The following is a 53,981-nucleotide window of genomic DNA, read 5'->3' as shown; positions in this document are numbered from 1 at the left end:
CCGAAGCCATGGACGACGACGAGTTGATAGCAGAGCAAGTCCGCTAACCCGCCCCGCCCCGCCCCGCCCCGCCCGCCCCCGCCCCGCCCCCGCCCCGCCGATCATGGAGTTGTGGTGGGCGTGAGCTCCGCATAAGCCCCTTTTGCGAGGCACCACAACTGCATGATCGACGCGACCGGGGCGGGGGCGGCGTGCGGGGGCTGAGCCCGTCCGTCCCGCTGATCTTGCAGTTTCGGTTGTCGGGATGCGCGGAATGTTCCTTACGCGCCGGCGGGAAGCGCAAGATCGAGGGGCGGGTGGGCGCTCCCGCACAGCCTGGTGTCGGTGCAGGACCCGGACCTGTTCACCCTGCCGCGAGGGCTGGCCGACCTGGTCAGCGGCTCACTCGGCAGCGGCAACCGGTACCCGCTCAAGCTCGGCGCCGCGCTGCTGGCCACCATCCCGGTGGCGATCATCTTCGTGGTGTTCCAGCGGTACTTCGTGCGCGACGCCAACGACGGCTCGGACAAGGGCTGACCGGTCCGCTGTGGCGGCCCCGACCCGGGGCCGCCACACAGTCACTCGACCTTCTCGGCCGGAACGCCCACGTGCAGGCGGACCTGCGGCACCAGCATGTCGTCGACGTCCAGCGCCCGGGCCGCGCCGTCGGGCTCCCAGCCGGTGCTGGTGAGGAATTTCCGGGTCGCCTCGTCACCGTCGAACGCCCAGGCCACCGCCCGGGTCATGCCGTCCTCCCGCCACAGGTCGACGGCGGCGGCGAGCAGCCGACTGCCGTGCCCACGCCGACCCCAGCGCGGCTCCACGAGCAGGTCGGTCACCGCCGCCACGTCCGGGCCGAGCGCGTCGGCCGGCTCACCCGGGGCCAACGCCTCGCCGTCGGCCGGGCCGGAGGCGGCGAACCCCACCAGATACGATTGCTCGGCCTGTTCGACGGCGACCAGCACGCGGTGCGCGCCGGAGGGCGGCTCCAGCACCGCGGCGCTCCACCGCCGGGCGAGGAACGCCTCGTCCAGGTTGTCGAGCACATGCCGAGGCAGGATCCGGCGGTACGCGACCCGCCAGGTCGCGAGCTGGATGCGTGCGATCTCGCCGGCGTCCTCGGGACGCGCCGGGCGGACGTACCCGAGAGCCATGGGACGGAAGCCTACGCAGGGCGAGGGAGACGACGGTGGCGCAGGGTGCCAACAGGACGGCCGCGCAGGTCGTCGGGGTGGTGGTGCTCGCCGCGGCGGTCACCGGGTTCCTCGCCGTCGCGGCCGTCCGACACGGGTTCTTCGACCTGAAGGTCTACTACGGCGCGTTGACCTGGTGGGTGCACGACGGCGGGGAAATCTACGACTACCTCAAGCCGGGCACCCAGTACGGCTTCACCTATCCGCCGTTCGCCGCGCTGGTGATGCTGCCGATGGCGTACCTGCCGTGGTCGGTCGCGATCGTGGTGAGCGTGCTCGCCAGCGTGGTCACCACGACGGTGCTGATCTGGTGGCTGGTCGACCCGATCGCCATCCGCGCCGGCTGGACCCGGTGGTTCGCCCTGGCCGTGGCGCTCTGCCTGGCCGCCGCGTTCGAGCCGATGCGCGAGACGGTCAACTTCGGCCAGGTGAACACGCTGCTGCTCTTCCTGGTGGCGGTGGACCTGCTGCGGCTGTTGCCGGCCGGCAACCGGTGGACCGGCGTCGGCATCGGCCTCGCCACGGCGATCAAACTGACCCCTGGCGTGTTCATCGTCTATTTGCTGGTGACCGGACGGTGGCGGGCGGCGCTCACCGCCAGCGGCACGGCCGCCGGGGTTTCACTGCTGGCCGCCGCGCTCTTCCCGGACGCGTCCCGGGAATTCTGGACCGAGGCGCTGTGGAACACCGGGCGGGTGGGCGAGCTGGCCTTCGTCTCGAACCAGTCGCTGCGCGGGGTGGTCGCCCGGCTCGACCCGGAGCACCCGAACACTCTGCTGTGGCTACTGCTGGTGCTCGGCACCCTGGCGCTCTGGGCCTGGCGCGCCCGGGCCGCCGTCGCGGCCGGCGACGAGGCGACCGGCCTGGCGCTGACCGGCGCCGTGATGTGCCTGGTCAGCCCGGTCACCTGGGTGCACCACCTGGTCTGGCTGCTGCCCGCGCTGATCCTCCTGGTCGACAACGCGATGGCCGCGCCGGCCGGGCGCCGACGGCGGGTCCTGCTGGTCGCCGCGAGCATCGGGTACGCGCTGCTGATCAGCCGGACGGTCTGGTTCTGGGAGAAGGACTTCACCGGCGTCGACGGCTTCCTGGGCAGCAACGCCTACGTGTGGGTCAGCCTGGCGCTGCTGACCTTCCTGCCGATCCGCCGGTGGCTGACCCCGCCCGGGTCAGCGGTCGAGGCGCCCGGTGTACCGCAGCTCGACCAGCCCGACCGGCGGACCCCCGCCGGCCAGCGGAACCTGGTAAGTCGACCGCTCACCGTCCGGTGACAGGCCGGCGCGCTCGCAGAACCGCCGGGCCCGCCGATTGGCCGCCAGCACCCACGCCCGGTACCCGGCCCAGCCCCGCTCGGTGAGCCCGCTCCGGGCGGCGTCCAGCAGCGCGGCGGCGGTGCCGTCACCCCAGCGGGCCGGCTCCACGTAGAGCGCCACCACCTCGCCGACCGTCGGGTCCAGGTCGTCCCGGTCCTGGTTGCGGCGGTACGGCCCGAAGGTGGTGAAGCCCACCACCGACCCGTCCACCTCGCCGAGCAGGGTGGTGAACGGGTGCTCCGGATCGGCGGTGCCCACGTCACGACGGCGCTGCGCCCACGCCACCACGTTGAGCCGGCCGAGCACCTCGTCCGGCATGAAGCCGGCATAGCCCGCCTGCCAGCCGTGCACGTGCACCCGGGCGACCGCCTCGGCGTCGTCCGGCTCCTCCCGGCGGATGGTCAGCATTGCACCGTTCTATGCCCCGTTGGTCGTCACGTCCAGCTTCCCGCACCGGCGTCGTACCGATGAATTAAGGTCGCCGACGATGACCGCACCGGAATCACTCTCGCTCGCCCAGGCCCGCCGCGTGGCGCTCACCGCCCAGGGCTTCGCCGACCCGGCGCCCACCGGCGTGCCCACCCGCCGGCACCTGCGTCGGGTGCTGGACCGGGTCAGGTTGATCCAGATGGACTCGGTCAACGTGCTGCAACGCGCGCACTACCTGCCGCTCTACAGCCGGCTCGGGCCGTACCCGACCAGGTTGCTCGACCAGGCCGCCTACCGGCGTCCGCGCGAGCTGTTCGAATACTGGGGCCACGAGGCGTCGCTGGTCCCGGTGGAGCTGCACCCGATGCTGCGCTGGCGGATGGCCCGCGCGCACAGCGAATCCTGGGGTGGCATGCGGCGGATCGCCCAGGAGCAGCCGGAGCTGGTCGCCTGGGTCCGCGACGAGGTGGCCGCCCGAGGGCCGCTGACCGCCGCCGAGATCGAGCACGACGCGCCCCGGGAGACCGGCAACTGGGGGTGGAACTGGTCGGCGGTCAAGCGGGCGTTGGAGTTCCTGTTCTGGGCCGGGGAGGTGGCCGCCGCCGAGCGCAGCACCTCCTTCGCCCGCCGCTACGACCTACCCGAGCGGGTGCTGCCCGCGGCGGTGCTGGCCGCGCCCACCCCGACCGACGCCGAGGCGTACCGCACGCTGGTGGCCCTCGCCGCGCGGTCGCTCGGGGTGGCCGCCGAGCCGGAGCTACGCGACTACTTCCGGTTGCCGCTGGCCGGCGCCCGGCAGGCCGTCGCGGAGCTGGCCGAGGCCGGTGAGCTGGTGCCGGTCACCGTGGCGGGCTGGCGGCAGCCGGCGTGGCTGCACGCGTCCGCCCGGTTGCCCCGCTGGGTGCGGGGCAACACGCTGGTCAGCCCCTTCGATCCGCTGATCTGGGAACGTGCCCGTACCGAACGGCTGTTCGACTTCAGCTACCGGATCGAGATCTACGTCCCGGCGCCGCAGCGGGTCTACGGCTATTACGTGTTGCCCTTCCTACAGGGCGACCGGTTCACCGCCCGGGTCGATCTGAAGGCCGATCGCAAGGCCGGGGTGCTGCTGGTGCCGGCCGCCTGGCTCGAACCCGGCGCCGACCCGGGGGAGACGGCGGTGGCGCTCGCCGCCGAGCTGTACCGGCTCGCCGGCTGGCTCGGCCTGGACGCGGTGGCGCCGCCCGCGGCCGGCGACCTGGCCGGTCCGCTCACCGCCGCGTTGGCCGGCGTGTCCGGTGTACCGTGAGCGCGTGACGAGCGCTCCCGGACCGGTCGACCAGCCGCAGCCCGCCCCCGGGGTGGTCCACACCGCGCCCGCAGATGGCGTTCTCGGCGGCGCGGCTCCCGATGGGCCCGGTTTCGGCGGCGCGGGCATCGGCGGGTTCGGTCCCGCTGGCGCGGTTCCCGGCGGCTCGGGGCCGGAGGGTTGGCCGACGACCCCGCCGGGTGGCTACGCCGCACCCGAGCCGGACCGGCTCACCCGGTTCGTGCTGCGACTCTACGAGCGCTCCCCGCGCTGGGCGGTGCCGCTGGCCGCGGTCGGCTGCGTCGCCGTCGGCATGAGCTACGCGCTGCTCAGCAACCCGACCCACGCCGACCCGGACGCCGCGCCCAGCTGTCTGCTCAAGTTGACCACCGGGCTGGACTGCCCAGGCTGTGGTGGCACCCGCGCCCTCTGGTACGTGCTGCACGGCGATCTGCCGGCCGCCGCCCGGCACCACTTCCTGTTCGTCTTCGCGCTGCCGTTCCTCGCGTACCTCTTCGTGGCCTGGGCGGGCAGCCAGGCGTTCGGTTGGCGACTGCCCGAGCTGCGGATCAGCTCCAAGGTCATCGGCGGCTTCCTGGCCGCGTGGCTGGCCTTCTCGGTGCTGCGCAACCTGCCCTGGGCGCCGTTCACCTCGCTCTACGTCTGACCCGCCGCTGCCCGACGCGCCGGTACGCAGATGCGGTGCTCGGCGGGCATGTGCTGCACGAGCTCCCTTTGGAGCTGAATCGTTTGCGACATCACGTGCCGCTTCTTCCGGCCGCTGCCGTGAGCCGCCCCTCCGGCGCCTGCCGCCCTCCGAGGCCCGCCGTCCGTCGCCCCCTCCGGCGTCCGCCGTCCGTCGCCCCCTCCGGCGTCCGCCGTCCGTCGCCCCCTCCGGCAGCCGTTGCCGCCTCCTCCGACGCCCCCGCCTAATGATCGACTCGGCGTTCAAGAAACCGGGCTGTCCACCTGGCCCGGAAACCCGGCTTGCAGGAACCCGAGTCGATCAGCCGGCGGGCGGCCGCGCGGCCACTCCCTCGGCGCATGGCGGCCGACGCACCTAGCCCAAGATCGTGCTCGATCCAGGATGTAGTGGTATCGAGCGCGGCGAATGCCACTACTTCCAGAACAACACCGTTGCGTTAGCGCTGTGGCCGGCGGGTCAACCGGTGCTGGCGAAGGGGCTCCTGGTAGATCACCGTAGGTGGAGCGGGAAGCTCGCGCCGATCTTGCGGTTTCGGTTGTCGACTTGAGTGGGACGCGGCTTGTGTCGGGACAGGAATTGCAAGACCGCGGAGCAGGGGCAGTGCAGGCGCGGCGATCATGGAGTTGTGGTGCCCGGCTTGGCGGCTTACGGGCGTTTTGTTGCCCACCACAACTGCGTGATCGGCGAGGCGGCGCCGGTTGACGAACAGCCGTTAGGCCTAACGCAACGGTTCTGACTTCCGGAGTGTTGCGCGCGATCTTGCGGGCGGAAGCGGCTGACGGGGTCGTTCGCGTGCTAGGTGCTAGGTGCTGGGTGCTGGGTGCTGGGTGCTGGGTGCTGGGTGCTGGGGTGCTCGGGCCTCGGTCGGCGGCCAATCCGCCGGGGCTGATGTCGCAAACGATTCAGCTCCAAAGGACGCCTACGCAACTGTCCGCCCCAGCCTGGACGAGGATGCTCGGACCCGGTCCACGCCCCGGGGCGTCGTCCGCGTCGCCGCGCACCGAGTGATCGACATTGCACCGGGGCGCGCCTGAGTTGGGCCGGCCGGCACCGCACCACTAAAGTCCCAGGGATGCCGGACATGGTGCAGCCCCAGGTCAAGTTGATCGCGTGGACTCAGTTCGCGGCCCCGGACGACGTGCCGTGGTCGACCGACGCGGAGGGTGGCCAGGCGCTCGCCGAGTTCGCGGGCCGGGCCTGCTACCAGTCGTGGAAGAAGCCGAACCCGGCCACCGCCACCAATGCCGGCTACCTGGCGCACATCCTCGAGGTGGGCCACCTGAGCGTGCTGGAGCACGGGTCGGTCACCTTCTACTTCACCGGTGTGTCCCGCTCCTTCACGCACGAGCTGATCCGGCACCGCCACTTCTCGTACTCGCAGCTCTCCCAGCGGTACGTCCCGGAGCGGGACGCGGCCATGGTCGAGCCGGCGGTCATCGCCGACGACCCGGAGCTGCACAAGAAGTTCGTGGCGGCCGCCGAGGCGAGCGTGCAGGCGTACAACGAGTTGCTGGAGGGCCTGGAGCAGCGCTTCTCCGACGAGCCCAACCCGACGCTGCGCCGCAAGCAGGCCCGGCAGGCGGCCCGCGCGGTGCTGCCCAACGCCACCGAGACCCGCATCGTGGTCACCGGCAACTACCGGGCCTGGCGGCACTTCATCGCGATGCGGGCCACCGAGCACGCCGACGTGGAGATCCGTGAGCTGGCCGTGGAGTGCCTGCGTCAGCTCCAGGAGGTCGCCCCGAACGTGTTCGCCGACTTCGTGATCTCGACGTTGCCGGACGGCACCGAGGTGGCGGCCAGCCCGCACGAGGCGTCCTGAGCCCTTCCCCGGCGGGCCCCGGCTGGTCGTCCGCTAGGTTGGAGGGTATGACGCACGACCACCTCGACGCCGCGGCCCGACCGGCGTCCCGCCCCTTCGGCCGGCTGATCACAGCCATGGTGACCCCGTTCACCCCCGACGGTTCCCTCGACCTCGACGGCGTCGCCCGGCTGGCGAGCCACCTGGTCGACGAGCAGGGCAACGACGCGCTGGTGGTCAACGGCACCACCGGCGAGTCGCCGACCACCACCGACGCGGAGAAGGAACGCCTGATCCGGGCCGTGGTGGAGGCCGTCGGTGACCGCGCCAAGGTGGTCGCCGGGGTCGGCACCAACGACACCCGGCACACCATCGAGCTGGCCGCCGCCGCCGAGAAGGCGGGTGCGCACGGTCTGCTGGTGGTCACCCCGTACTACAACAAGCCGCCGCAGAGCGGGTTGCTGCGACACTTCACCGCGGTGGCCGACGCCACCGGCCTGCCGGTGATGCTGTACGACATTCCGCACCGCTCCGGCGTGCCGATCGACACCGAGACGTTGGTCCGGCTCGCCGAGCACGGCCGGATCGTCGCGGTCAAGGACGCCAAGGGCGACCTGACCGCCACCAGCTGGGTCACCAGCCGCACCGCCCTCGCCTTCTACAGCGGCGAGGACGCCCTCACCCTGCCGGCGCTGGCCGTCGGCTCGGTGGGCGTTGTCGGCACCTCGACGCACTTCACCGGGGCGCTGACCGTACAGATGATCGAGGCGTACGACGCGGGGGACATGCCGACCGCGCTGGCCCTGCACCGGCGGCTGCTGCCGCTGTTCACCGGCATCTTCCGTACCCAGGGCACCATCCTGGTGAAGGCGGGTCTGGCGTCGCTGGGCCTGCCGGCCGGCCCGGTGCGACCCCCGCTCGTGGACGCCACCGACGACGAGATCGCCCAGCTGCGCGCGGACTTCGCGGCAGCGGGCCTGGAGCTGCCCGAATGAACGAACGACACGATGGACGTCGAGTGACGGCGTCGCAGAATGAGGTGGACGCGTGACCGAGGCGCACATCGAGGCGGAACTACCCCCGCCGCTGCCGGAGGGCGGCCTGCGGATCATCCCGCTCGGCGGGCTTGGCGCCATCGGTCGGAACATGACCGTCTTCGAGTACGACGGCAAGTTGCTGATCGTCGACTGCGGGGTCCTCTTCCCCGACGTCGAGCAGCCGGGGGTGGACCTGATCCTGCCCGACTTCGGTCCGATCCTGGACCGGCTGGCCGACGTCCAGGCGATCGTGCTGACCCACGGTCACGAGGACCACATCGGCGCGGTGCCGTACCTGCTCGCCCACAAGCCCGACATCCCGCTGGTCGGCTCACAGTTCACCCTCGCCCTGGTCGAGGCGAAGTTGGCCGAGCGGCGGATCCAGCCGTACACGTTGACCGTGCGGGAGGGCGGCCGCGAGCGGCTCGGCCCGTTCGAGTGTGAGTTCTTCGCGGTCAACCACTCGATCCCGGACGCCCTCGCGGTGGCCATCCGCACCCCCGCCGGCCTGGTGCTGCACACCGGCGACTTCAAGATGGACCAGCTGCCGCTGGACGGCCGGATCACCGACCTGGCCGGTTTCGCCCGGCTCGGCGCCGAAGGCGTCGACCTGCTGCTGTCCGACTCCACCAACGCGGAGATCCCCGGTTTCGTCACCCCGGAGCGGGAGATCGGGCCGGTGCTCGACTCGATCTTCGCGAAGGCCAAGGGTCGGATCATCGTGGCGTCGTTCGCCTCGCACGTGCACCGCGTGCAGCAGGTCTTCGACTCCGCCGCCGAGCACGGCCGCAAGGTCGCGCTGATCGGCCGGTCCATGGTCCGCAACATGGGCATCGCCCGCGACCTCGGCCTGCTCAACATCCCGGTCGGCCTGGTCATCGGGATCGAAGAGGCCACCACGCTGCCGCCGGAGCAGATCGTGCTGATGTCCACCGGCTCGCAGGGTGAGCCGATGAGCGCGCTGGGCCGGATGGCCAGCGGCGACCACCGGCACATCACCATCGCCCCCGGTGACACCGTCGTGCTGGCCTCCTCGCTGGTGCCCGGCAACGAGACCTCGGTCTACCGGGTGATCAACCGGCTCGCCCGGGCCGGTGCGGTGGTCGTGCACAAGGACGTGGCAAAGGTGCACGTCTCCGGGCACGCCCCCGCCGGGGAACTGCTCTACCTGCTCAACGTGGTCCGGCCCAGCAACCTGATGCCCGTGCACGGCGAGTGGCGTCACCTGCGCGCCCACGCCCGGCTCGGCATCGAATCCGGGGTCGCCGCCGACCGGGTGGTGATCTGCGAGGACGGCGACGTGGTCGACCTGGTCGAGGGTCGCGCCAGCCTGGTCGGGCACGTGAAGAGCCGGTACGTCTACGTGGACGGGCTGGCCGTCGGTGACGTCAGCGAGTCGCTGCTCACCGAACGGCGGATCCTCGGTGACGGCGGTTTCATCGCCACCACCGTGGTCGTCGACTCGGTCACCGGCAAGGTGGTCGCCGGCCCGACGCTCTCCGCGAAGGGCTTCTCCGAGGACCCGGAGGCGTTCAACCCGGTGGTGCCGCTGGTCACCGAGGCGCTCAACCGGGCCGCGGCGGACGGCATCACCGACCCGCACCAGCTCCAGCAGATCGTCCGGCGGACCGTCGGGCGGTGGGTCAACGACAAGTACCGTCGTCGGCCGATGATCGTGCCCACCGTGGTCGAGGTCTGAGCAACGTCCGCTGACGCCGGCCCACCCGAAAGGTGGGCCGGCGTTCGTCGTACCCGGGGCGGTCAGGGCAGCGCGGCGACCGCCTCGGCGTACGCGACGCCGGTGGCTATGGCGGCTTCCACGAGGACCCGCAACTGCGCCGGAGCGACCCCGTGCGCCAGGTCGGTGGCCAGGTCGCCGGCGAGCACCAGCTCGTCGCCGAGGTCGTGGGCGTACGCCTTGGGCAGCAGCCGGTCGTGGTTCCACGCGTTGCAGAAGGCGTACGCCTCGGAGCGGCGGGCTGCCGGCAGCCGGCGGTTGGCCATGGCGCGGGCGTGCAGCACCTCACCGCGTTCACCGGCCCGCCGGAACTGGATCACCGCACCCTCCCAGTGGCCGACCACGGTCTCGCCCTCGTCCACCAGGTACCGGTCGCCGCGCCCGTCCAGGATCGCGGTGATCATGGCGAGGGAGAGCGCGGACAACTCGCGGTCGCCCAGCTCGGCCTCCTCGTCGGAGCGGTCGGCACCCGAGCGGTCGGCGTGGGAGCGGTCGGTGTGGGAGCGGTCGGTGTCGGGCTCGTCGAGCCCGTCCGGGTCGTCGTCGGCGGGCAGCGGAACCGGCGTTGCCAGCGGGCGCTCGGCCAACCAGGCGGCCATCCGGCCGGAATGGTGCCCGGTGCCGTTGCGCGCGTCGAAGCTGCCGGCCAACTCGCTGGCCACCCCGAGCAGCAGCGCCCCGAGCGCGGCGACGTCCAACTCGGTGGCCGTCCGCTCGCCGTACGCCGGGCGGGGTATCGTCCGCCCGCCCAGCCCGGCGTCGGCGGCCAGCCCGCAGACCAGTGCCCCGGCGGCGGCGAACTCCATGGCGGCGAAATCATCGGTCGGCCGGTCCAACCGGGGCAGCTGCTCGGTCAGGATGGCCAGGCCACGTTCCAGGTGCCCGCCCAGCGCGCAGAACCGCAGGTGCGCGGCGAGGTGCGGGAACGCCGCCCGCTCGCGCCGGTGCCGGCGGTACGCCCGCACGTGTGCCCTGGCCGCCCGCGCCGGCTCGCCGGTGCGCAGTGCGGGCAGCAGACCGGCGACCAGATCCCGCTCGGGCTGGTCGGTGCAGGACCGCGGGTCGCCGTCGGACTCGGCAAGCTCGGTGAGTGCGGCCGTCCACTCGCCCCAGCCGGCCAGCAGCTCGGCGCGCCGGGCCGAGGCGCAGCCCGGACAACCGCCGGCCGGGCCGGGCCGTTTTCCGGACCATCGCTCGTACCAGTGCCGGGCGGTGGGCTCGTCGCCCAGGTGATCGGCGATCCGGCAGTGCAGCTCCGCGACGGTCGGTGTGTCCGGGCCATCCGCGCCGACCCGGTGGGCCAGGTCGTGCAGCAGGGACCGGGTCTGGTCCAGCCCGACCCGGGGGGTGCCGAGCAGCGCCTCCACCGCGTACCGCTGGTAGCGCAGCAGCAGCCCGGTCTCCGGGCCGGTGAGCAGGTCGGGCCGGTGGTCGGCGGCGGCTCGGCAACGCCGCACCGGCTCGACCAGCCGCCACCGCTCCCCGTGCAGCAGGTACGCCTCGACCAGCGCGAACCGCGCGTCCATCCCGGACCGGACGTCGCCGGCGGCGTCGGCGCGCTCGGCGAGCCGTTCCAGGGCCACCTGCCGGGCCGGGCCGTCGGGGAGGTCCCGGGCGTCGGCGAGCGCGGCCACCAGCGCGGGTACGCGGCCTCGCGCGAGGCGGTCACCGGGGCCGGTGGGTGGCGTGCCGGTGCGGCTGCCGGTGAACTCGTCGCGGCCGGTCACGACGGCACCGCGCCGGGCAGTCGACGGACCGCCACGGCCAGCTGACAGCCGGTGGAGATGCCACAGTCGAGCAGTTGGTCGAGCTGGTGTGGGGTCACGCCGCGTTCCAGGTCGGTGATCACCTCTCCGTACACCCGGGCCCGACCGCCGTCGTCGACGTGCACGAACGCCTTCGGCCAGAGCCGGTCGTGGTTCCAGGAGTTGCAGAACGCGTACAGGTCGGGAACCCGTTCGATGCCGAAGGTCGGATCGACCATGGTACGGATCTGGAGCAGCTCCCCGTCCCCGCCGACGCGGAGGAACCAGATCATGTTGTCGTCGAAGTGGCCGACGAGGTCGCCGTCGGGGGTCAGGCCGACGGACCGGCCGCGGGCGGCGAGCACCGCGGCGACCAGTTCACCGGTCAGCGGGCGCAGCGCGCCAGGGTGCCCGGCCAGCGGATCGTCCGGATCGCCCTCGATTTCCGGCGACGCCATGGGGCATCCCTTCTGAGGCGGATATCACGACCGGCGGTGGGGTTCGTGTTACGACGCGCGGACACGACCCGGAAAAGCGGGGATCTGCCCGGCCCCACCGTTACCGTGACTCTATGGCGGGCCGTACCTCTCAGGCGAGCCGGCGGCGCGGCGCGTCGCCGCGCGGTGGCACCAACAGTCGTGCCCGTCAGCCGGCGAAGAAGACCACCCGGGCACCGGCCCGACGTCGTACCACGCCGCCCCGGCCCGGCCCGGCCGTCTACGTCGGCCGTGCGGTCGGTGCACTGTGGATGGGGTTGGCGCACGGGATGGGCTGGGCGGTGCGCGCCGCCGGCCGGCAGGCCGCCTCGGCCCGCGACCTCGACCCGGAGCACCGTCGGGATGGCGCGGGCCTGCTCATGTTCGGGCTCGCCCTGCTCAGCGCGGTGGCGCTCTGGCTTTCCGGGGCGGGTCCGGTGGGCGCGCGACTGGCCGACACGATCCGGCTGTTCCTGGGCGCGATCTCGGTGGTCGTACCGGTGCTGCTGATGATCGGGGCGTGGCGGCTGATGCGTCAGCCGGCGGACCCGGAGCACCGGGGCCGCGGGCTGATCGGCTGGGGCTCGCTGCTGGTGTCGACCGCCGCGCTGCTCCAGATCGGTCAGGACCCGGCCGACCCACTGCAACGTGACTTCGCTGGCGGCCTGGTCGGCGCGGGCGTCGGCGGGCTGCTGGAGCGGGCGGTGACCGCCTGGGTGGCGGTGCCGCTGCTCATCCTGCTGCTGCTCTTCGGCCTGCTCGTGGTGACCGCGACGCCGATCAACAAGATTCCCGAGAGGCTGGGCCTGCTCGCCGGTGGGCTGGTCGGCGCACCGGAGACCGACGAGGAGGCGGACGAGCCGGCTGCCAAGCCGGCGCGGAAGCGACCGGCCAAGCGGATGCCCCCGCCGCTGGACCCGGACGACTTCGAGGACCTGGACGGCGCGGACCTCCAGGAGACCATGGTGCTGCCGCGGAAGTCTCCGGCGAAGGTGCCGGCGAGCCGCAAGCCTCCGGTCGACCCGCCGGAGCACTCGCCCGCCCCGACCCGGGCCGAGCAGCTCGCGTTGACCGGGCTGGCCGGGGACTACACCCTGCCGCCGGCCAACATGCTCAGCGCCGGGGCCGCCGCGAAGACCCGCAGCAAGGCCAACGACGAGGTGATCGCCGCGCTGACCGGCGTGTTCGACCAGTTCGATGTGGACGCCGCGGTCACCGGCTTCACCCGTGGCCCGACCGTCACCCGCTACGAGGTGGAGCTGGGGCACGGCGTCAAGGTCGAGCGGATCACCCAGCTGTCCCGCAACATCGCGTACGCGGTGAAGTCGCCGGACGTCCGGATCCTCAGTCCGATCCCGGGCAAGAGCGCCGTCGGCGTGGAGATCCCGAACACCGACCCGGAGAACGTCGCCCTCGGCGACGTGCTGCGCTCGCGGGCGGCGACCAGTGACCACCACCCGATGGTGGTGGCGCTCGGCAAGGACATCGAGGGCGGCTACGTGGTGGCCAATCTCGCGAAGATGCCTCACATTCTCATCGCAGGGGCCACCGGCGCGGGCAAGTCGAGCTGCCTCAACACCCTGCTGGTGTCCATCCTCACCCGGGCCACCCCGGACGAGGTGCGGCTGCTGCTGATCGACCCGAAGCGGGTCGAGATGACCGGCTACGAGGGGATTCCACACCTGGTCACCCCGATCGTGACCAACGCCAAGAAGGCGGCCGAGTCGCTGGACTGGGTGGTCCGCGAGATGGACATGCGCTACGACGACCTCGCCGCCAACGGGGTCCGGCACATCGACGACTTCAACCGCAAGGTCCGCAATGGCGAGATCAAGGCTCCGCCGGGCAGCGAACGCGAGATGCGTCCGTACCCGTACCTGTTGGTGATCGTGGACGAGCTGGCCGACCTGATGATGGTCGCGCCGCGCGACGTGGAGGACTCGGTCGTCCGGATCACCCAGCTGGCTCGGGCCGCCGGCATCCACCTGGTGCTGGCCACCCAGCGCCCCTCGGTCGACGTGGTGACCGGTCTGATCAAGGCGAACGTGCCGTCCCGGCTGGCGTTCGCCACCTCCTCCCTCGCGGACTCAAGGGTCATCCTCGACCAGCCGGGCGCGGAGAAGCTGCTCGGCCGTGGTGACGGGCTCTTCCTGCCGATGGGCGCCTCCAAGCCGGTCCGCATCCAGGGCGCCTGGGTCACCGAGCGCGAGATCGCCGATGTGGTGAAGTTCTGCAAGGACCAGCGTGAGCCGGAGTTCCGCAAGGACGTGCTGGCCCCGGCGCAGGAGAGCAAGAAGAAGATCGACGAGGACATCGGCGACGACCTGGACCTGTTGGTGCAGGCGGTCGAGTTGGTGGTCACCTCGCAGTTCGGCTCGACCTCGATGCTCCAGCGCAAGCTGCGGGTCGGTTTCGCCAAGGCGGGCCGCCTGATGGACCTGATGGAGACCCGGGGAGTGGTCGGGCCGTCCGAGGGGTCGAAGGCGCGCGACGTGCTGGTCAAGCCGGACGAGCTGGACGAGGTCCTGGTCGGCCTGCGCGGCGACGGGGACTGACCGACAGCCGACCGGGGACGCACGACGGGCCCGCCGGAATCCGGCGGGCCCGCGACGTGGGGGCGGTCAGTTGTTGATCAAAGCGCCAATGATTACCAGGCTGATGATCGCGGCGACGACGCTGGCCACGGCGGCGTACCAGCCCAGCGGCTTGTCGCCGAGCACCGCGCCGACGACGCCCGCGATGACGCCGAGCACGCCGAAGATGATCGGGTTGAGCAGCAGGGCCAGGACCGCGAAGACGAAGCCCACGATGGTGAGGATGCGGGCGGCGCTGCTGCGGGGACGGGCGGTGCTCGGCATGTCAGCCATGTCTTCCTCCGGTTGAGAGCCTGTCGTGACAGATCGATCACTACCCACTGTGGGCGTGGGTCACGCCTGCCGACGGGGGCGCCTCAGTGGAAGACCTTCAACCCGATCACGCCCGCGACCACCAGCAGCAGGCAGAGGATTCGGGGCAGGCTCGCCGACTCGCCGAGCGCCAGCATCCCGACCAGCGCGGTGCCGACCGCGCCGATACCGACCCAGACCGCGTAGCCGGTGCCGACCGGGATGTCCCGGAGCGCGTACGACAGCCCGGCCATGCTCAGCAGCAGGGTCACCACGAACACCACGGACGGGATCGGCCGGCTGAAACCGGCGCTGCGGTCCAGGGCGATCGCCCAGGCCGTCTCCAGCAGTCCCGAGATCACCAGTACGAGCCAGGCCATCGTCCACCTCACCGGAAAGCGCCCGGGGCTGCGCCGCCGGGACGAGTCGAGTCTGCACGTCACGCGGGGCGTCTTGGCCTGACCGGGTACGCCCACCACTCGTCCGGAGCGGCCACGAGCACCCGGCCGCCGGTGCCGACGCTAGCACCGACCACGGCGGGGCGACGGTGACCACCGCCACGGTCCGTTGACCTCTACCTGACTTCAACGTGCAGTATCGCCAGCATGACCATGCTCTATGCCGACCCCGAGGTCGCCGCCGCGCTGGACGCCGCCACCACGGTCGAGGCCATGCGCGCCGCCCTCCTGGCCGCGTACGAGGGGCGCCTGATCGCGCCACCCCGGGCCGCCGCACCACTGAGCGGCGGGCGGATGGTGCTCACAGCCGGGCACCTGGTCGGCGAGTGGTACGGCTTCAGCTCGTACGACACCTTCGGCCATCCGCAGGGTGCGCAGTCGGTGGTGCTGCACGACGCCCGTACCGGCGCGGTCCGGGCGGTCGGGGTGGGTGCGGAGCTGGGGTTGCGGCGGACGGGGGGACTGGGCGGGGTGGCGGTGGATGTGCTGGCTCGACCGGACGCCGCGACGCTCGGCCTGATCGGCGCCGGCCGGCAGGGCTGGGCGCAGGTCTGGGCCACCGCGGCGGTCCGTCCGCTGCGCGAGGTGAGGGTGTACTGCCGCTCGGCGGCCCGGCGGGACGCCTTCGCCGCGCGGGTACGCGCCGAACTCGGCGTACCGGCCCGAGCGGTTGACTCGGCCCGGGCGGCGGTGCGCCACCGGGACGTGGTGGTGCTGGCCACCACCAGTTCCACGCCCGTGCTCGACGCCGCCGACCTGGCGCCGGGCACCCACGTCACCGCGGTCGGCTTCAAGCAGCGCGGGCGCGCTGAGTTCGGGCTCGACCTGCTGGACGTCACCGACGTCCTGGCCGTCGACTCACCGGCCCAGGCGGCCGCCTACCAGCCACCGATGCTCGCGGCGCTGCCCGCGTACGCCGGACGACTGCGCGACCTGGGTGCGGTGCTGGCCGGTGCGGCACCCGGCCGGACCACGGCGGACGAGGTGTCGCTCTTCTGTTGCACCGGGCTGGCCGGCACGGAGGTCTTCCTGCTCGATCGGCTGGTCCGGGTGGGCGTCCCGACGCGCTGACCGGCGGCGGATGACAACCGCCCGCCGCCGTGGCGCGTCCGGACGTGTCAGAGCGCTGCCGAGTCCAGCCGTGGCAGCGCGCTGTCGGTGAGCGTCAGGATGCGCCGTCGGCTGGACAGCTCCGGTAGCACCGACCTCGCGAAGTACGACGCGACCGCGACCTTGCCCGTGTAGAACGGCCGGTCCGGCGCCACCGGGCCGGCGTCCAGGGCGGCCGAGGCGACCTCCGCCTGCCGCAGCAGCAACCAGCCCACCAGCAGGTCACCGATGCTCATCAGCAGTCGTACGGTGTGGTGCCCGACCAGGTGGAGCCGGGTCGGGTCCTCCCGCGCGGAGAGCGCTAGGCCGGCCATCGTGCCCACCATGTCCTCGACGTCGGACACGGCGGTGCGCAGCAACTCCCGTTCCTCCTTGAGCCGGCCGTCACCGCGGTCGGTCGCGGCGAACCTCGTCATCTCGGTCAACAGATGCTGCAGCGCCTGACAGTTGTCCCGAAGGATCTTGCGGAAGAAGAGGTCCATCGACTGGATGCCGGTCGTGCCCTCGTAGAGCGAGTCGACCCGCGAGTCGCGCAGGTACTGCTCCAGCGGGTGGTCGGTCAGGTAGCCCGAGCCGCCGAACACCTGTAGGGCCTGCGACAGTTGCTCGTGCGCCCGTTCGGCGCTGACCCCCTTCACGACCGGCAGCAGCAGTTCGTGGATCCGCCGACACAGGTCGGCGTCCGGGCCGGGCCCGGCCATTCGGTCCTCGAAGTCGGCGGCGAGCAGGTACAGCGCCCGTAACCCCTCGGCGTACGCCTTCTGCGTCAGGAGCAGACGCCGCACGTCGGGATGCTCCACGATGGGCACCGGCGCACCGGCCGGCGTGGTGGGCGCGAGAGCGGCACCCTGACGGCGGTCCCGGGCGTAACCGAGGGCCTGGAGGTAGCCGGTGGAGAGCGTGCTGATGGCCTTGACACCAACGGTCATCCGGGCCCAGGAGATGATGTGGAACATCTGCGCGATGCCGTCGTGCTCGTCGCCGAGCAGCCAACCCTCGGCCGGTACGCCGTGCTGCCCGAAGGCCAGCTCGCAGGTGGCGGAGCCGCGTAGGCCCAGCTTGTCCTCCAGTCTGGTGGCGAAGACGCCGTTGCGCGCCCCGATGTCGCCCGATCGCGAGTCGAACCGGAACTTGGGCACGACGAAGACGCTCAGGCCCTTACTACCCGGCCGGGAGGCCACACCGGGCCCCTCGGGTCGGGCCAGCACGATGTGCAGGATGTTCTCGCTCAGGTCGTGCTCGCCGCCGGTGATGAAGCGCTTGACCCCGGACAGGTGCCACGACCCGTCCTCCTGGCGCACCGCCCTGGTTCGGATGGCTCCGACATCCGAACCGGCATCCGCTTCGGTGATCGCCATCGTGGCGGTCCAGTGCCGGTCGATCACGTGCCGCGCCCACCGCCGTTGCTCGTCGTCACCCAGCCGGTGCAGGAACGCCGCGCCGTTCGGGCCGGTGCTGAAGTAGAGGTAGAGCGCCGGATTGGCGCCGACGAGCAGTTCGACCGCGGCCCAACGGACGGTCGAAGGCAGGCCGGGGCCGTCCAGGTGGTCCGGCAGTAGCAGGTTGCCCCAGCCTCCGTCGAGCAGTGCGCGGTAGGAGGCGGCCAGCGCCGCCGGCACCCGGACGGTGTGCGTCTCGGCGTCGAAGTCGGGGGGCTGCCGGTCGGCCTCGCGGAACGACTCCGCCACGGGGCCGGTCGCCAGCGTGTCCACCTCGTGCAGCAGGCGGCGGATGGTGTCCCGGTCGAGGTCGTCCGCGTTCTCGGACATCTCGACCAGGTTGAACTCCAGGTCGCGCAGGTTGCTCCGGAAATGGTTCATCCGATCGTTACCGGCCCTTCCGGAAGTAGCCGAAGGCGAGGTCTTTGACACCGACCAGAACGGAGATCTCCTCGGGCTTGTCGGCGAAGAACTCGTCGCAGGCGCGTTTGGGGCCGGCGAAGCCGGAGAAGGCATGGGGGTTGCGGGTGAGGTCGCAGTAGTCGTCGATGACCAGGATGGCGTCCGGCGACATCCTGGGATAGATGTGCTCGAGACTCACCAGCGTGGACTCGTAGTAGTCGGCGTCCAGATAGCCGAAGCAGATGCGGTCCGGAAGTTGGTCGGGCATGGTCTGGTCGAACCAGCCCTGGTGGGTTTGCGGCAGCGGCAGATGCCACTGCTCGAAGGTGCGGCGGAGGTCGTCGACGGTCACCGCCAGTGCGCCGCGGTGCAGGAATGTGTCGTGCTCGCTCGGCTCGGGCAGGCCCTCGAACGAGTCGTACAGGTGCAGCGAGCGGTCCGGGGCGAAGTGGTTGATCACCTGCTGCAACAGCACGCTCGTCCGGCCCTCGTTGCATCCGGCCTCGATCACGTCGCCCGGCACCTGCTGGACGAGGACGCTGGACAGCGCCCAGTAGATGTTGACCAGGCGGTCGACGTCGCCCATCTCCACGTTGTCGGCGGCGAGGCGCAGGATCACGTCGTTGTGCACGTCAGCTCCGGTTCGGTCGGTCGGTCAGGCCAGGTGGGTCAGTTCGTCGGCAATCTGTACGGCCATCGCCAGGGTCATGTGCCGGTACCAGCCGCGCCAGCTGCGGACCTCGTACCAGCCCAACCGGATCTCGTTCCGGGTCTGGCGCCAGCGCCGTTCGACGAGCCGCAGCTCGTCGACGCCGCGCACCAGGTCGGCATCGGTGACGGGTCGGCCCGCCCTGGCGTGGTACACCGTCCGGATGCTCTGCTCGGTCGTCTGGCTCCGGTGGGCCGGCAGCCGGCTGGGCAGGGCCGCCGAGCGCCGGCTGTACCACGGCTGGCGGACCGCCTGGACCTGCTCGTGCTCCGCCGGGCGGGCGTCGGGCGTGCCCACCGGGTCCGGGCCGCCCGGAAAGGTCTCTATCGCCACGTACGGGATCCGCCGGTCGCGTAACACGCCGGACAGGGCGCGCTCGTCCACCCGCTCGAGCGAGAGGTACACCTGTTGCGGACGGAAGCCGGCGTCGAGGGCCCTGTGGATCATGCCGCTGGCGATTTCGGACTTGCTCTTGTAGGCCAGCGTGGGCGGCGCACCGGCGAGCGCCAGCCGGTTGCGGTTCGACGCCCAGGACAGTGGGACGTAGAGGTTGGCGTCGATCAGGAACTGGTTGCCGTCGGGAGCCACCGCCAGCAGAAAGAGGGCGTTCTGGCAGCTGAGGTGCCGTCTGCTCTCGACGCTGAACTGGTGCTCCACGGCGACCGCGCGGTTGCCCTTCTTCGGAAAGGTCGCCTCGACCACGCAGAGGGCCCCGCACTCGCCGACCCTGGACCGCACGATCTCGCAGAGTCGGTCGCGCACCTCGGCGCAGTCCCAGTGGGCCGTGGCCAGCAGTCGCTGCGTCCCGTCCGAGCGGGTGACCCGCTGGTGACCCGGGGCGTTGCGTCGGCCCAACGGCTGGTCCTCGCTGATGCCCGCGAGGCCGAGCATGTAGCCAAGTGCCCGCTCTCGGGGTTCGGCTCGGGAAAAGGCACCGCTGATCCGTTCGTGGAGCAAGCGGAGGTTGCCCTCCACGGAATTGGAGATGTCCGGCAATTGGTCGTGTGTGTCGTTTGTCGATGGCTCTGTGGCCATCACAGTGCTACGCATTCTGGTTCCCTCCGACCTGTCCCCCGTCGAGGGTCGGTTGTGGCCCCGGTAACGTTGAAGCCGAACGGTATCGCGATAGTCAGTGTCAGTGCCGCGATCCAGGGTAGCGGATGTCGAACGGTTGGGAGGTGCAAAGTTTTTGATGTCGGCGATTACGGAAATTGACCATTTTGACGCCGTCGACAATGCGGTGGTGGTCCATTGCGGCGTGGCTGTCCACACCGTCGGGGCAGGTATGGTGGACTACGGCAGCTCGTGGGGACTGCGGCGGTCCGAGAATGGGCGCAGGGCCGCCAGCCGACGGTTTTCCCGTCGTCGCGGGGCCGCGCGGGGCTGCCGTGGTCCGCTCAACCGGCGCCGGACCCACATCACTCCGGCCAGGGCGACGACGGCGACGTCGTAGCCGAACCACCGCAGCAACCGCTCCTGCCGCTCGGCGCGGAGCACGCAGTCGGCGTAGGGTGTCGTGGAGTGGGCCACCATGGTGTAGAGGGGTACGACACGTTCGCCCAGCCAGCGGTGCAGCCAGTGGATGACGGTCCGTCGGGCGGCGACCAGATCCTGCCGCGCCGACTCCCGCATCTCGGTGAAGTTGTCCAGTGACAGCCGCGCCAACGCCTCGTTGCTCGGCAGGCGCAGCGCCTGATAGCCGGCGAAGGCGGCAGCCCGGTCGGTGTGCTCGGCCAGGCAGCGGTCGAGGACGAGGCAGTCCTCGAGGCCCGAGTTCATGCCCTGACCGTAGAAGGGAACGACCGTGTGGCAGGCGTCGCCGACCAGCACCACCGTGTCCCGGTAGTACCAATGCGAGGTCAGCATCGTCGGAAATGCCGCTACCTGGTGCGACAGGAACTGTTCCTCGAGATCGGGAACCAGCGCCGACACCTCGGGGAACGTCTCGTCGAAGTATCTGCGGACCTGCTCCGGCTCGCGCAGGCTGTCGAAGCCGTCGACTCCGGAGACCGGCAGCACGCACACCCCGTTGCAGGAGCCGTCCCGGTTGGGCAGCGCGAACATCATCCGGTCGCCGCGCGGCCAGACGTGCAACACGGTCGGGTCGAGACCCTCCTTGACGGTGATCTCCTTGTAGCGCCACGGCACGTGGTGCAGACGCAGGTCGGCGAACTCGGCGTGTTGGGCGTACCGGCGCACGGTGGAGTGGACACCGTCGGCCCCGACGACGAACTCGGCCGGGAAGCGACGCCGGGCGCCGCTGGCGACGTCCTCGCCCACGACCGTGGCCGTCCGACGGTCCACCTCGACACACCTGGTGTCGAAGTGGAACCGGATCCGCGGGTGGCGCGCGGCCGCCGCGGTCAACAGCTCGGTCAGACCGGCCCGGGACACCGAGTGCAGCACCTGCTGTGCGTTGTCGCCGTAGGGCAGGATGTTGACCGCGCCGTCGGGCCGGTGCACCGCGCGGGCGCGCAGCGGGATGCACAGGGTGGTCAGCACCTGCTCCTCCAGGCCCACCGCCCGCAGCGCCCGCAGACCGCGTTCGGACAGGGTGAGGTTGATCGAGCGCAGGCCCGCCCGTGTGGTGGTGCGCGGGTCGGGCCGGGCCTCGACGATGTCGACCTGCCAGCCCCGCCGGGCGAGGAGGATGCCCAGGAAGGGTCCGGTCAGCCCGGCGCCGACGATCACCAGCCGACCCGGGCCTGCCGACGCGCCGCTCACCGGGATGTCCGGGCGGTGCGGACGGCACGGATCGGCGCGTCGGCGGCGAGGAACGGCATCATCGGCGGGACCTCGGATCGCGGCAGCCGCAACTCGAGCACGCCCGGCCGGTCGTCCCCCCACGCGCGGTACTCGGCGAGCCGGGCCGCCAGCTGTGTCGCCGAACCCGCCGTGCCGGTCCACAGCTCGTCCGCGGTGCCGCAGGCGCGTGCCAGCGCCACGAGGTCCGGTGGTCGGTACCGCGACGCCTCGATCCGACCGTCGAACATCAGCCGTTGGCGGGACACGCACATGCCGTGCCCGAGGTTGTTGAACACCACGTAGAGGATCGGCAGCCGCAGCTCGACAGCGGTGTGCAGCTCCACGCCGTTCATGAGGAAGGCGCCGTCGCCGACCACGACCATCGTCCGGCCACGCGCGGCGCCCAGCTGGACACCGACGGCCCCCGGCACCGAGTAGCCCATCCCGCCCATGCCGAACGCGATGTACGAGGTCGCGCCGGGCGGCAGGGTCATCCAGTGCGCGGCGTACGCACCGCAGTTGCCCGCATCCGTCACGACGCGGTCGCCCGGTCGCAGGTACGCCTCCAGCAGGGCGACCGCCTCACTCGCCAGCAGCGGGTCGGCGGGGACGTCGTCGGCCTCCGCCGCGATCTCCAACTGCGGAGCGAACTCCGACCGTTCGTACCGTCCCGGGTCCGGCGCGGTGAACGGCCGCTCGTCGAGCAACTGGCCCAGCGCGGCGAAGGTCAGCCCGACGTCCGCCTCGATCACGAGACTGGACGGAAAGACCTTCCGCGCGATCGAGCCGTCCCACGTCACGACGGCGATCCGCTCTGCCGGCACCTCGGTCAGCGGGCCGCGGTAGGGGGCGGCAAGGTCCGAGCCGGCCACCAGCACGAGGTCCGCCCGCGAGGCGTAGTGATGGACCGAGGGGTGCCCGCATGCGCCGAAGGTGCCGAGGTCCAGCGGGTCGTCGGAGGGAAGGTCGCCGCGGTTGGAGAGCAGGGCCGCCATCGGGATACGGGCGCGCCGGGCGACGTCGACCACCATGCCCCCGGACGCCGCGGTACGCGTCTGCGGACCCAGGATCAGCATCGGCCGCCGGGCCGCCCGGAGCGCCTCGAACAGGGTGCGTACGCTGCCCGGATCCGGCTCCAGCCGGGGTGCGAAGCCGGCGGGTTCCGCCGGCCAGGTCGCGGGCGGTGGCGGTGCCGGCCGCTCGAACACATCCCGTGGGATCAGCAGCGCGACCGGACCCGGCCGGTGCGACACGGCCGCTGTGACCGCCGCACCGAGGTGGGTCCAGAACTCGCTCGGATCGTCGACGCGTCCGGTGTACTTGGTGACCGCGCCGAGCAGGGCGGCCGCGTCGACCGTGCCGGGGCGCCCGGTCGACTCCTGAAACGAGCCGAGCCCGTCCAGGGCCGCCGGTGGCTGCCCCACGACGGCCAGCACCGGTATTCCGTCGGCCAACGACTCGGCCAGACCGACCGTCAGGTTCATCATCGCGCCGCCCGAGGTCGAGCAGCAGACGCCGAGCGTGCGGTGGGCGCGGGCGCGGCCGTCGGCCATGAAGGCGGCACCGTCCTCGCGCTTGGCCAGGACCGAGGTGAGGCGGTCACCGCCACGGCGGTGGACGGCGTCATGCAGGTGCTCGATGTTCGCGCCGCTGATCCCGAACAGGTAGCGGATGTTCCAATCGCACAGCACGTCGACCAGGGCTTCGGCGACCGTGCGTGGTGCCCGGCCGCCGTCGGCTGTCACGGCCGCCATCGCACTGCCGCCGCCGCGGCCAGGTCCCCGGCGTGCGCGAAACCCGCGATCACCACGAGCGCGCCCGGTGCGAGGGCACCGTCCTCGATGGCGTGTGACAGCGTGATCGGCGCGCCCGCACCGAAGAGGTTGCCGTACCGGTCGAACGTGTCGAGGTGCCGGCCGGGTGGCAGTTGCAGAGCCTCCGCCCAGTTGCGCAGGAACATCCGGTTGGGCTGGTTGGTGACCAGGACGTCGATGTCGCTGGTCGGCGTGCCGAGCCGCCGGCACAGGTTGCCGACCACCTCGGGAACGAGTTGGTTGCCACGGCTGATGATCCGCGCGATGCTGGCCTCGGTGAAGCGGACGTTGAGCTGACCCACCCCGGGCTGCCAGTACTTGCGTCCGTCGGAGAGTTCGATCTGCATGTCCGGGGCGGCCTCCGGGCGGTTGACCACCTCGATGTCGAGCACCGGCGACTCGCCGGACGCGGTCACGTACGCCACGCACGCGCCGTCGCCGGGGATGGCGGACGGCGGGTTGCGCACGTTGTCGGGTTGGGTGAAGACCGGGCCCGCGCAGTTCTGGACGTTGCACAGGATCGCCGACCGGGCGGAGGTGGTCGTGAGCAGCATCTGCGCCATCTTGAGCATCACGACGAACGAGGCGCACCCGCCGTTGTGCACGTCGAAGACCCACTGCGGGCGGGCGCCGAGGCGGTGGGCGAGGGAGGCGCCGGCGCCGGCGTGCGGCAAGTCGGGCAGCAGGACGTTGGTCAGGACGACGTCCACCTGGCGGGCTTCGTGGCCCAGCCGGTCGAAGAGCGGGGCGGCCGCACGTTCGAGCATGTCGACGGCGCTCTCGTCCACGCTGGCCAGGTGCCGGTGGCGCGGTGGCCGGAACATCGGCAGGTCCCAGTTGAGCCGGGCGTCGTCGGCGATGCGGGCGGCGTAGAACTCCGTACCGACCGGTTCGCCGGGAAGATACCGTCCGATGTCGATCAGGCTGATCCCGGTCATAACGCGCCGAGCTGCTCGACCGGAGCCGGCGCTTGCCGTCCGTGCCGGTACTCCAGGATCGCCTTGAGGTTGGCGAGCTCGACCGCGTGGCCCGCGTAGAACAGGCCCCACATGTCGCCCACCCAGATCCGGTCGGGGCTCGGGGCGAGTTCCGGGTACGGGTTGCGGTCGTAATTGCGGTGGTGGCAGTTCGTCCAGGTCAGCACCGTGCCGGGGCGGCCGAGCACCTCCTGGGCGTCGAACAGCCGGATGAGGTAGATCATCCAGAGGTCCCGGCCCTGGTCCCAGGCGCACCGGAAATCCAGCGTGCGGGCCTGCTCGTTGATGTCCACCCGCATGAAGATCTTGGTGTCGTCGGCGAGGGTGTCCACCCCGACGAACAATCCTGGTTCGTCGGTCTCGTCGAAACCCCGTGTGCTGTACGTCCACTCATTAAGATTTTGAATGTCGGACAGATATGAGAAAACCGCGTCGATCGGGACATCGAGGTGGTCCTGGACGGTGCAGAACTGTCCGTAGACCTGCTCGTGGGGATAGACGGCGCGGGTCATGTCCGCGCCGATGGCGAAAGCCATCTCGCGACTGGTCGTCTCGCATCTGATGAGACTGGGAATTTCCTTGAGATCGGTGTTCTGCTCGCCCACCTGACACCCTCCCCCGGTGCGGCTGTGTCGGTACGGTGGTCCAGAGAAGCACAGAGAAGCAGCTGGCGCAATGATGTCATCAGCTAATTACGCAGTTGCTGGTAAGTGCGGAATTGCGCACTGGCGCAGCGTTTCAATTGCGGTTTTAGGGGTCTTGCGGCGTCGGTTCGGCCTGTGCGAGCATGCGGTGATTTCATTTGTGACCACCTCTTGCATGGATAAACGTCGGGGGAGATGCCGTGTCCATAACGGTGCAAGACGTCGTCGATCTGATCAGCGCCAAGTTGGGTGGGCGGGCCGGGCCGACCGTCGACGGGCAGAGCGTGCTGCGTGACCTCGGGCTGTCGAGCCTCGAAATCGCGGACATGGTCTACAGCCTGGAAGATCAGTTAGGTGTCGAGTTCGACCCGGCGGAGGCTGCCGATGTCCTTACGGTCGCCGACCTGGTGCAGCTCGCCAACGCCGCGGCGCTGACAAGCACGGAGTCGTAGGATGCCCTCCGGCAGTGTCCTCTATTCCGGTGCCACCGCGAGTGCCATTCAGCAGCACTACGACGCCTCCAACGAGTTCTTCGCGCTCTGGCTCGACGAGGGGCTGACGTACTCGTGCGCGCGGTGGGAACCCGGGGACACGCTCGAGGCCGCGCAGGTGCGCAAGTTGGACCTGCTGCTCGACCTGGCCCGGGCGCGCGGCGCGGGTCGGCTACTCGACGTGGGGTGCGGCTGGGGCAGCCTGCTGCGGCGGGCGACCGGGGCGTACGACGTGCGCGAGGCCGTCGGCCTGACGCTGAGCCCCAACCAGGCGCGCTGGTCGACCGAGCGGGGCCTGCCCGCCGGGGTGGAGATCCGGCTGGAGAACTGGGTCGACCACCAGCCCGCCGAGCCGTACGGCGCCATCGTCTCGATCGGCGCCTTCGAGCACTTCGCCCGGTTCGGGCTCGCGCCCGCCGAGCGTCTCGAGGCGTACCGGCGATTCTTCCGCTTCTGCCGTCAGGCGCTTCCACCGGGCGGCCGGCTGGTGGTGCAGACCAACATCAAGGGCAACAACAACCGACTCGACCGCGCGACCGTCCGGGAGATGATGTTCATCATCGAGAGCATCTTCCCGCAGTCCGAGATGCCGAGGATGTCGGAGCTGGTGGCAGCGAGCGAGACCCTGTTCGAGGTTCTCTCGGTCCGTAACGACGGTCCGGACTACATCCGCACGCTGACCGAGTGGTCGCGCCGGCTGCGGCACCGCCGCGACGACGCCGTCGCCCTGGTCGGCGAGCGGATGGTGGCGGACTACGAGCACTACCTGGCCGCCGCCGCCCGCCACTTCGAGCGCCGTCATCTCGGGCTCGCCCGGGTCGTGTACGAGGCGGTCTGAGCATGGGTGAGACGGTGACGGCGCCGGCCCGCCGTAGTCGCATCTTCTGGCAGGACGGCAGCGCCGAGGCCGCCGGCCCGCCGCTGACCGAATCGGTGGACTGCGACGTCTGCATCATCGGCGGTGGCTTCACCGGCCTGTGGACGGCCTACTTCCTGCGGCAGACGGACCCGTCGCTGCGGATCTGCGTACTCGACAGCGGCCTGGCTGGTGGTGCCGCGTCGGGCACCGCCGACGGCTTCGTCACCCCGACCATCGGCAAGGACCTGGAGCAGATCGTCCGAGGCCACGGGCGGCAGGCGGCGGCGGCCGCCTGTGACGCGGTCGGCCGCTCCATTCTGGAGATCGGTCGCTTCACCCGACGACACCGGGTCGCCGCGGACTACCAGGCCAAGAACTACCTGATGGTGGCGACCACCGCGGTGCAGGCCAGCCGGCTCCGACGCAACCGCGACCTGACCGCGTCCCTCGGCGCACGGTTCGAGACGACTCTGCTGGACGCCGCGCAGGCCCGGCAGCGGATCGGTTCGCCCGCGATCCAGGCCGCGATCGTGACCGGCGGGGCCACGGTCGACCCGTTCGCGCTCGCCCGCGGCTTACTCGCGACGATCCGCGGGCAGGGCGTGCGGGTCTACGAGCAGACCCCGGCCCGGCACGTGGACCGGACGGCGGACGGATACCGGGTGACGACGCCGCAGGCGCGGGTCGACGCGCACCGGGTGGTCCTGGCCACCAGCGCGTTCCAACACCGGTTACCCGGCTTCCGACGGCAGGTGCTGCCGGTGTGGAGCTATGCGATGGTGAGCGAGCCGCTGAGCACGGAGCAACTAGACCGGTTGGTCTGGCCCCGCCGGGAGGGGCTGGTGGAGGCGAAGAGCTTCCTCGTCTGCGGTCGACTCACCGCCGACAACCGGCTGCTCTGGGGCGGGGGCATGGCTCGCTACCACCTGGGCCGCGACATGGGCGCCGGCCGGGTCGACGACCGGCGGGTCTTCACCGACCTCCGCCGATCCTTCGACAGATACTTCCCGATGTGGCACGACGTGCGGTTCAGCCACACCTACGGGGGCTGTGTCGACATCACCCGCGATCTCGTACCGCACTTCGGCACCGCCGCGCCCGGTCTGCTGTACGGCTACGGCTACTGCGGCAACGGCATCGCCGCCAGTCACCTCGGTGGGAAGGTCCTCTGCGACCTCGTCCTCGGGCGGGACACGGAGCTGACCAGGCTGTTCTTCGTCGACGGACGGGAGCCGGCGTTTCCACCCGAGCCGCTGACCTTCCTCGGCGTCCGTGCGGCCAGCCGGTTGATCGAGTTTCAGGAGCGGCTGCGGTGACCGCCGGTACGATCCTGCTGACCGGCGCCGCCGGGGTGGTGGGCCGGGCCCTGCTCGCCGAGCTGACCGACCAGCCGGTCATCTGCCTGGTGCACCGCGGCCGGATCCCGCCGGGACCGTACGAGATCGTCACCGGTGACCTGACCCGGCCGCAGCTCGGCCTGCCGCCCGCGGAGTACGACCGGCTCGCCGCGCGGGTCGACACGGTCGTCCACTCCGCGGCGCTGACCGAGTGGGGCCGGCCGGAAGCGGAGTACGAGGCGGTGAACGTCGAGGGCACCCGCCAGGTGATCGAGTTCGCCGCGTCCGCCGACGCCTCGGTGCACTTCATCAGCACGGCCTTCTGCGCCGCACTGGACCGGGGCGGGCCGACACCACTGCGCGCGGAAAACGTGACGACCAACTACGTCCGCGCCAAGCGGGCGGGTGAGTTGCTGCTCGCCGGCTCCGGCCTGGCGTACTCGATCTACCGGCCGACCAACCTCGTCGGTCACTCGCGCACCGGTTGGACGAGCAGGGCGCAGATCGTGCAACTGGTCGCCGACTGGATCGGGCGGGGGCGAGCCACCCTGTTCCCGGCTCATCCCGGCAACCTGGTCGACGTCGTCGCACAGGATCTGCTGGCCCGGTCCGTCCGGGTCGCCATCGAACGCGGTGAGACGGGCCGCGAGCTGTGGCTCACGTACGGCAAGCGGGCGATGACCGTCGAGCAGGCGGTCCGGATCCTGGTCGACCACGCTCACGCGCGCGGCCGGCCGATCCGGGCACCTCGCATCGTCACGCCAGCGGAGATCGATCCGGCAGAGATCGCGGCGATGAGCCCCAACGCCCAGCTGTTCATGCGGGTCCTCGGCGATGTCAGCGAGGTGACCGCGGCCTGCGGGGGAGCGCTTCCGAGCTCTATGGCCTGGTTGGTCGAGCACTACGGGCTGCCCGACGTATCGGATGTGGAGGCTTTTCAATGCAGTCTGCGGGCGGCGAGCGGATGACCACCGACCAGTCGTCTCCATCCCGCGACCTCACCTCGATGGTCGCCCTGGTGACCGGTGCCAGTCGGGGAGTCGGCAAGGGCATCGCCATCGAACTCGGCGCGGCCGGCGCCACGGTGATTGTGACCGGCCGCAGCAGCCGGGCGGATGACGCGACGACCGAGGGGCTGCCCGGCACGGTCGAGGAGACTGCCGACCTCGTCTCGGCGGCCGGTGGTACGGGCGTCGCCGTGCGCTGCGACCACTTCGACGACACCCAGGTGGCCAGTCTCTTCGACCGGGTCGGACAGGAGTACGGGCGCCTGGATCTGCTGGTCAACAATGCCTGGGCCGGCTACGAGCGATCGACGCAGGTCCGCTTCGACGCGCCCTTCTGGAAGCAGCCCATGTGGCGCTACGACCTGTTCGCGGCGTCGCTGCGGGCCCAGTACCTGGCCGGTCAGCACGCCGCGACGTTGATGACGGCCGCGGGCCGCGGCCTCATCGTCTCGATCAGCTACACCGACGGTGACACCTACCTCGGTCAGGTTGCCTACGACACCTGCAAGTTCGCCGCCAACCGGCAGGGCTACGGCATGGCGAGGGAGCTGCGGCGGCACGGCGTGAGCGTGGTCAACCTCCTGCCGGGCTTCGTGCGTACCGAACGCGTCGAGGCGGCCTGGTCGATGCTCGGCGAGGAGCCCGCGAAGGTCCTGCACACCCCGGCCTACGTGGGCCGGGCGGTCGTCGCGCTGGCCGCGGACCCGGAGGTGATCCGTCACTCCGGGCACACCCTGCCTGTCGGCGAACTGGCCGTGCACTACGGCTTCACCGACGTCGACGGTCGGCAGCCGCCGCCGTTCCGCCTCGAGGGCGCGATGTCGCTGGCCACCCGCATGGATCGTCTCAACAGGGTGGCAGCCGGCCCCGGTGAGGCCGGCAGCCGTCCGGAAGGAGCCCGAACGTGAACGGCAGAGAGCACCGCTGGTTCATCCTGGTTGCGTCGGTGATCCCGCTGCTGGGCGTCGGGGTCGCGATGGCGCTGCTGTGGAACCGCGTATTCGGTTGGTCGGACGTGGTCGCCCTGGTCGTGCTCTACACGATCTGCGGTCTGGGCGTCTCCATGGGCTACCACCGGCTGCTGGCGCACCGCGCCTTCGAAACGCCCCGACCGGTCCGGTACGCCCTGGCGGTCGCCGGAGCGATGGCCGGGCAGGGACCGCCGATCATCTGGGTCGCCCACCACCGGCGTCACCACCGGGTCTCCGACCGTCCCGGCGACCCGCACAGCCCACACCTGGACTTCGACCCCGGGTTCCGCGGCCTGCTGGCCGGTCTGTGGCACGCCCACCTCGGCTGGCTCTTCGACAGTCGGCTCGAGTCCGATCCGATCCGGTACTGCCCGGACCTGGTCCGGGAGAGGCCGATGCGCTGGATCAGCGGGCACTTCCTGGCGATCGTGCTCGCCGGCCTGCTCCTCCCGGGGCTGATCGGTCTGGCGGTGGCGGGTACCCTCACGGCCTTCCTCACCGGGGTCCTCTGGGGCGGCCTGGTCCGACTGTTCCTGGTCAACCAGTTCACCTACGCGGTCAACTCGGTGGGTCACTACTTCGGGCGTCGCACGTTCCCCACCGCGGACGAGTCGCGCAACGTGGCCTGGCTGGCGTTGCCCTCGTTGGGCGAGGCCTGGCACAACAACCACCACGCCTTCCCGCGCTCCGCCCGGCACGGGTTGCGGTGGTGGCAGATCGACCTGACCGCCATGACCATCTGGACGCTGGAGCGGGTGGGGCTGGCCTCGAAGGTCGTTCGCATCGACCCGGCCAAGATGACCGTGCGCCAGCGTGGCGGCAGCCTGGTCGCGGCCGCCGCCGGGGCGTCGGCGTTCCCGGTCGCACCCGACCTGCCGCTGGCCTACCGTCCGGCGGATCGGCCGGCGGCTGCCACGGATGTGGAGTGACCGCGTGCGCCAGAGCCTCTGGGACATGCTGGCCACCGGCCAGCCACGACGGTCGCTGCACACCTGGGCCGACGGCGGGTACGTAGAGACGCCCTGGCACGTGGTGATCGCGCGGGCCCACACCGCCGCCAGCGTCCTGAGTACGCTCGGCGTAGGCCCCGGCGTGCGGGTGGCGGGCATCCTGACCAACCGCACCAGCAGCATCGTCGGTCTGCTCGGGGCGTGGCTGACCGGCGCCGTGGTGGCCTCCCTGCCGTTGCCCAGCCGTGGCGCCGACCCGGGGGAGTACCCCACCCAACTGGCCGGTATCACTGCGGACCTGGATGCCCGTCTGCTGCTGCTCGACGACGAACTGCGCCCGCTCGGGCTGGACCGGCTCGCCACGCGTGTGCCGCTGCGCAGCTGGGACTCACTGACCGGTGAGTCGGGGCGCCGGACCGAGCCGGCCCTGCCCCGGCCGGACGACGAGTGCTTCATCCAGTTCTCCTCGGGCAGCACCGGGCGGCCCAAGGGCTGCGTCCTCAGTGCCCGATCGGTGGCCCGGCAGATCGGCATGATCCGTCGCATGTCGGCCTCGGGCGTCGGCCGCGAGCGGGTCGCGTCCTGGCTGCCGCTCTCGCACGACATGGGCATCTTCGGCTGCCTGCTGTACTCGCTCGCGTACGACTTCGAGTTCTTCCTGTCCACCCCGGAGCGCTTCACGCTCTCGCCGCGCAGCTGGTTCCGTGACCTCGCCGAGCACCGCATCACGCTGACCGCCGGCACCAGCACCGGCCTGCACCTGGCGACGCGGGCGCAGGGTGCCGGGCGGCTGCCCCGGCCGCTGGCGCTGCGGGCCTGCGTGCTCGGTGCCGAACGCATCGACCACGAGGTGCTGCGCGGGGCGGTACGGACGTTTGGCCCCGACGGGCTGCGGATGAGCCACTTCATGCCGGCGTACGGCCTCGCCGAGGCGACCCTGGCCGTCACCGCCTGCCCGCCGTCGGAGCCGCCGAAGACGATGACACTGGATGCGGTCCGGCTGGCCGACGGCGAGGTGGTGGTCACGGCACCGGGCAACGATCGCGCGACGACGGTGGTGTCGTGTGGGCGGCCGTGCGAGGGGGTCTCCGTCAGTACCACCGAGCCGGGTCGGCTCTCGGAGATCGTCGTGGCGTCGCCGTCGCTCGCCGAGGGCTATTTCGCCGATCCGGTGCTCACCCGCGAGCGGTTCGACGGTGGCCGGCTGCTTACCGGTGACCTGGGCTTCCTGGCCGACGGCGAACTCTACGTGGTCGGCCGGATGGACGACCTGCTGTCGGTGGGTGGGCGCAAGGTGCACGCCCGGGAGCTGGAGGCCGCGGTCGACGCGCTCGGACTGCTCCGGCAGGGCTGCTCGGTGGTGCTGGACCTTCCCGGGGCGCCCGCCGAGCTGGTTCTGCTGGCCGAGCTGCGGCGGCGCACCGACGACGTGCAGCGCACCGCGCTGGAGGCGGCCACGGCGGTCCGCGCCAAGGGTGGGGTCGTCCTGGCCAGATGCTTCTTCGTGGAACGGAATACGCTGCCGCGTACGCCGAGTGGAAAGATCCAGCGGTTCCGGGCGCGCTGGTTGCTGCAACGGCGCCGGCTCGCCATTGTGGCGACGATTGACGTCAACGGAAATCGGGCCGGAAAGGTTTCTCCAATTCTGATACCGTCAACCAGGTCGCGGAAAGGAGCCGAACTTGACGACGTCGACTGAGCAGCAATCAGATGGCTACACATTCATGGTCGTCGCCCACCGGGCGATGGTTCGTGATCTTCAACAGATCGGTGACGCTGCACGCGCACTGGCGACTCGGCCCGCGCCGCAGCAGGCGCAGGCCCTGCGCGAGTACGCGACAAAGGTGCTCGCGCTGATCGAGCACCACCACGAGGGCGAGGACGAGTCGCTCTGGCCCATGCTCACCGCCCGCGGCGCGTCCCCGGAGGCCATCGCCCTGCTGACGACCGAGCACGACGGGTTGGCCGGGCAGGTGGCCGAGGTGCAGCGGCTGCTCGCCGTCGCGCGCGACGACGGCTCGGGGTTCGCCGACCTCGCGGACGCCACGGTGCAGCTGCGCGAGTCGCTTCTCGTGCACACCCGCGACGAGGAGCGTGAGCTGGCCGGTCGACTCAGGCCGGTGCTCGGCGAGAAGGAGTGGAAGACGTTCCAGCGCGCGATGGTCAAGTCGGCCCCGCGCTGGACGCTGGCCTTCATGCCGCCGTGGTTGGCTTCGGCGGCTGAGCCGGGTGAGCGCGGGGCGATGCCGGCCCCGCCGGTGGCCTGGCTGATGCGGGGTCGGCTGCGACGGCAACGGCAGGCCGCGTTCGGCGAGGCCGCCTGAGTCGCCCGCGGGCGGCGGCCTCAGATCGTCCAGGCGTGCAGCAGCGCGTCCAGGTGTGCCCTCACCCGGGCCGGGTCCGCCGGGCGAGGGTCCACCAACTGGCCGAAGAGGAAACCCTCCAGGCCCGCCATCAGGCCGGGGGCGGCGGCCGCCGGGTCCGGCGCGCCGAGGGCCGCCAGTAACGGCTGAGCCATGCCGGCGAAGACCGCTCGCCACCGCTGCACCTCCGGCTGCAGGTCGGGGTTGCGGGCGGCGTGCAGGAACAACTCGTACCGGGCGAGCAGGTCGGCGCGATCGGCGATGAGCCGCTGCAGGTGGTGAACGAGCAGGTCACGCAGGGCCTGAGGGTCCCCGCTGACGGCATCGACGTCCCGCCCGCCCAGGTAGACCGCGAGGGTGCGCTGCTCCCGTTCGCCGAGTCGGCGCAGCACCGCGAGCAGCAGTTCGCGCCGGGTCCGGAAGTGGTAGGTGGTAGCGCCGTGCGCGAAACCGGCGCGTTCCTCGACGGCACGGTGCGACAACGCGGCGAGGCCGCGCTCCGCGATCACCGCAATGGCGCAGTCGAGCAGGTGCAGCCGTACCGAGGACATTAAATACTCTCCAGTGCTGGCGTGCGATTTTTCCTCCAGCCGTAGAAATCCTCCTACAGCTGGAGTAAATTGTCTGCCGTGGTGGCCGCGATTCTAGCGCGGCCACCGCTTCGCTCGATCACCGCGCGGCCCTGCCGAGGGTGAGCGATGAGACAAGGGGCGACGATGACGAGCAACCTTTCGCGCGACCGCGCGTCCACGCGCGAGGCGCTCAGCGCCGGGCGGCTGGCGCTGTTGCTGGCGATCACGTGTGGCACCCAGCTCCTGGTGATCTTCGACGAGACGGTCGTCAACCTCGCCCTGCCCACGATCCGTGAGGCGTTTGGGTTCTCCACCCCGTCGCTGGCCTGGGTGGTCGACGCGTACATGTTGATGTTTGGGGGTTTCCTGCTGCTCGGGGGCCGCTGCGCGGACCTGTTCGGTCGCCGGCGGGTGTTCCTCGCCGGCCTGGCCGTCTTCACGGCGGCCTCGCTGGCGGCCGGCCTCGCCCGGTCCTCGGAGGTGCTGGTGCTCTCCCGCGGCGTGCAGGGCTTCGGCGCCGCGCTGCTGAGCCCGGCGGCGCTGAGCATCCTGGTCAGCGCCCTGCCCGACGCCGGGCAGCGGGCCCGTGCGCTCGGTGTCTGGGGTGGCCTGTCCGGCATCGCCGGCACCACCGGGGTGTTCCTCGGCGGGGTCATCACCGACACCCTCGGCTGGCGCTGGATCTTCCTGCTCAACGTGGGGATCGGCGTGCTGCTCGCCGCCCTGGTGCCGACCCTTCGCCTACGCGAGGGCGGCGACCGGCCGGTCAGCCGGCGACTCGACGGCGTCGGCGCCGCTCTGGTCACGGCCGGGCTGCTGCTGCTTGTCTTCTCGGTGCTCGGCACGGCACACCGCCCCTGGTCGGACTGGCGCACCCTGGTGGGTCTGACCCTCGGTGGCCTGTTGCTGCTGATCTTCTTCGGGTGGGAGCGGCGGGTGCCCGACCCGCTGGTACGGCTGGATCTGCTGACCGGCCGGCAACCGGTCCTGACCAACACGCTCGTGCTGCTGACCGCCGCCTCGCTCTACTCCATCTTCTTCTTCCTCACCCTCTTCATGCAGCTGGTGCACGGCTGGTCGCCGCTGCGCTCCGGGTTGTCCTGGATGCCGTTCGGTCTCGCCACGGCCGTTTTCGCCGGTCTGGCGGTCCAGCTCACGCCCCGCTTCGGTGCCCGCAACCTGATGGTGGTCGGCCTGCTCCTGATCATCACCGGCCAGACCCTCCTGCTGGGCGTCGACGCGACGGACGCCTACGCGTCCGGCTTGCTGCCCTCCCTGCTGCTGACCGGCGCCGGCTTTGGCCTGGTGCTGGTCCCGGTGTTGGTGGCCGCGGTCAGCGGGGTGCCGCGCGAGCACAGCGGCACGGCCGCGGCGATCCTCAACACGGGCCAGCAGGTCGGCGGCGCGGTGGGTCTCGCGCTCGTCGTCACCGTCGCCAACAGTCGCCTGGAGGACCGCGTCGCGGCGGGCGCGCCACCTCCCGAAGCGATGCTGGCCGCCCTGCGCGTCGGCTTCGCGGCGGCCGCGCTGCTCGCCGGGCTCAGCGTCCTGGTGGCGCTGGGACTGCCACGGATCCGCGAGAAGGCCGACCTGGGGGCGATCCACGGTGGCTGACCCGGTGACGCCCCGGCCCCGACTGGCGACTCGGATGGCCGGCGCACCCGAGTCCGCGATCGGCTCGGTGCTGCGTCTGGGCGACCGGACCGACGCCATCTCCCTGGCCGGCGGCCTGCCGGCCAGCGAGGCCCTGATCGCCGCCGAGGTGGCCGCCGCCATGTCGGAGGTGCTCGCCGGCGCGGCGAACGGCCTGCAATACGGCGAGACCAACGGCCTGCCGGAGTTGCGCGAGTGGCTCGGCCGGCGGCTGCTCACCGAGCGGGGCATCGCCGCCGACGCCGGCGGCATCACCGTCACCCACGGCTCCCAGCAGGCCATCGATCTGGTCTGCAAGGTCCTGCTCGACCCGGGCGACGTCGTGGTCGTCGACCGACCCAGCTACCTCGGCGCCCTGCAGGTCTTCCGGCTGTTTCAGGCCGACCTGCGTCAGGTGCCGCTGGCCGCGGACCCGGACCTGGCAGCGCTGGAGGAGGCGCTGCGGGCGGGCCTGCGCCCCCGCCTGCTGTACCTGGTGCCCAGCTTCGCCAACCCCACCGGAGCCACCCTCGGCGACGGGCAACGGCGGCGCCTCGCCGGCCTCGCCGAGCGGTTCGACTTCGTGGTCGTCGAGGACGACGCGTACGGCGATCTGTGGCTGGACGACGGTGGCGCGCCCGGGCCGGCGATCGCCAGCCACACCGACCGAGCCATCCACCTCGGCAGTCTGTCGAAGGTGCTCTCGCCCGGCATCCGGGTCGGTTACCTGCACGCGCCCGCCACGCTGCGGCAGCCGCTGCGGTTGGTGCGCCAGGCCAGTGACCTGGGCAACTCCGACCTCCTGCAGCGGGCGGTGCTGATCCTGCTGACCCGTGACGGCTACCTCGACGACCGGCTGGGCAGCCTTCGGGCGCGGTACCGCCACCGGCGCGACGCCCTCGCGACGGCGCTGCGCCAGCACCTGCCGGACGCCGAGTTCACAGTGCCGGCTGGCGGTTTCTTCCTCTGGGCCGGCTTCGCTCCCGGAGTGGACGCGGGTGACCTGTTGCCCTCCGCCCTGGCGCAGGGTGTCTCGTTCGTCCCCGGCGAGCACTTCTACGTCTCCACCCCGGACCGCGCGATGGCCCGGTTGTCCTTCTCCGGCCTCCCGCCAGAGCGGGCCGATACCGCCGCCCGTCGGCTGGCCGGCGCGCTCGCCGCTCGACCCCGCCCGAGCGCGGCGGTGACCGTGTCCCGCTGAGCCGGCGAGCGCCCGGTACCCTCGGATGGTGTCTGCCACCTCCTCCTCCACCGCCAGCTCGGCGTACCCGGAACCGCGCCGCGACCGGGAGCCGTCGACCGCTCCCGAGGGCCGCCGTGTCGCCCTGCTGACCCTGGGCTGTGCCCGCAACGAGGTCGACTCGGAGGAGCTGGCCGCCCGCCTGCACGCCGACGGCTGGCAGGTGACCACCGACGGCGAGGGCGCCGACGTGGTGGTCGTCAACACCTGCGGTTTCGTGGAGAAGGCCAAGCAGGACTCGATCCAGACCCTGCTCGCCGCCGCCGGAACGGGCGCCAAGGTGGTCGCCGCGGGCTGCATGGCCGAGCGGTACGGCCGGGAGTTGGCCGACAGCCTGCCCGAGGCGCAGGCGGTGCTGAGCTTCGACGACTACCCGGACATCGCCGCCCGGCTGAACGCCGTCGTCGCCGGTGAGCAGATCACCGCGCACACTCCACGGGACCGGCGCGAGCTGCTGCCGCTGACGCCGGTGCAGCGCCGCGACAGCGCGGTGTCGTTGCCCGGCCACGGCACGGTGACCCGCACCGTCGTCGACACCGACGAGCACACCCCGGCACACCTGCGCCAGGTGCTGCGCCGACGGCTCGACACCGGCCCGGTGGCCTCGCTGAAGCTGGCCAGCGGCTGCGACCGGCGCTGCGCGTTCTGTGCCATCCCCGCGTTCCGTGGGGCTTTCGTCTCGCGTACGCCGGACGAGCTGCTCGCCGAGGCGGAGTGGCTGGCCAAGTCCGGCGTACGGGAGCTGGTGCTGGTCAGCGAGAACTCCACCTCGTACGGAAAGGACCTGGGTGACCCGCGCGCCCTGGAGAAGCTTCTGCCGCAGCTCGCCGCGGTGACCGGCATCGTCCGGGTACGGGTGAGCTACCTTCAGCCGGCCGAGACCCGGCCGGGGCTGGTCGAGGCGATCGCCACCACCCCGGGCGTGGCGCCGTACTTCGACCTGTCGTTCCAGCACTCCAGCGAGCCGGTGCTGCGCCGGATGCGGCGTTTCGGCTCCACCGACCGGTTCCTGGAGCTGCTGGCGAGTGCCCGCGCCCTGGCTCCGGACGCCGGCGCCCGGAGCAACTTCATCGTCGGTTTCCCCGGCGAGACCCGCGCCGACGTCGACGAGCTGGTCCGGTTCCTGACCGAGGCCCGGCTCGACGCGATCGGCATGTTCGACTACAGCGACGAGGACGGCACCGAAGCCGCCGGCCTGCCCGGCAAGGTCTCCGCCGCGACGATCAAGCGGCGCTACGACCGGCTCAGCGCCCTCGCCGACGAGCTCTGCTCGCAGCGGGCCGAGGACCGGCTCGGCTCGACCGTCGAGGTGCTTGTCGACTCGATCGAGGACGGTGTGGTGGAGGGCCGGGCCGCCCACCAGGCGCCGGAGGTGGACGGTTCGACCACCCTGGTCGCCCCGGCCGAGGGTGGGGTCGACCTGGCCGCGCTGCGCCCGGGCGATCTGGTACGCGCAACGGTGACCGGCACCGAAGGAGTGGACCTGCTCGCGGTGCCGGATGAGATGATCTCGGCGGCGCCCGGCGCGGCACGGTGACGGCGGGCCCGAGCGGAGCGGGGGACCCAGGTGGTGCGGTGCCGGGAACGCCACGGCGGCCCGAGCGGAGTGCGGCGGTGACCGGGGCGACGGAGTCGGCGCCGGGCCGGGTGGTGGCCGTGGTGCCCGTCGTCAACGCGGCCAACGCGCTGACCGCCCTGCGGCTGGTGCTGGTGCCGGTCTTCGCCGCCTCGGTGATCATGTCGGGGATGACCCACGCCGGTTGGCGGATGGCGGCCTGCCTGATCTTCGCGGTGGCCTCGGCGACCGACCTGGTGGACGGCTGGATCGCCCGCCGCTTCGGGTTGGTCACCTCGGTCGGCAAGGTGGCCGACCCGATCGCCGACAAGGCGCTCACCGGCGCGGCCCTGGTGCTGCTCTCCTGGTACGACCAGCTGCCCTGGTGGGTGACCGCGCTGATCCTGGTCCGCGAGCTGGGCATCACCGGGCTGCGGTTCTGGGTGATCCGGCACGGCGTGATCGCCGCCAGCCGAGGCGGCAAGGTCAAGACCGCGCTCCAGATCCTGGCCATCGCCTGGTACCTCTGGCCGATGCCGGCCGCGCTCGCCGCCGTCGGCCCCTGGATCATGGCTGCCGCCGTCCTGGTGACGGTCGCCACCGGCTTCGACTACATAGCCCAAGCCCTCCGCCTCCGCCGCCCCCGCTGAGTGCTGGGGTGGGTGGTGCTGGGGTGGACGGGGTTGAGGTGGGCAGTGCGGCGGCGGGGGTCGTGCACCGGCTGGCCGAGCGGCATCAGACACTGGCCACCGTCGAATCGCTCACCGGCGGGTCGCTGGCCGCCTCGATCGTGAACATCGCCGGGGTCAGCGGGATCTACCGGGGTGGCCTCGTGGTGTACGCCACCGAGCTGAAGGCGACCCTGGCTGGCGTACCCGCTGACCTGCTGTCCGAGCGGGGGCCGGTGGACCCGGAGGTGGCGGCGGCGCTCGCCGAGGGTGGCCGGCAGCGCCTCGGCGCGGACTGGGGGCTGGCCACCACCGGGGTCGCCGGCCCCGAGCCGCAGGACGGCAAGCCCGTGGGCCTCGTCTACGTCGCGGTCGCCGGCCCGAACGGCGGCGCGGTCCGCCAGCTCGATCTGGGCGGCGGGCGGGACCAGGTCCGGGCGGCGGCGGTGGTCGAAGCGCTGCGGCTGCTCGCCGAGCGGCTGGTTGAGGCGACACCGTGAACGCCACGGCCAGAACCCCGCAGGCCCGGCCGGAACTGCTGCCGGGACCATTCGGCGCGGGGCGCACATGGGCGGCGCCGGGCCCCGGTGCGGCCGTCCCGGCGAACCGACGGGCGGGGCGGGATGTCGGCCGGGCCCGCAACGGGTACGGTTGCGGGAAGGCTCCGACGTTCGGGGTCGGCGCGGTTCGCCGCGACCGGCTGCCCAGCGCCGGGCGCGAGGTATCCCTCAGGGGGAGGTGCGATGATCCTGCTACGCCGGGTGATCGGTGACGCACTGCGAGCGCGCCGGCAGGGGCAGCAGCGCACGCTGCGTGAGGTCTCCACCGCCGCCAACGTCAGCCTCGGCTACCTCTCCGAGATCGAGCGGGGGCACAAGGAGCCGTCGAGCGAGCTGCTCGCCGCGATCTGCGACGCCCTCGGCGCCCGCCTGTCCGAGCTGCTGCGTGAGGTGAGCGACACCGTGGCGCTCGCCGAGCAGATGCCCGGGGTGCTCGTCTCGATGCAGGACGAGCCGGCCGACGCCGCGCCCAAGAGCACCAACCGGGGTGTCCGGCAGGTCACCTCCGACGGCACTGTCGCTGTCTCGGTCCGCCAGGACTCGCCGCTCAAGGCCACGCTGCGCAGCACCCGGGTCCGCCCGACCGAGCGCGACCGGGACGTGGTCTGCGCCGCCTGAGTCGCCGATCCGCTTGACCATGGGCGGGCTGGCCCCGGCCGCGTAGGGTTGCTCGCAGGAGCCGCCGGTGCTGTCGACCGCCCGGTACGGATGCCTCTTTGGCGTTCGGCTGGGACGATGGAGGCCGGCCGGTCACGGTCGGTCGGTTCAACCGGCCCGGCCGTGGTGCAGCGACGCTACTGAGGGGATACCACGGAGATGGCGAACCCGTTCGTCAAGGGTTGGAACTACCTGATGGCGCTCTTCGGTGCGAAAATCGACGAGCATGCCGACCCCAAGGTGCAGATCCAGCAGGCCATCGAGGATGCCCAGCGGCAGCACCAGGCGCTGGTTCAGCAGGCTGCCGCGGTGATCGGCAACCAGCGTCAGCTGGAGATGAAGCTGTCCCGGCAGATGTCCGAGGTCGAGCGGTTGCAGGGCAACGCCCGGCAGGCCCTGGTGCTGTCCGACCAGGCCCGGGCCAAGGGCGACGAGGCCGAGGCCGTGCGGTTCGAGCAGTCCGCGCAGACGCTGGCCAGCCAGCTCGTCTCCGCCGAGCAGGCCACCGAGGACCTGAAGACCCTGCACGACCAGGCGCTGGGTGCCGCCGCCCAGGCCCGCCGTGCGGTCGAGAACAACTCGATGATCCTCCAGCAGAAGCTCGCCGAGCGCACCAAGCTGCTCAGTCAGCTGGAGCAGGCCAAGATGCAGGAGACGGTGGCCCGCTCGCTGGAGTCGATGTCGTCGCTGACCGCGCCGGGCACCACCCCGTCGCTGGACGAGGTACGCGATCGCATCGAGCGGCGGTACGCCAACGCGATGGGTCGCGCCGAACTGGCCGGCAACTCCGTCGAGGGCCGTATGTTGGAAATTCAGAAGGCCACTATCGATTCGGCCGGCTCGGCCCGGCTGGAGCAGATCCGGTCCAGCATGGCGGGGGAGCAGCTCGGCGGCGCGGCCCAGCGACCGGCCGTGCCGCAGGCTGAGAAGACTGGCCCGGCCAACGACCCGACGGCCGCCGCCCGACTGGACGAGCTGCGCGCCAGCATGGCTCGCGAGCGGGGCACCGGCGACCCGACCGCCGCCGGCTGAACGACCGGACCGAGGAGGTCAGGGTGGCAGACGAGCGGACACGGTATTTCCGGAGGCTGGGCCGGCTGCGCCGGTCGGCCCGACGGTGGAGCGTGCTGGCCGGTGGGCTCGGCGGCGCGGCGGTGGTGCTGACTCCGTACGCCGGCCTTGGTCTGCCCGACGCGGCCTGGGCCGGCGCCGCGGGCAGTGCGGTGGCGCTCGCCGCCTGGCGCTGGATCGACGTGCGGGCGCTGGCCGCCCAGCCGGCGCCCCCCGCGCTGGAGCCCGCCGAGGCGGCTGCGCGTTCGCGGGCCCGGTTGGTCGCCGCCGTCGAGCGGCTGCCGGTCGGCCCGGGGGTGCTGGCCGAGGTGCGCCGGGTCCGTTCCCGGATCGCGCTGCGTGGCACCAGCGCGGGGGAGCAGTGGGCCCGACTGGACCGGGCGGCGCTCACCCTGGCCGGGATGGCCCCCCGTCTCACCGGGCTGGCCGAGCCGGCGGTGCTGGAGGCTGCCGCCGCCGACCGTTCGCTGCGTGACCTGGCCGCCAGGGTGGCCAGCGTGGAACGCGCGTTGCGGCTGGCCCCGGCCGACGCCCGGCCGCCGCTGGCCGAGGCGCACGCCGCACTGAACGCTCAGCTGGAGGGCGGGGTGGCGGCGTACGAACGGCTGGTGGTCGCCGCCGCTGGCTATCTGGCCGAGGACGCCCGACCGGAGACCGCCCACCCGGCCGCCGACCGGCTCACCGAGGCGACCGACCTGCTGCACGGGGTGGCCGGCGCCCTTGCCGAGCTACGGGCCGTCGGCACCCCGCTGCGCGCGCCGACGCGCTGACGGCGCACCCGAGACCGCCCGTCCGAAAGCTGACGGCGCACGGCCCCGAGCACCGCCCGCTCGACGCGCAGCGCACGCCCCGGGGCCGCCCGGCGACCCCGCGCGGGTCACGGTGGTGTCGTCACCACGACCGGCCCGGTGAACGGCGAGGTGCCAACGACGTTGAACGACCGGATCCGGTAGTGGTAGGTCACGCCCCGGGCCAGCCCCGTATTGGTGAAGCCGCGACCGGTCACCGTGAAGGTGGCCACCTCGTGGTCGAAGGCCGGGTCGAGCGCCCGCTGCACGGTGAAACCGGACCCCGGACCGCCGGGTGTGCTCGCCGCCCAGGCCAGGGTCACCGTCGCGGTGTCCGGCCCCGGTGCGCTGGCGGCGGCGCTCACGTCGGTGGGGGTGCCCGGCGCGGGTGGCGAGGTCACCGTGGCGACCGTCGACCACGCCGAGGCGGCGCCCAGGTAGGTGGTCCGCACCCGGTAGTAGTACGTGGTGTCCGGCGCGACGGTCGTGTCCAGGTGGTTGTCGCCGACCCCGATCGCCGTGGTGCCCGGGCCGCTGGTGAACGTCGGGTTGGTGGCCCGTTGCACGTCGATGCCGGTGGCGAACGACCGGTTCGTCCAGCGCAGCGCCACCCGTAACGGTGGGGCCGGCGGGAGCGTCGCGACCAGGCCGCTCGGCGCGGCGAGGTGCACCGAGGCGGGCACCCCGTTGGACCAGGCGGAGTAGCTGACCGCGTTCTCCGCCCGGATCCGGTAGTGGTAGGTCACCCCGGGGGTGACTGTCGCGTCGGTGTAGCGGGTGGCGGCGGCCGCGACGGTGATCGTGGTGACCTCACCGCCGAAGGTCGCGTCGGTGGCCCGTTGCAGCAGGTGGCTGGTGGCGGGCGGTCGCCCGCCGTTGCTGGTCCAGGCCAGCGCGATCGCGGGCAGGGCGGTGGCCGAGCCGGGCACCGGTGTGGCGGTCAGCCCGGTCGGCGCCTTCGGCGCCACCCGCAGCACCAGCGGTCGGCTCATCCCGCCGTCGCGGTGCCCGGCGAGCTGGCTGTGCCAGCGATACTCCCAACCCAGGTTGACGAGTTGGTTGACCACCGTGGCGGGTCGGCCGTCGGCCGGGCTGACCGGCGTTGAGCCGGTCCGCGCGCCGGCCGGGCGACAGGGGTCGAGCAGCCGGACGCTGTCACCCAGCTTGAACGGCAGCGCCGGCGCGACCGGGCGCAACGCCACCACCACGTCCTCCCGGGGGTTGACCCGGACGATTCCCTTCCAGCCCAGCTCGTTGCCGTGCGGGAGGCGCAGCGTGCCGTCCCAGCCAACCCGGTTGATCACCTGGAGGTCGCAGCCGCCGACCTGCACCGGTTCGGTCTGCCGGACGTTGCCGCTGATCCGCCAGAGCTGCGTGCCGTCGGTGGGGGCGCCCACCGGCACGGCGGGGTCGGTGGCGAACAGGACCTCGGTGACCGGGTCGGTGGCACCGAGCGGCAACGTCGTCGGGTTGAGCGGCCCGGCGTGCGGATGTCCGACGCCGAGCCGGCCCGCCAGTCGGCCGTGGTCCGGCTCGAAGATCTGCTGTACGGCCTTGACCGTGATCGGTAGTGTCACCGGGCCGGTGTTTGCGGTCGGCGTGAACGTCACAGTGCTGGCGTGCACCGGCACCGTCGTCTGCGCCGCGGTCCGGGTCCCGAACGCCCTGTCGTACGCCGGCTGCGGGACGATCGGCGCGCGCTGGCTGGCCGCGTACGCCAGGGGTAGCCGTTCGCGCAGCCGGTTCAGGTCGTACGGCGGGGCCGGCGCCCCGGTGACCCGGAACTGGAGCAGGGTGCGGGTGTTCGGGCCGTACCCCGGTTCGGTCCGGGGCGGGCCGCCCTCGGCGCTGCGGTCCGGGGCGTCGGTGTGCTGGTCGTAGCGGGGATCGAAGCCGGGCAGCGGGGCCGGGGCGTCGTTGTACAGGATCAGCGTGCTACCCGGTGGCACGGCGGAGAAGTCGACAAGCACGTCGGCCCGTTCGCCCGGAGCGAGCAGCACTGTGTGCCCGTCGACGTTCAGCACGGTCGGGTCGAGTCGGTCGTAGCGGTAGCCGATCGGTCGGTTCGGCAGCACCACCGGCGCCGGCAGGAGGCCGGCCTCGTTGCCGATCTGGATGAACTCCGGTCCGGCCGCGCGCGGGTCCGGCACGCCGCCGTCGCGTCCGTCGATCGGCCACCCGGCCGGACGGTCCGCCGCGCGTGCGGCGGGCACCATCGGCACCTCACCGGCGTCGGGGTCGGCGAGCGCCCCGTCGGCCGTCCACATCGCCGCGTCGGAGCAGGCGCGGTAGAGCTGGAGGTTGAGGCTGCGGTCCAGGCAGGCGTTGAGGATCCGGAACCGGTACGCGCGCGGCCGCACGTCCAGGTACGGGTAGGCGACGCCGTTGACGAGCGGGGTGTCGCCGTACGCCTCGGGGACGGCCGAGGGGTGCGGTACGCCGGGGCTCAGCGGCGGCTCGTCCGGCGCGCCGACCGGGTCGTGGTACGGGTTCGGCACCCACCCGTCGGCGCGGCCGTGGTCCGGGGCGGAGGTGTGGGACCACGGGCCGTAGTCCCACCGGCCGGTCCGGTTGCGTCCGCCGGTCCGGTACGGGTTCTGCCGGGGTTGGTAGACGTGCGGGTGCCAGAGGCTGCCCCGGGCGCCCCAGCGTTCCCGGTCCCAGGTCGGGTCCTCGGCGGCGAGTTGGGTGTCGTCCGGGACGAACGTCTTGTCCTCGATGACCAGCGGCAGCTGGTCCGCCGGTAGCACCGCGTCGGCGACGAGCTGGTCCTCGGCCGGGTCGGTGAGCAGGTAGAGGGCGAGCTGTCCGCCGTAGACGGTGAGCCGGGCCAGGCCGAGGGTGTTGTCGTGGAACCACAGCAGCCGGCCGCTCTGCTCGTTCGGGAAGTAGAGAGTGGTGGCCCCGGCGCCGGGCTGCGGCATGTCCGGCACGTGGGCCAGCCCGGGCCCGGTCGGGTACGGGGTGATCTCCCCGGCCGGGGTGATCCACTGCCCGGGGTTGCCCGCGCTGGTCCAGCCGGTCTGCGCCCCGGCCAGGTGCAGCACGGCCCGGTTCTGCGGGTACGGTGCCGGCCCGTCCAGTGGGCCGAGGCCGGCCCCCTCGATGGTGTCGTCGACCGGCAGGAACAGCTCGCCGGCCCGACCGGTGGGGAGCTGGTTGATGAACTTCACCCGGACCGGTCGACCCCGACGGGCGAGGATCATCGGCCCGAGGTGCCAGGGCCGTTCCGGGGGCACCACCGTGTTGTGCCCGGCCGGGTCGGTGCCCAGGTTGAGCTGCCGGTAGCCGCGCAGCCGGGTGGCCGGCAGGTCCCGGTGCAGCCGCTGGGCGTACTCCTGGAGGCCGATCTCGTAGTAGTCGCAGCCCGGGTAGCTGATCGTGTCCGGCGCGGCCACCGGCAGCTGGCTGCCGAGGTCGCCGCGGCCCTGCTGGCCGGGGAGGGGAAGCGGGTCGACGAACTTGCGCAGCCCGGTCCCGGCTGCCACCTGCCCGTCGGGGTCACGGGTCGGGCGGGGGCTGTGGGCGAAGTTCGGCACCGGGCCGAAGTAGCGGGGTACGACGGCCGGGTCCAGGCTCGGCGTCGACGTGGCCTCCTCGGTGGTGCGCGCGGCCGGCACGGACGCCACCCGGCCGTTGGCGCTGGCGTCGGTGTCGCGGGGGGTCCGCTCGAAGAAGGTGGAGCGGAGTCTGCGGAACATCGCCATGACTCTCCCCGGTTCGGGGGCGCGAGGTCGGCCACCCCGGCGTGGGGACCCCGGCACTCTGCTGACGGTCGGTGAGCGCTCAACCGCAGCATGCGACTCCGGCGGCCAGTTAGGAATTACCCAATCGTCCGTTTCTGCGATGGGTTTCGTTCGACCAGAGCCTGGTCAGCCGGATGGCGGCGGAACCGGGTGGTCGGGCTGGCACACCGGGCACCAGTAGGTGACCCGTTCGCCCAGCTCCTCCTTGCGGATGGCGGTGCCGCAGCGGCGGCAGGGCTGGGCGCGGCGGCCGTACACGTAGCTGGTCTGCCCCCGGTGCAGCGAGCCGGTGCTGCTCTGCGTCCACCGACCACGGTTGGCGGCGAGCAGCCGCTGCGCGAGAGCCACCAGGCCCGGCAGGTCGGGCACCCGGCCGACCGGCGTCCACGGTGACACGCCGCGCAGGAACAGCACCTCGCACTTGTAGAGGTTGCCCACGCCGGCCAGGTTGCGCTGGTCGAGCAGCGCCTCACCGATGGTCTGCTCCGGGTGGTCGGCGAGCCGACGGACCGCCTCGGCCGGGTCCCAGTCCGAGCCGAGCAGGTCGGGGCCGAGGTGGCCGACCAGGTGCTCCTCTGTTGCGGTCGGCACCAGGGTCAGCTCGTGCAGGTGGTAGCCGACCGCGACCGCGCCGGGGCTGCGCAGCACGACCCGGATCAGGTGTGCGGGTCGGCCGCTCCAGCGTTCCCCCGGGGCGTACGCCCGCCAGGCGCCGTCCATCCGCAGGTGGGAGTGCAGGGTCCAGTGTTCTTCGCTCGGGGCGCTGAGCCGCAGCAGCAGGTGCTTGCCCCGGCTGGCCGACTCGCGGACGGTCCAGCCGGTGAGGTCCGTGGTGGCCAGCTGTGGGACCCGGAAGTCACTGCCGGTGATCCGCGCGCCGGCCAGCGCGCGGTGCAGCACGCGCGCGGTGTTCCAGACGGTGTCGCCTTCGGGCACCCTGCCATCCTCCCTCTTTCGAGCACGATTCGCATGTGTCGTTATTTGTACACAGGTTCCTCACCATCTCCTGATATGCGAAGGTCGGGGGGTCCTGCAGCGCGGTCGCCGAGGGGATGCTGCTGACGGCTCCCCGCACCCTCGCCCGACCGGCCACCCGGGTCCGCGCCGAGATCAGCGCCGCGGTCCCCGCCGGGGCGACAGTGGAGGCGCAGGTCCGCGGCTGGCGGGCCGCCTGCTGGACGGAGTGGCGGGCGGCCACCGTCGGCGCGGTCTTCGACCGGCCGGTCACCCGGGTGCAGACCCGGGTGGTGCTCACCGCCCCCGATGGTGGCGCCACCGCGACGGTACGGGACGTGCGGCTCACCGCCGACGCGAACGCCGCCGTGTCCGCCGCCACGCCCGGCCGCACCTACCGGGTGTACGCCACCCGCATCGACCTGGCCGACGGCACCTTCTGGGACGGGTTGCGGCTGACCACCAACGCCCCGCGCTCGCCCCGTCGGGCAACCCGGCAACGTCAGGGGCGCTCGTCGGGGCGAGCCGCGCGCACCATGTCCTGGTAACGCGGGTGGCTGGCACCGTAGACGGCGTAGTTGAGACGGGCGTGCGTGAGGCTCAGGTCGCCGTTGGGACCACCCCGGACGGCGTCGGCGTCGGCGTCGGTCTGGCCGTCGTCGGTCCAGAAACAGACGGGGCAGGTCCCCCCGCCGGTCCGAGACGCACAGCAGGGACAGCCCACAGGAACCACATGCTCACCCACCGGAGAAGCATTCCACAGTCGAACATCAGCCCGAAACCCGCAGGAGGTCTCCCGAAGATGCCGCGAGGAGGTCCGCGGCCCGCCCGCCGTTGACCGCGACCGCGACCAGACCGGCCGAGTCGACGTACGCCACCAGGCCACCGGCCGGGGCGTCGCCGAAGGTCCGCCCGTGCACCGCCGTAAGGGCTGGCGCCGTTCCCGGCGGACCCACCCGAAGCATGGCCGGCAGCGGATCGAGCAGCTCGGCCGGTGCGGCCAGTTGGACGTTGCCGAAGTGGTCCACGGTCAGCACCTCGGCGGTGAAGCCCTCGGCGTCCCGGGTCACCGTCGGGGTCGGTAGCCGCACCAGCCCGGCCGGGTCGACAGCTGGGCCCGCCTCGGCGAGCGGCGCGCCGAGCGCCAGCCGGGCCGCCACCGGCGCGAAGACGTCCCGGCCGTGGAACGTGTCGGACACCCGGGCGGCCAGCCAGCGCGGTTCGGTCAGCTCGACCGCCTCGGTCACCCCACCGAGCGCGGCGGCGGCGTCCAGCAGCAACCCGTTGTCCGGGCCGACCAGCAACCCGCCCGGGGTGGCCAGCGCGACTCCCCGCCGGGCGGTGCCCACGCCCGGATCGACCACCGCCACGTGCACTCCCACCGGCAGGTACGGCACGGCCTGCGCCAGCACGGCGGCGCCCCGCCGGACGTCCCCCGGCGGCACCAGGTGGGTCACGTCGATCACCCGGGCGGCCGGCGCGATCCGGGCGACGACCCCGTGGCAGGCGGCCACGAAGCCGTCGGTGAGGCCGTAGTCGGTGGTCAGCGAGATCCAGGGCACGGCGGACATGCCCGCAGGCTAGTGGAACCGGGTGTGCTGGCGGATACGGGACAGCGCAGTGGCCGACCGGCCCCTCCCGCCGGCCGATGACGTTGGGCAGACTGCCCTGGTGACAACTCGGAACCTGCAGGCAGTCGGAACCCTGCTGGTCGCCGTCGCCCTCAGCGCCGGCTGTGGCAGTGACGACGACGGCAGCCCGAACGCGACCCCAACCGCCTCGTCCGAGGCGGCCCCGCCCGCGTCGACGCCCCCGGCTTCGCCCAGTGTCGACGCCGCGACCTCGCCGTCCGCCGCCGCGCAGGGCGCCACGCAGGGCACCACGCAGCGGCGGCCGGCCAGCCCGCCGCCGGTGGTGCTGCCCAAGCGTCCGGCCACCGCCCCCGGGGCGAAGCAGGTCGTCGAGGCATTCCGGGCCGCCGGCCTGAAGGTGCCGCACCCCAAGGACCGCTCGGTCGACTGTGGGCCGGACGGCCTCGGCCTGGGCTGTTCCGAGCTGATCGCCACCGACGCCGTTACGGTCTACGTGTTCCCGGACGAGACCAGCGCCAGCGACATCGCCGAGACCTGGGGCAGCCAGTCGTACCAGCGTGGCGCGGTGGTGCTGAACTACCTGGAGGCGAAGACGCCGGCCGCCGACCGCCCGCGCTACGAGAAGGTCCTCGACGGCCTCCGCTGAGACGCCGGCGTGGCCGGGGGCGTTGCGTTCTCTTGACTGTGATGTCTGTGAGTCATCGTGATGACTCACAGACATCAGGCTCTGTGCGGGATTGGCCTCGGCGGGGCCTTGGCTGGCCGGTTGCGTATCGGGCGTCCGGAACTGGCGGGTCAGCCGCGCAGGCGTAGGCCGCGGGGGGTGGCCCGAAAGCCTGCGGTGGTCAGCGCGTCACGCAGCGGCGAGGAGTGCACCGCCTCGCCGTCGGCCCGCTCCACCGACATCGCGCCCAACGCCCCGGAGTGCACGGCGTCGGCGAGCGCCTTGCCGGCCGCGGCGAGCGTGTCGGTGTCGTCGGTGAAGGAGAGCAACGTTCGGCCGCCCCGTTCGACGTAGAGGACGAGGTCACCGCCGACCTGCACCACTAGGGCGCCCGCCTTGCGGCCGGCCCGGTGCCCGGTCGCCGGGGCGGCCCCGTCGCCGGAGTCGACCACCCGTTCCGGCCAGGGCAGCGCCGCGCCGTACGGGTTGGCCGGGTCGGTCGCGGCCAGCACGGTGGCCACCGCACCTCGGGCACCGTCGGTCGGCTCGGCCAGCGCGCGCAGCCGGTCCACCGCACCGGGTACGGCGAACTGCGCCGCGCCGAGCCCCTCGACGAAGTAACCCCGGCGGGCCGCGCCGCGCTCCTCCAGCGCCGACAGCACCGGGTAGACCGCCGAGAACCCGCCGACCACCTGCTCGGCCATCACCGCGCCCCGGGTGACCACCCCGTGCCGCTCCAGCAGCAGGTCGGCGAGCGCGGCGGCCCGCCGGGTCGGGTCGAGGTCCCGGTCCGGGAGACGTGACCAGCGGCCGGCGACCGTCGGCGGACCACCCCGGGTCGGCAGCGCCACCCGACCGGGCCGCCGGTAACGGGTGCGGGGCGCGGACGGCCGGGAGCGGTGGGCACCGCCGGCGCCGAGCACCGCGCGCAGCGGGGCGAGGGTGTCGTTGGTGAGGTGGCCCGCCCAGACCAGATCCCAGATCACCCCGGTCAGCGCGGCGTCGTCGGTCGAGCCGACCCGGTCGGCCAGCGGGCGGAAGAACAGCGCCTGCCCGTCGCCGAGCGCGTCGAGCACCGCGTCGTGCAGCGGGGTACGGGTCAACGCCTCGTCGGGCGGCGGAAGCAGCAGCGGCGCGGCGTCCGCGTACGCCAGGGTGACCCAGCCGTCACCCCCGGAGATCGCACCCGACCCCGCCCAGAGGACCTCCCCGCTCGCGCACAGCTCGTCGAGCTGGGCGGGGGAGTAGTCCGCGACCCGGGCGGGCAGCACCAACCGTTCCAGGGCGGACGCCGGCACCGCCGCGCCCTGCAATTGCTCCACGGTGGCGGCGAGCGCCTCCACACCCCGGGCGGACGAGCCGACCTGCTGCCAGCGGGGCAGGAACGTGGCGAGGGCCCGGGGCGGCACCGGCTCGATCTCCCGGCGCAGCGCCGCGAGCGAGCGGCGGCGCAGCATCCGCAGCACCTCGGCGTCGCACCACTGGGCGCCGGCGGAATCCGGCGTGAACTCTCCGGAGACCACCCGACCGGTGGCGCCGAGCCGGCGCAGCGTCTGCTCGACGACGAACACGCCGAGCCCGAACCGGGCCGCGCAGGTGGCCGCCGCGAACGGCCCGTGGGTGCGGGCGTAGCGGGCCACCAGATCACCGAGCGGATCGGCCACCGGGGCGAGGTACGCCTCGGCCACCCCCATCGGCAGCGCCACGCCGAGCGCGTCGCGCAGGCGGGCGGCGTCCTCGACGCCCACCCAGCGCTGCTCGCCCGCGATCCGGACCCGCAGCACCCGCCGGGTCGCCTCCAGCTCGCTGAGCCAGGTCTCCGGCACACCACGCTCGGTCAACTCGGCGTCGCTCAGGTCACCGAGCACCCGCAGCAGCTCGACGACGTCCTCGGCGTCGCGGGGCCGGCGCTGCTCGGTCAGCCAGCGCAGCTGCCGGTCGGTCTCGGTGAGCACCGCCGGGTCGAGCAACTCCCGCAGGTCGACCCGGCCGAGCAGCTCACCGAGGAGGGTGGAGTCGAGGGCGAGCGCGGCGGCGCGGCGCTCGGCGAGCGGGGCGTCGCCCTCGTAGAGGAACGCGCCGACGTAGCCGAAGAGCAGCGACCGCGCGAACGGGGACGGCGCGCTGGTCTCCACCTCGACCAGCCGCACCTTGCGGGTGGCCAGGTCGCGCATCAGCCCGGCCAGTGCCGGTTGGTCGAAGACGTCCTGGAGGCACTCCCGGGCAGCCTCCAGGGTGACCGGGAAGTCGGCGTACTCGCGGGCGACGTCGAGCAGTTGCGCGGCGCGTTGCCGTTGCTGCCAGAGTGGCTGGCGGCGGCGTGGGTCGCGGCGCGGCAGCAGCAGTGAGCGGGCGGCGCACTCCCGGAACCGGGCGGCGAAGAGAGCGGACGTGCCGACCGACTCCTCCACCAGCTGGGTGATCTCGTCCGGCTCGAAGACCACCACGTCGGCACCGGGGGGCTCGTCGGCGGTGTCCGGAAGTCGTACCACGATGCCGTCGTCGGAGGGCATCACCTGGGCGTCCACCCCGTACCGCTCGGCCAGCCGGCGGCCCACCGCGAGGGCCCACGGCCCGTTGACCCGGGCACCGAGCACGCTGTGCACGGCCAGCCGCCAGTCACCCAGCTCGTCGCGGAACCGTTCGACCACGACGGTGCGGTCGTCGGGCAGCGAGCGGGTGGCCTCCCGCTGCTCGCGCAGGTAGGCCATCAGGTTGCCGGCGGCCCAGTCGTCCAGCCCGCCGTCGCGCAGCGCGGCCAGGGCCGCCTCGTCGGTCTGTCGCAGCAGGGTGCGCACCCGGGCGCCGATGGCCCGGCCCAGCTCGACCGGGCGGCCCAGCTGGTCGCCCTTCCAGAACGGCATCCGGGCGGCCTGCCCGGGGGCGGGCGAGACCAGCACCCGGTCGGGGGTGATCTCCTCGATCCGCCAGGAGGAGGAGCCGAGCAGGAAGACGTCACCGACGCGGGACTCGTAGACCATCTCCTCGTCCAGCTCGCCGACCCGGGCGGCCCGCTCGGCGCCGGCCAGGAAGACCCCGAACAGGCCCCGGTCGGGGATGGTGCCGCCGCTGGTCACCGCGAGTCGCTGCGCGCCGGGGCGGCCGGTGAGCAGGTCGGTGGCGCGGTCCCAGACCAGTCGGGGGCGCAGCTCGGCGAAGGCGGTGGACGGGTAGCGGCCGGAGAGCATGTCCAGCACGGCGTGCAGTGCCGAGTCGGGCAGCTCGGCGAAGGGCGCGGCCCGGCGGACCAGCACGGCCAGGTCGCCGAGCGGCCACGGCTCCAGCGCCACCATCGCGACGATCTGCTGGGCCAGCACGTCCAGTGGGTTGCGCGGGTAGTGCAGCTCCTCGATCGCGCCGTCGATCATCCGCTCGGCGACCACCGCGCAGGAGAGCAGGTCACCGCGGTGCTTGGGGAAGACCACCCCACGGGAGATGGCGCCCACCTGGTGCCCGGCCCGGCCGACCCGTTGCAGCCCGGCGGCCACACTCGGCGGCGCCTCGATCTGCACCACCAGGTCGACCGCGCCCATGTCGATGCCCAGCTCCAGGCTGGAGGTGGCCACCACCGCCGGGAGCTGGCCGGACTTGAGCGCCTCCTCGATGTGCTTGCGCTCCTCCCGGGAGACGCTGCCGTGGTGGGCGCGGGCGATCACGGGTGCCGCGCCGGCGGCCGCACCGGACTGCGCCATCACCTCGGCCGGTGGCCGGTTGCGCACCGGACCGGCCGGGCCGCCCCAGCGCTGCGCGTCGCCGGCCGGGTCGGCGTCGCCCGCGGGCAACCCTTCCGGTACGCCGATCGCGTGCTCGCTCGACGCGGCGGCCACCGCCTCGGCGGCCAGCTCGTTGAGCCGGGCGCAGAGGCGCTCGGCGCTGCGGCGGGAGTTGGTGAAGACGATTGTCGAGCGGTGCTGCCCGATGAGGGTGAAGACCCGCTCCTCCACGGCCGGCCAGATCGACGCCCGACGTGGACCGGGGCCGCCGAGGTCGTCCTCCGGTGGCTGCTCCTGCTCGTCCAGGCGGGTCATGTCCTCCACCGGGACCTGCACGCTGACCTCGATGGTCTTCGGGGTGGCCGGCTGCACCACGTCGACCGGGCGGGCGCCGCCGAGGAACTGCGCGCAGGCGTCGATCGGCCGGACGGTGGCCGAGAGGCCGATGCGCTGCGCCGGGGCGGGCAGCAGCTCGTCGAGGCGTTCGAGGGAGAGGGCGAGGTGAGCGCCGCGTTTGCTGCCGGCCACCGCGTGCACCTCGTCGACGATCACCGTCTGGATGCCGCGCAGCGAATCGCGAGCCGCGGACGTGAGCAGCAGGAACAGCGACTCGGGCGTGGTGATGAGGATGTCGGGCGGGGTGCGGGCGAAGGCTCGCCGCTCGTCGGCGGGGGTGTCGCCGGTGCGCATGCCGACGGTGATGTCGGGCGGTGCGACGCCCAGTCGGGTGGCCGCCTGCCGGATGCCGGCCAGCGGGGCGCGCAGGTTGCGCTCCACGTCGACGGCGAGGGCCTTGAGCGGGCTGACGTAGAGCACGCGGCACCGCTGACGGGCCTCGGTCGGGGCCGGCTCGCGGGCCAGCCGGTCCAGTGACCAGAGGAAGGCCGCGAGCGTCTTGCCCGAGCCGGTGGGCGCCACCACGAGGGCGTTGCGGCCGGCGGCGACCGACCGCCACGCACCGGTCTGCGCGGCGGTGGGCGCGGCGAAGGCGTTGTCGAACCAGGCACGGGTGGCCGGGCCGAACCCGGCGAGCACCGCGCCGGCGTCTGCGTCTGCCCCGGTCACCGGTCCATCGTGCCCCGCCGGTCCGACATCGACGAACGAGCTCACGACGAAATGAGCCAGCAAAAGGCAAAAAGCGTTGAACGTGCGCTTAATACGTTAAGTCTCACTTAACTGCTTGCTTCTAAGGAGCAACATAAAGTAACTTCACTCGCAACGCGACCCGGGGTGAGGGGATTTGATGGCCGGCGAGCAGCGCACCGTCGAACCGGGCACTGACGTGTTGATTCGCAAGGTCGACAGCCACCTCGCCGCGCTCCGCGCCGGCCTGCACGGCCCCGAGCTCGAGCTCGCCGAAGGTCTCGCCCGCTGCCTGCGCGAGCTGGTCCTCTGCACCGCCCAGGCCAGCGCCGCCGACCGGGGTCAGGTCCGCGTCGCCGTCCACTACTTCGTGCTGCGTCGCGAGAGCCGCGGCCGCTTACTCCCGGTGCGGTCGCTGACCGCCGCCGAGCGCGTGGTCGATCGGGTCGCCCGCCAACTCGGCCGCCCCGACCTGCTGGCCGACCTCCGTCGCACCCGCCCCACCCCGGACGACGCCCAACCCCTCAACAACGCCCTCCTGCACTAACCCACCCCCCACCCCGCACGGTTGATCAAGAGGTTTGCGTCAAAAACGCGGGCGCGGATGACGCAAACCTCTT

General features: G+C 72.4%; 47 protein-coding genes and 1 riboswitch. Of the genes, 28 read left to right on the top strand and 19 right to left on the bottom strand.

Translation table 11 applies throughout. From position 1 onward, the window contains the following. Positions 1–324: 324 nt before the first annotated feature. Positions 325–516 carry a hypothetical protein gene (locus ABZU52_RS15720; protein ID WP_354971746.1) on the top strand — a complete coding sequence of 64 codons (192 nt, stop codon included), beginning with the start codon at positions 325–327 and terminating at the stop codon, positions 514–516. A 41-nt stretch (positions 517–557) separates the two neighbouring features. Here ABZU52_RS15720 and ABZU52_RS15715 read toward each other — a convergent pair whose 3' ends face one another. After that, positions 558–1,133 (bottom strand): GNAT family N-acetyltransferase, encoded by a 576-nt coding sequence (locus ABZU52_RS15715; RefSeq protein WP_354971745.1) that lies wholly within the window; start codon positions 1,131–1,133, stop codon positions 558–560. 35 nt (positions 1,134–1,168) lie between these two features. Between ABZU52_RS15715 and ABZU52_RS15710 the strand changes: the two genes are divergently transcribed. After that, entirely contained in the window at positions 1,169–2,443 is a 1,275-nt protein-coding gene (locus ABZU52_RS15710) for a glycosyltransferase family 87 protein (protein WP_354971744.1), read from the top strand. On the opposite strand, the gene ABZU52_RS15705 is transcribed toward ABZU52_RS15710, so the two are convergent. After that, positions 2,342–2,893, bottom strand: coding sequence for a GNAT family N-acetyltransferase (locus ABZU52_RS15705; protein ID WP_354971743.1), 552 nt, complete (start codon positions 2,891–2,893; stop codon positions 2,342–2,344). The genes ABZU52_RS15710 and ABZU52_RS15705 overlap by 102 nt on opposite strands. A 79-nt stretch (positions 2,894–2,972) precedes the next feature. On the opposite strand from ABZU52_RS15705, the gene ABZU52_RS15700 reads away from it, so the two are divergent. The 5 genes from ABZU52_RS15700 (at position 2,973) to ABZU52_RS15680 (ending at position 9,445) form a co-directional block, all read left to right on the top strand. Beyond that, positions 2,973–4,202 (top strand): crosslink repair DNA glycosylase YcaQ family protein, encoded by a 1,230-nt coding sequence (locus ABZU52_RS15700; protein WP_354971742.1) that lies wholly within the window; start codon positions 2,973–2,975, stop codon positions 4,200–4,202. A 4-nt stretch (positions 4,203–4,206) separates the two neighbouring features. Continuing rightward, positions 4,207–4,869 carry a DUF2752 domain-containing protein gene (locus ABZU52_RS15695; protein ID WP_354971741.1) on the top strand — a complete coding sequence of 221 codons (663 nt, stop codon included), beginning with the start codon at positions 4,207–4,209 and terminating at the stop codon, positions 4,867–4,869. Between the two features lie 1,120 nt (positions 4,870–5,989). Next, complete coding sequence (gene thyX / locus ABZU52_RS15690) at positions 5,990–6,730, top strand: FAD-dependent thymidylate synthase (RefSeq protein ID WP_354971748.1); 741 nt, start codon at positions 5,990–5,992, stop codon at positions 6,728–6,730. A 47-nt stretch (positions 6,731–6,777) separates the two neighbouring features. Further along, on the top strand, positions 6,778–7,704 hold the full coding sequence (gene dapA / locus ABZU52_RS15685; RefSeq protein ID WP_354971740.1) for a 4-hydroxy-tetrahydrodipicolinate synthase: 927 nt from the start codon (positions 6,778–6,780) through the stop codon (positions 7,702–7,704). Positions 7,705–7,756: 52 nt separating this feature from the next. Beyond that, on the top strand, positions 7,757–9,445 hold the full coding sequence (locus ABZU52_RS15680) for a ribonuclease J (protein WP_354971739.1): 1,689 nt from the start codon (positions 7,757–7,759) through the stop codon (positions 9,443–9,445). 62 nt (positions 9,446–9,507) lie between these two features. On the opposite strand, the gene ABZU52_RS15675 is transcribed toward ABZU52_RS15680, so the two are convergent. Both ABZU52_RS15675 and ABZU52_RS15670 read right to left on the bottom strand, forming a co-directional pair. After that, positions 9,508–11,121 carry a YbjN domain-containing protein gene (locus ABZU52_RS15675; RefSeq protein ID WP_354971747.1) on the bottom strand — a complete coding sequence of 538 codons (1,614 nt, stop codon included), beginning with the start codon at positions 11,119–11,121 and terminating at the stop codon, positions 9,508–9,510. A gap of 86 nt (positions 11,122–11,207) precedes the next feature. Next, positions 11,208–11,687: a YbjN domain-containing protein gene (locus ABZU52_RS15670; protein ID WP_354971738.1), complete on the bottom strand. Its 480-nt coding sequence runs from the start codon at positions 11,685–11,687 to the stop codon at positions 11,208–11,210. 113 nt (positions 11,688–11,800) lie between these two features. Between ABZU52_RS15670 and ABZU52_RS15665 the strand changes: the two genes are divergently transcribed. Further along, positions 11,801–14,260 carry a DNA translocase FtsK 4TM domain-containing protein gene (locus ABZU52_RS15665; protein ID WP_354971737.1) on the top strand — a complete coding sequence of 820 codons (2,460 nt, stop codon included), beginning with the start codon at positions 11,801–11,803 and terminating at the stop codon, positions 14,258–14,260. 66 nt (positions 14,261–14,326) lie between these two features. On the opposite strand, the gene ABZU52_RS15660 is transcribed toward ABZU52_RS15665, so the two are convergent. Further along, complete coding sequence (locus tag ABZU52_RS15660) at positions 14,327–14,572, bottom strand: hypothetical protein (protein WP_124771411.1); 246 nt, start codon at positions 14,570–14,572, stop codon at positions 14,327–14,329. Between the two features lie 83 nt (positions 14,573–14,655). Continuing rightward, a complete protein-coding gene (locus ABZU52_RS15655; RefSeq protein WP_354971736.1) occupies positions 14,656–14,970 on the bottom strand; it encodes an SMR family transporter in 315 nt (104 codons plus the stop codon). Positions 14,971–15,033: 63 nt separating this feature from the next. Then, a riboswitch (guanidine-III (ykkC-III) riboswitch) is annotated at positions 15,034–15,103 on the bottom strand. Positions 15,104–15,195: 92 nt separating this feature from the next. Here ABZU52_RS15655 and ABZU52_RS15650 point away from each other — a divergent pair. Then, the gene (locus ABZU52_RS15650; protein ID WP_354971735.1) at positions 15,196–16,119 is read left to right on the top strand and encodes an ornithine cyclodeaminase family protein; all 924 of its coding nucleotides are present in this window, start codon (positions 15,196–15,198) and stop codon (positions 16,117–16,119) included. 47 nt (positions 16,120–16,166) lie between these two features. Here the strand turns inward: ABZU52_RS15650 and ABZU52_RS15645 are convergent, their stop codons facing one another. The 7 genes from ABZU52_RS15645 to ABZU52_RS15615 form a co-directional block, all read right to left on the bottom strand. Continuing rightward, a complete protein-coding gene (locus ABZU52_RS15645) occupies positions 16,167–17,978 on the bottom strand; it encodes an acyl-CoA dehydrogenase (protein ID WP_354971734.1) in 1,812 nt (603 codons plus the stop codon). Between the two features lie 7 nt (positions 17,979–17,985). Beyond that, entirely contained in the window at positions 17,986–18,630 is a 645-nt protein-coding gene (locus ABZU52_RS15640; protein ID WP_354971733.1) for a TylF/MycF/NovP-related O-methyltransferase, read from the bottom strand. A 24-nt stretch (positions 18,631–18,654) separates the two neighbouring features. After that, positions 18,655–19,599: a transposase gene (locus tag ABZU52_RS15635; protein WP_354971732.1), complete on the bottom strand. Its 945-nt coding sequence runs from the start codon at positions 19,597–19,599 to the stop codon at positions 18,655–18,657. 402 nt (positions 19,600–20,001) lie between these two features. After that, positions 20,002–21,432 (bottom strand): NAD(P)/FAD-dependent oxidoreductase, encoded by a 1,431-nt coding sequence (locus ABZU52_RS15630; RefSeq protein ID WP_354971731.1) that lies wholly within the window; start codon positions 21,430–21,432, stop codon positions 20,002–20,004. Next, positions 21,429–23,198 (bottom strand): thiamine pyrophosphate-binding protein, encoded by a 1,770-nt coding sequence (locus tag ABZU52_RS15625; protein WP_354971730.1) that lies wholly within the window; start codon positions 23,196–23,198, stop codon positions 21,429–21,431. Before ABZU52_RS15625 ends, ABZU52_RS15630 begins: the two co-directional genes overlap by 4 nt. Next, positions 23,195–24,205, bottom strand: a complete 1,011-nt coding sequence (locus tag ABZU52_RS15620; RefSeq protein WP_354971729.1) for a 3-oxoacyl-[acyl-carrier-protein] synthase III C-terminal domain-containing protein — start codon at positions 24,203–24,205, stop codon at positions 23,195–23,197. The genes ABZU52_RS15625 and ABZU52_RS15620 overlap by 4 nt, the downstream gene beginning before the upstream one ends. Further along, positions 24,202–24,780 carry an SRPBCC family protein gene (locus ABZU52_RS15615; protein WP_354971728.1) on the bottom strand — a complete coding sequence of 193 codons (579 nt, stop codon included), beginning with the start codon at positions 24,778–24,780 and terminating at the stop codon, positions 24,202–24,204. Before ABZU52_RS15615 ends, ABZU52_RS15620 begins: the two co-directional genes overlap by 4 nt. Before the next feature lie 308 nt (positions 24,781–25,088). Here ABZU52_RS15615 and ABZU52_RS15610 point away from each other — a divergent pair, with 308 nt between their 5' ends. From ABZU52_RS15610 to ABZU52_RS15575, 8 genes are read left to right on the top strand one after another with little or no spacing between them, the layout of a single operon-like run. Beyond that, on the top strand, positions 25,089–25,340 hold the full coding sequence (locus ABZU52_RS15610) for an acyl carrier protein (RefSeq protein ID WP_354971727.1): 252 nt from the start codon (positions 25,089–25,091) through the stop codon (positions 25,338–25,340). Position 25,341: 1 nt separating this feature from the next. After that, entirely contained in the window at positions 25,342–26,217 is an 876-nt protein-coding gene (locus ABZU52_RS15605; protein WP_354971726.1) for a class I SAM-dependent methyltransferase, read from the top strand. A 2-nt stretch (positions 26,218–26,219) separates the two neighbouring features. Then, positions 26,220–27,554: an FAD-binding oxidoreductase gene (locus ABZU52_RS15600; protein WP_354971725.1), complete on the top strand. Its 1,335-nt coding sequence runs from the start codon at positions 26,220–26,222 to the stop codon at positions 27,552–27,554. After that, positions 27,551–28,543, top strand: coding sequence for an SDR family oxidoreductase (locus tag ABZU52_RS15595; protein WP_354971724.1), 993 nt, complete (start codon positions 27,551–27,553; stop codon positions 28,541–28,543). The genes ABZU52_RS15600 and ABZU52_RS15595 overlap by 4 nt, the downstream gene beginning before the upstream one ends. Then, on the top strand, positions 28,516–29,490 hold the full coding sequence (locus ABZU52_RS15590; protein ID WP_354971723.1) for an SDR family NAD(P)-dependent oxidoreductase: 975 nt from the start codon (positions 28,516–28,518) through the stop codon (positions 29,488–29,490). The genes ABZU52_RS15595 and ABZU52_RS15590 overlap by 28 nt, the downstream gene beginning before the upstream one ends. Then, the gene (locus ABZU52_RS15585) at positions 29,487–30,482 is read left to right on the top strand and encodes an acyl-CoA desaturase (protein WP_354971722.1); all 996 of its coding nucleotides are present in this window, start codon (positions 29,487–29,489) and stop codon (positions 30,480–30,482) included. The genes ABZU52_RS15590 and ABZU52_RS15585 overlap by 4 nt, the downstream gene beginning before the upstream one ends. A 4-nt stretch (positions 30,483–30,486) precedes the next feature. Further along, positions 30,487–32,202, top strand: a complete 1,716-nt coding sequence (locus ABZU52_RS15580; protein WP_354971721.1) for an AMP-binding protein — start codon at positions 30,487–30,489, stop codon at positions 32,200–32,202. Further along, entirely contained in the window at positions 32,186–32,827 is a 642-nt protein-coding gene (locus tag ABZU52_RS15575) for a hemerythrin domain-containing protein (protein WP_354971720.1), read from the top strand. The genes ABZU52_RS15580 and ABZU52_RS15575 overlap by 17 nt, the downstream gene beginning before the upstream one ends. Positions 32,828–32,847: 20 nt before the next feature. Here the strand turns inward: ABZU52_RS15575 and ABZU52_RS15570 are convergent, their stop codons facing one another. Continuing rightward, positions 32,848–33,417 carry a TetR family transcriptional regulator gene (locus ABZU52_RS15570; RefSeq protein ID WP_354971719.1) on the bottom strand — a complete coding sequence of 190 codons (570 nt, stop codon included), beginning with the start codon at positions 33,415–33,417 and terminating at the stop codon, positions 32,848–32,850. A 165-nt stretch (positions 33,418–33,582) separates the two neighbouring features. Here ABZU52_RS15570 and ABZU52_RS15565 point away from each other — a divergent pair, with 165 nt between their 5' ends. The 8 genes from ABZU52_RS15565 (at position 33,583) to ABZU52_RS15530 (ending at position 41,591) form a co-directional block, all read left to right on the top strand. Next, on the top strand, positions 33,583–35,052 hold the full coding sequence (locus ABZU52_RS15565) for an MFS transporter (RefSeq protein WP_354971718.1): 1,470 nt from the start codon (positions 33,583–33,585) through the stop codon (positions 35,050–35,052). Further along, on the top strand, positions 35,045–36,271 hold the full coding sequence (locus tag ABZU52_RS15560) for a PLP-dependent aminotransferase family protein (protein ID WP_354971717.1): 1,227 nt from the start codon (positions 35,045–35,047) through the stop codon (positions 36,269–36,271). Before ABZU52_RS15565 ends, ABZU52_RS15560 begins: the two co-directional genes overlap by 8 nt. A gap of 25 nt (positions 36,272–36,296) precedes the next feature. Continuing rightward, complete coding sequence (gene rimO / locus ABZU52_RS15555; protein ID WP_354971716.1) at positions 36,297–37,847, top strand: 30S ribosomal protein S12 methylthiotransferase RimO; 1,551 nt, start codon at positions 36,297–36,299, stop codon at positions 37,845–37,847. A 77-nt stretch (positions 37,848–37,924) separates the two neighbouring features. Further along, on the top strand, positions 37,925–38,515 hold the full coding sequence (gene pgsA / locus ABZU52_RS15550) for a CDP-diacylglycerol--glycerol-3-phosphate 3-phosphatidyltransferase (RefSeq protein ID WP_354971715.1): 591 nt from the start codon (positions 37,925–37,927) through the stop codon (positions 38,513–38,515). A 23-nt stretch (positions 38,516–38,538) separates the two neighbouring features. Then, the gene (locus ABZU52_RS15545; RefSeq protein ID WP_354971714.1) at positions 38,539–39,033 is read left to right on the top strand and encodes a CinA family protein; all 495 of its coding nucleotides are present in this window, start codon (positions 38,539–38,541) and stop codon (positions 39,031–39,033) included. A gap of 243 nt (positions 39,034–39,276) precedes the next feature. Continuing rightward, on the top strand, positions 39,277–39,711 hold the full coding sequence (locus ABZU52_RS15540; RefSeq protein WP_354971713.1) for a helix-turn-helix transcriptional regulator: 435 nt from the start codon (positions 39,277–39,279) through the stop codon (positions 39,709–39,711). 198 nt (positions 39,712–39,909) lie between these two features. Then, complete coding sequence (locus ABZU52_RS15535) at positions 39,910–40,782, top strand: PspA/IM30 family protein (RefSeq protein ID WP_354971712.1); 873 nt, start codon at positions 39,910–39,912, stop codon at positions 40,780–40,782. Positions 40,783–40,805: 23 nt separating this feature from the next. Beyond that, positions 40,806–41,591, top strand: a complete 786-nt coding sequence (locus tag ABZU52_RS15530) for a hypothetical protein (protein WP_354971711.1) — start codon at positions 40,806–40,808, stop codon at positions 41,589–41,591. Positions 41,592–41,698: 107 nt separating this feature from the next. Here ABZU52_RS15530 and ABZU52_RS15525 read toward each other — a convergent pair whose 3' ends face one another. Both ABZU52_RS15525 and ABZU52_RS15520 read right to left on the bottom strand, forming a co-directional pair. Next, on the bottom strand, positions 41,699–45,316 hold the full coding sequence (locus tag ABZU52_RS15525) for a hypothetical protein (RefSeq protein WP_354971710.1): 3,618 nt from the start codon (positions 45,314–45,316) through the stop codon (positions 41,699–41,701). Between the two features lie 165 nt (positions 45,317–45,481). Then, positions 45,482–46,291 (bottom strand): DNA-formamidopyrimidine glycosylase family protein, encoded by an 810-nt coding sequence (locus tag ABZU52_RS15520; protein WP_354971709.1) that lies wholly within the window; start codon positions 46,289–46,291, stop codon positions 45,482–45,484. A 116-nt stretch (positions 46,292–46,407) separates the two neighbouring features. Here ABZU52_RS15520 and ABZU52_RS15515 point away from each other — a divergent pair, with 116 nt between their 5' ends. Then, the gene (locus tag ABZU52_RS15515) at positions 46,408–46,857 is read left to right on the top strand and encodes a hypothetical protein (RefSeq protein WP_354971708.1); all 450 of its coding nucleotides are present in this window, start codon (positions 46,408–46,410) and stop codon (positions 46,855–46,857) included. Here ABZU52_RS15515 and ABZU52_RS15510 read toward each other — a convergent pair. Beyond that, positions 46,812–47,033 (bottom strand): CPCC family cysteine-rich protein, encoded by a 222-nt coding sequence (locus ABZU52_RS15510; protein ID WP_238659894.1) that lies wholly within the window; start codon positions 47,031–47,033, stop codon positions 46,812–46,814. The two genes, ABZU52_RS15515 and ABZU52_RS15510, sit on opposite strands and share 46 nt — an antisense overlap. Positions 47,034–47,079: 46 nt before the next feature. Continuing rightward, positions 47,080–47,880: an SAM-dependent chlorinase/fluorinase gene (locus tag ABZU52_RS15505; protein WP_354971707.1), complete on the bottom strand. Its 801-nt coding sequence runs from the start codon at positions 47,878–47,880 to the stop codon at positions 47,080–47,082. Positions 47,881–47,980: 100 nt separating this feature from the next. Here ABZU52_RS15505 and ABZU52_RS15500 point away from each other — a divergent pair, with 100 nt between their 5' ends. Next, positions 47,981–48,547 carry a hypothetical protein gene (locus ABZU52_RS15500; RefSeq protein ID WP_354971706.1) on the top strand — a complete coding sequence of 189 codons (567 nt, stop codon included), beginning with the start codon at positions 47,981–47,983 and terminating at the stop codon, positions 48,545–48,547. A 149-nt stretch (positions 48,548–48,696) separates the two neighbouring features. On the opposite strand, the gene ABZU52_RS15495 is transcribed toward ABZU52_RS15500, so the two are convergent. Beyond that, the gene (locus ABZU52_RS15495) at positions 48,697–53,343 is read right to left on the bottom strand and encodes an ATP-dependent helicase (RefSeq protein ID WP_354971705.1); all 4,647 of its coding nucleotides are present in this window, start codon (positions 53,341–53,343) and stop codon (positions 48,697–48,699) included. A 178-nt stretch (positions 53,344–53,521) separates the two neighbouring features. On the opposite strand from ABZU52_RS15495, the gene ABZU52_RS15490 reads away from it, so the two are divergent. Further along, positions 53,522–53,908, top strand: a complete 387-nt coding sequence (locus ABZU52_RS15490; RefSeq protein WP_354971704.1) for a hypothetical protein — start codon at positions 53,522–53,524, stop codon at positions 53,906–53,908. Positions 53,909–53,981: the final 73 nt, after the last annotated feature.

Origin of the sequence: Micromonospora sp. NPDC005220 (assembly GCF_040607895.1) — a bacterium.
Lineage (GTDB): Bacteria > Actinomycetota > Actinomycetes > Mycobacteriales > Micromonosporaceae > Micromonospora.
Note: the sequence above shows the minus strand (reverse complement) of the source record. Positions and strands in the feature narration are given on the sequence as shown.

What these genes read in the sequence shown, in the direction of transcription:
- ABZU52_RS15505 (WP_354971707.1), bottom strand. Translation starts at nt 47,880, where the DNA reads ATGTCCGCCGTGCCCTGGATCTCGCTGACCACCGACTACGGCCTCACC.
- ABZU52_RS15700 (WP_354971742.1), top strand. Translation starts at nt 2,973, where the DNA reads ATGACCGCACCGGAATCACTCTCGCTCGCCCAGGCCCGCCGCGTGGCG.
- ABZU52_RS15620 (WP_354971729.1), bottom strand. Translation starts at nt 24,205, where the DNA reads ATGACCGGGATCAGCCTGATCGACATCGGACGGTATCTTCCCGGCGAA.
- ABZU52_RS15605 (WP_354971726.1), top strand. Translation starts at nt 25,342, where the DNA reads ATGCCCTCCGGCAGTGTCCTCTATTCCGGTGCCACCGCGAGTGCCATT.
- ABZU52_RS15650 (WP_354971735.1), top strand. Translation starts at nt 15,196, where the DNA reads ATGACCATGCTCTATGCCGACCCCGAGGTCGCCGCCGCGCTGGACGCC.
- ABZU52_RS15540 (WP_354971713.1), top strand. Translation starts at nt 39,277, where the DNA reads ATGATCCTGCTACGCCGGGTGATCGGTGACGCACTGCGAGCGCGCCGG.
- ABZU52_RS15705 (WP_354971743.1), bottom strand. Translation starts at nt 2,893, where the DNA reads ATGCTGACCATCCGCCGGGAGGAGCCGGACGACGCCGAGGCGGTCGCC.
- ABZU52_RS15565 (WP_354971718.1), top strand. Translation starts at nt 33,583, where the DNA reads ATGACGAGCAACCTTTCGCGCGACCGCGCGTCCACGCGCGAGGCGCTC.
- ABZU52_RS15515 (WP_354971708.1), top strand. Translation starts at nt 46,408, where the DNA reads ATGCTGCTGACGGCTCCCCGCACCCTCGCCCGACCGGCCACCCGGGTC.
- ABZU52_RS15665 (WP_354971737.1), top strand. Translation starts at nt 11,801, where the DNA reads ATGGCGGGCCGTACCTCTCAGGCGAGCCGGCGGCGCGGCGCGTCGCCG.
- ABZU52_RS15715 (WP_354971745.1), bottom strand. Translation starts at nt 1,133, where the DNA reads ATGGCTCTCGGGTACGTCCGCCCGGCGCGTCCCGAGGACGCCGGCGAG.
- thyX (WP_354971748.1), top strand. Translation starts at nt 5,990, where the DNA reads ATGGTGCAGCCCCAGGTCAAGTTGATCGCGTGGACTCAGTTCGCGGCC.
- ABZU52_RS15490 (WP_354971704.1), top strand. Translation starts at nt 53,522, where the DNA reads ATGGCCGGCGAGCAGCGCACCGTCGAACCGGGCACTGACGTGTTGATT.
- ABZU52_RS15655 (WP_354971736.1), bottom strand. Translation starts at nt 14,970, where the DNA reads ATGGCCTGGCTCGTACTGGTGATCTCGGGACTGCTGGAGACGGCCTGG.
- ABZU52_RS15590 (WP_354971723.1), top strand. Translation starts at nt 28,516, where the DNA reads ATGCAGTCTGCGGGCGGCGAGCGGATGACCACCGACCAGTCGTCTCCA.
- ABZU52_RS15635 (WP_354971732.1), bottom strand. Translation starts at nt 19,599, where the DNA reads ATGCTCGGCCTCGCGGGCATCAGCGAGGACCAGCCGTTGGGCCGACGC.
- rimO (WP_354971716.1), top strand. Translation starts at nt 36,297, where the DNA reads ATGGTGTCTGCCACCTCCTCCTCCACCGCCAGCTCGGCGTACCCGGAA.
- ABZU52_RS15670 (WP_354971738.1), bottom strand. Translation starts at nt 11,687, where the DNA reads ATGGCGTCGCCGGAAATCGAGGGCGATCCGGACGATCCGCTGGCCGGG.
- ABZU52_RS15615 (WP_354971728.1), bottom strand. Translation starts at nt 24,780, where the DNA reads ATGGCTTTCGCCATCGGCGCGGACATGACCCGCGCCGTCTATCCCCAC.
- ABZU52_RS15535 (WP_354971712.1), top strand. Translation starts at nt 39,910, where the DNA reads ATGGCGAACCCGTTCGTCAAGGGTTGGAACTACCTGATGGCGCTCTTC.
- ABZU52_RS15600 (WP_354971725.1), top strand. Translation starts at nt 26,220, where the DNA reads ATGGGTGAGACGGTGACGGCGCCGGCCCGCCGTAGTCGCATCTTCTGG.
- ABZU52_RS15525 (WP_354971710.1), bottom strand. Translation starts at nt 45,316, where the DNA reads ATGGCGATGTTCCGCAGACTCCGCTCCACCTTCTTCGAGCGGACCCCC.
- dapA (WP_354971740.1), top strand. Translation starts at nt 6,778, where the DNA reads ATGACGCACGACCACCTCGACGCCGCGGCCCGACCGGCGTCCCGCCCC.
- ABZU52_RS15570 (WP_354971719.1), bottom strand. Translation starts at nt 33,417, where the DNA reads ATGTCCTCGGTACGGCTGCACCTGCTCGACTGCGCCATTGCGGTGATC.
- ABZU52_RS15645 (WP_354971734.1), bottom strand. Translation starts at nt 17,978, where the DNA reads ATGAACCATTTCCGGAGCAACCTGCGCGACCTGGAGTTCAACCTGGTC.
- ABZU52_RS15660 (WP_124771411.1), bottom strand. Translation starts at nt 14,572, where the DNA reads ATGGCTGACATGCCGAGCACCGCCCGTCCCCGCAGCAGCGCCGCCCGC.